Origin of the sequence: Chryseobacterium sp. RU33C (genome assembly GCF_900156015.1) — a bacterium.
Lineage (GTDB): Bacteria > Bacteroidota > Bacteroidia > Flavobacteriales > Weeksellaceae > Chryseobacterium > Chryseobacterium candidae.
Genome location: NZ_FTMT01000023.1, coordinates 1 through 57671, shown reverse-complemented (window position 1 = coordinate 57671; position 57671 = coordinate 1). Strand labels below are relative to the sequence as shown.

General features: G+C 36.0%; 54 protein-coding genes and 1 riboswitch (1 of these 55 running past the window's edge). Of the genes, 29 read left to right on the top strand and 25 right to left on the bottom strand.

The window, feature by feature from the left end; translation table 11 throughout:
* The 3 genes in view from BW946_RS17750 to BW946_RS17740 are tightly spaced (at most 44 nt apart) and all read left to right on the top strand, a layout consistent with a single transcriptional unit that may run on beyond the window.
* A protein-coding gene (locus tag BW946_RS17750) for a BatD family protein (protein WP_076597438.1) crosses the window boundary here: on the top strand, positions 1-235 show its 3' portion. The gene continues 1505 nt to the left of window position 1, outside the view; the window shows 235 of its 1740 coding nt (coding positions 1506-1740); its start codon lies beyond the left edge, outside the window; the stop codon is at positions 233-235.
* A 44-nt stretch (positions 236-279) separates the two neighbouring features.
* A complete protein-coding gene (locus tag BW946_RS17745; protein WP_076597437.1) occupies positions 280-882 on the top strand; it encodes a MarC family protein in 603 nt (200 codons plus the stop codon).
* Between the two features lie 6 nt (positions 883-888).
* On the top strand, positions 889-1089 hold the full coding sequence (locus tag BW946_RS17740) for a hypothetical protein (protein WP_076597436.1): 201 nt from the start codon (positions 889-891) through the stop codon (positions 1087-1089).
* A gap of 323 nt (positions 1090-1412) precedes the next feature.
* On the opposite strand, the gene BW946_RS17735 is transcribed toward BW946_RS17740, so the two are convergent.
* The 5 genes from BW946_RS17735 to BW946_RS17715 all read right to left on the bottom strand — a co-directional run bounded on the left by BW946_RS17735 (position 1413) and on the right by BW946_RS17715 (position 5981).
* Positions 1413-2381, bottom strand: a complete 969-nt coding sequence (locus tag BW946_RS17735) for a chorismate-binding protein (protein ID WP_076597435.1) — start codon at positions 2379-2381, stop codon at positions 1413-1415.
* A 156-nt stretch (positions 2382-2537) separates the two neighbouring features.
* Complete coding sequence (locus BW946_RS17730) at positions 2538-2966, bottom strand: PaaI family thioesterase (RefSeq protein ID WP_076597434.1); 429 nt, start codon at positions 2964-2966, stop codon at positions 2538-2540.
* A 41-nt stretch (positions 2967-3007) separates the two neighbouring features.
* Complete coding sequence (locus tag BW946_RS17725; RefSeq protein WP_076597433.1) at positions 3008-3604, bottom strand: 1-acyl-sn-glycerol-3-phosphate acyltransferase; 597 nt, start codon at positions 3602-3604, stop codon at positions 3008-3010.
* Between the two features lie 314 nt (positions 3605-3918).
* A complete protein-coding gene (locus tag BW946_RS17720) occupies positions 3919-5640 on the bottom strand; it encodes a PspC domain-containing protein (RefSeq protein WP_076597432.1) in 1722 nt (573 codons plus the stop codon).
* An 11-nt stretch (positions 5641-5651) separates the two neighbouring features.
* Complete coding sequence (locus tag BW946_RS17715) at positions 5652-5981, bottom strand: PadR family transcriptional regulator (protein WP_002977573.1); 330 nt, start codon at positions 5979-5981, stop codon at positions 5652-5654.
* Positions 5982-6444: 463 nt separating this feature from the next.
* On the opposite strand from BW946_RS17715, the gene BW946_RS17710 reads away from it, so the two are divergent.
* Positions 6445-7035, top strand: a complete 591-nt coding sequence (locus BW946_RS17710) for an HD domain-containing protein (protein WP_076597431.1) — start codon at positions 6445-6447, stop codon at positions 7033-7035.
* Between the two features lie 67 nt (positions 7036-7102).
* On the opposite strand, the gene BW946_RS17705 is transcribed toward BW946_RS17710, so the two are convergent.
* The 5 genes from BW946_RS17705 to BW946_RS17680 form a co-directional block, all read right to left on the bottom strand.
* A complete protein-coding gene (locus BW946_RS17705; protein ID WP_076597430.1) occupies positions 7103-8476 on the bottom strand; it encodes a DUF4932 domain-containing protein in 1374 nt (457 codons plus the stop codon).
* Positions 8477-8635: 159 nt separating this feature from the next.
* Positions 8636-9019, bottom strand: coding sequence for an acyl-CoA thioesterase (locus BW946_RS17700; RefSeq protein WP_002977578.1), 384 nt, complete (start codon positions 9017-9019; stop codon positions 8636-8638).
* A 114-nt stretch (positions 9020-9133) separates the two neighbouring features.
* A riboswitch (cobalamin riboswitch) is annotated at positions 9134-9314 on the bottom strand.
* Positions 9315-9348: 34 nt separating this feature from the next.
* Entirely contained in the window at positions 9349-10149 is an 801-nt protein-coding gene (locus BW946_RS17695; protein WP_076597457.1) for a hypothetical protein, read from the bottom strand.
* A 30-nt stretch (positions 10150-10179) separates the two neighbouring features.
* The gene (locus BW946_RS17690) at positions 10180-10842 is read right to left on the bottom strand and encodes an ATP-binding cassette domain-containing protein (RefSeq protein WP_076597429.1); all 663 of its coding nucleotides are present in this window, start codon (positions 10840-10842) and stop codon (positions 10180-10182) included.
* 418 nt (positions 10843-11260) lie between these two features.
* Entirely contained in the window at positions 11261-13408 is a 2148-nt protein-coding gene (locus tag BW946_RS17680) for an endonuclease MutS2 (RefSeq protein WP_076597427.1), read from the bottom strand.
* A 107-nt stretch (positions 13409-13515) separates the two neighbouring features.
* Here BW946_RS17680 and BW946_RS17675 point away from each other — a divergent pair, with 107 nt between their 5' ends.
* From BW946_RS17675 to BW946_RS17665, 3 genes are read left to right on the top strand one after another with little or no spacing between them, the layout of a single operon-like run.
* Positions 13516-14046 carry a GNAT family N-acetyltransferase gene (locus BW946_RS17675; RefSeq protein ID WP_076597426.1) on the top strand — a complete coding sequence of 177 codons (531 nt, stop codon included), beginning with the start codon at positions 13516-13518 and terminating at the stop codon, positions 14044-14046.
* A gap of 36 nt (positions 14047-14082) precedes the next feature.
* Entirely contained in the window at positions 14083-15087 is a 1005-nt protein-coding gene (locus BW946_RS17670) for an acyltransferase family protein (protein WP_076597425.1), read from the top strand.
* A 36-nt stretch (positions 15088-15123) separates the two neighbouring features.
* The gene (locus BW946_RS17665) at positions 15124-15765 is read left to right on the top strand and encodes a uracil-DNA glycosylase (RefSeq protein WP_076597424.1); all 642 of its coding nucleotides are present in this window, start codon (positions 15124-15126) and stop codon (positions 15763-15765) included.
* Here BW946_RS17665 and BW946_RS17660 read toward each other — a convergent pair.
* From BW946_RS17660 to BW946_RS17650, 3 genes are all read right to left on the bottom strand, one after another.
* Positions 15752-16261: a hypothetical protein gene (locus BW946_RS17660; RefSeq protein ID WP_076597423.1), complete on the bottom strand. Its 510-nt coding sequence runs from the start codon at positions 16259-16261 to the stop codon at positions 15752-15754. The two genes, BW946_RS17665 and BW946_RS17660, sit on opposite strands and share 14 nt — an antisense overlap.
* A gap of 16 nt (positions 16262-16277) precedes the next feature.
* Positions 16278-16769: a DUF456 domain-containing protein gene (locus BW946_RS17655; protein ID WP_076597422.1), complete on the bottom strand. Its 492-nt coding sequence runs from the start codon at positions 16767-16769 to the stop codon at positions 16278-16280.
* Between the two features lie 79 nt (positions 16770-16848).
* Entirely contained in the window at positions 16849-18033 is a 1185-nt protein-coding gene (locus tag BW946_RS17650; protein WP_076597421.1) for a peptidase associated/transthyretin-like domain-containing protein, read from the bottom strand.
* Positions 18034-18304: 271 nt separating this feature from the next.
* Here BW946_RS17650 and BW946_RS17645 point away from each other — a divergent pair, with 271 nt between their 5' ends.
* From BW946_RS17645 to BW946_RS17590, 12 genes are all read left to right on the top strand, one after another.
* On the top strand, positions 18305-19573 hold the full coding sequence (locus BW946_RS17645) for a mechanosensitive ion channel family protein (protein ID WP_076597420.1): 1269 nt from the start codon (positions 18305-18307) through the stop codon (positions 19571-19573).
* 175 nt (positions 19574-19748) lie between these two features.
* Entirely contained in the window at positions 19749-20468 is a 720-nt protein-coding gene (locus tag BW946_RS17640) for a pyridoxine 5'-phosphate synthase (protein WP_076597419.1), read from the top strand.
* A gap of 5 nt (positions 20469-20473) precedes the next feature.
* Positions 20474-21253 (top strand): alpha/beta fold hydrolase, encoded by a 780-nt coding sequence (locus BW946_RS17635; protein ID WP_228402635.1) that lies wholly within the window; start codon positions 20474-20476, stop codon positions 21251-21253.
* Positions 21254-21368: 115 nt separating this feature from the next.
* Positions 21369-21611: a microviridin/marinostatin family tricyclic proteinase inhibitor gene (locus BW946_RS17630; RefSeq protein WP_076597417.1), complete on the top strand. Its 243-nt coding sequence runs from the start codon at positions 21369-21371 to the stop codon at positions 21609-21611.
* A gap of 47 nt (positions 21612-21658) precedes the next feature.
* On the top strand, positions 21659-21883 hold the full coding sequence (locus BW946_RS17625) for a microviridin/marinostatin family tricyclic proteinase inhibitor (protein ID WP_076597416.1): 225 nt from the start codon (positions 21659-21661) through the stop codon (positions 21881-21883).
* Positions 21884-21957: 74 nt separating this feature from the next.
* On the top strand, positions 21958-22914 hold the full coding sequence (locus tag BW946_RS17620; RefSeq protein ID WP_076597415.1) for an MvdC family ATP-grasp ribosomal peptide maturase: 957 nt from the start codon (positions 21958-21960) through the stop codon (positions 22912-22914).
* On the top strand, positions 22907-23911 hold the full coding sequence (locus BW946_RS17615) for an MvdD family ATP-grasp ribosomal peptide maturase (RefSeq protein WP_076597414.1): 1005 nt from the start codon (positions 22907-22909) through the stop codon (positions 23909-23911). The genes BW946_RS17620 and BW946_RS17615 overlap by 8 nt, the downstream gene beginning before the upstream one ends.
* A gap of 203 nt (positions 23912-24114) precedes the next feature.
* Entirely contained in the window at positions 24115-25449 is a 1335-nt protein-coding gene (locus BW946_RS17610) for a P-loop NTPase fold protein (protein ID WP_076597413.1), read from the top strand.
* Entirely contained in the window at positions 25439-27565 is a 2127-nt protein-coding gene (locus BW946_RS17605) for a tetratricopeptide repeat protein (RefSeq protein WP_076597412.1), read from the top strand. The genes BW946_RS17610 and BW946_RS17605 overlap by 11 nt, the downstream gene beginning before the upstream one ends.
* Positions 27565-28578, top strand: a complete 1014-nt coding sequence (locus BW946_RS17600) for an NAD-dependent epimerase/dehydratase family protein (RefSeq protein ID WP_076597411.1) — start codon at positions 27565-27567, stop codon at positions 28576-28578. The genes BW946_RS17605 and BW946_RS17600 overlap by 1 nt, the downstream gene beginning before the upstream one ends.
* Entirely contained in the window at positions 28575-30344 is a 1770-nt protein-coding gene (locus BW946_RS17595) for an AMP-dependent synthetase/ligase (protein WP_076597410.1), read from the top strand. The genes BW946_RS17600 and BW946_RS17595 overlap by 4 nt, the downstream gene beginning before the upstream one ends.
* A gap of 21 nt (positions 30345-30365) precedes the next feature.
* On the top strand, positions 30366-31424 hold the full coding sequence (locus BW946_RS17590; RefSeq protein ID WP_076597409.1) for a diphosphomevalonate decarboxylase: 1059 nt from the start codon (positions 30366-30368) through the stop codon (positions 31422-31424).
* Between the two features lie 45 nt (positions 31425-31469).
* Here the strand turns inward: BW946_RS17590 and BW946_RS17585 are convergent, their stop codons facing one another.
* A complete protein-coding gene (locus BW946_RS17585) occupies positions 31470-32552 on the bottom strand; it encodes an endonuclease/exonuclease/phosphatase family protein (RefSeq protein ID WP_076597408.1) in 1083 nt (360 codons plus the stop codon).
* Positions 32553-32660: 108 nt separating this feature from the next.
* Between BW946_RS17585 and BW946_RS17580 the strand changes: the two genes are divergently transcribed.
* A complete protein-coding gene (locus tag BW946_RS17580; RefSeq protein ID WP_076597407.1) occupies positions 32661-33101 on the top strand; it encodes a nuclear transport factor 2 family protein in 441 nt (146 codons plus the stop codon).
* Positions 33102-33133: 32 nt separating this feature from the next.
* A complete protein-coding gene (locus tag BW946_RS17575; RefSeq protein WP_076597406.1) occupies positions 33134-33511 on the top strand; it encodes an SMU1112c/YaeR family gloxylase I-like metalloprotein in 378 nt (125 codons plus the stop codon).
* A gap of 4 nt (positions 33512-33515) precedes the next feature.
* On the opposite strand, the gene BW946_RS17570 is transcribed toward BW946_RS17575, so the two are convergent.
* Positions 33516-33899, bottom strand: a complete 384-nt coding sequence (locus BW946_RS17570; protein ID WP_076597405.1) for a DUF1634 domain-containing protein — start codon at positions 33897-33899, stop codon at positions 33516-33518.
* Complete coding sequence (locus BW946_RS17565; RefSeq protein WP_076597404.1) at positions 33899-34729, bottom strand: sulfite exporter TauE/SafE family protein; 831 nt, start codon at positions 34727-34729, stop codon at positions 33899-33901. The genes BW946_RS17570 and BW946_RS17565 overlap by 1 nt, the downstream gene beginning before the upstream one ends.
* Before the next feature lie 97 nt (positions 34730-34826).
* Between BW946_RS17565 and BW946_RS17560 the strand changes: the two genes are divergently transcribed.
* Both BW946_RS17560 and BW946_RS17555 read left to right on the top strand, forming a co-directional pair.
* Positions 34827-35378 (top strand): DUF1543 domain-containing protein, encoded by a 552-nt coding sequence (locus BW946_RS17560; protein ID WP_076597456.1) that lies wholly within the window; start codon positions 34827-34829, stop codon positions 35376-35378.
* A 24-nt stretch (positions 35379-35402) separates the two neighbouring features.
* Positions 35403-36515: a 5-(carboxyamino)imidazole ribonucleotide synthase gene (locus BW946_RS17555; RefSeq protein WP_076597403.1), complete on the top strand. Its 1113-nt coding sequence runs from the start codon at positions 35403-35405 to the stop codon at positions 36513-36515.
* 271 nt (positions 36516-36786) lie between these two features.
* Here the strand turns inward: BW946_RS17555 and BW946_RS17550 are convergent, their stop codons facing one another.
* From BW946_RS17550 to BW946_RS17540, 3 genes are all read right to left on the bottom strand, one after another.
* The gene (locus BW946_RS17550) at positions 36787-38910 is read right to left on the bottom strand and encodes a cation:proton antiporter (protein ID WP_076597402.1); all 2124 of its coding nucleotides are present in this window, start codon (positions 38908-38910) and stop codon (positions 36787-36789) included.
* 6 nt (positions 38911-38916) lie between these two features.
* A complete protein-coding gene (locus BW946_RS17545; protein ID WP_076597401.1) occupies positions 38917-39483 on the bottom strand; it encodes a hypothetical protein in 567 nt (188 codons plus the stop codon).
* Positions 39484-39625: 142 nt separating this feature from the next.
* Entirely contained in the window at positions 39626-40534 is a 909-nt protein-coding gene (locus BW946_RS17540; protein WP_076597400.1) for a DMT family transporter, read from the bottom strand.
* A 188-nt stretch (positions 40535-40722) separates the two neighbouring features.
* On the opposite strand from BW946_RS17540, the gene purE reads away from it, so the two are divergent.
* Positions 40723-41226, top strand: a complete 504-nt coding sequence (gene purE, locus BW946_RS17535) for a 5-(carboxyamino)imidazole ribonucleotide mutase (RefSeq protein ID WP_034699885.1) — start codon at positions 40723-40725, stop codon at positions 41224-41226.
* 136 nt (positions 41227-41362) lie between these two features.
* Here the strand turns inward: purE and yiaA are convergent, their stop codons facing one another.
* The 3 genes from yiaA to ahcY form a co-directional block, all read right to left on the bottom strand.
* Positions 41363-41755: an inner membrane protein YiaA gene (gene yiaA, locus BW946_RS17530; RefSeq protein ID WP_034699887.1), complete on the bottom strand. Its 393-nt coding sequence runs from the start codon at positions 41753-41755 to the stop codon at positions 41363-41365.
* A 258-nt stretch (positions 41756-42013) separates the two neighbouring features.
* The gene (locus BW946_RS17525; RefSeq protein ID WP_076597399.1) at positions 42014-42808 is read right to left on the bottom strand and encodes a hypothetical protein; all 795 of its coding nucleotides are present in this window, start codon (positions 42806-42808) and stop codon (positions 42014-42016) included.
* Positions 42809-42909: 101 nt separating this feature from the next.
* Positions 42910-44223, bottom strand: a complete 1314-nt coding sequence (gene ahcY / locus BW946_RS17520) for an adenosylhomocysteinase (protein WP_076597398.1) — start codon at positions 44221-44223, stop codon at positions 42910-42912.
* 166 nt (positions 44224-44389) lie between these two features.
* Here ahcY and BW946_RS17515 point away from each other — a divergent pair, with 166 nt between their 5' ends.
* Together BW946_RS17515 and BW946_RS17510 are read left to right on the top strand one after the other, a co-directional pair.
* Positions 44390-44908 (top strand): HugZ family pyridoxamine 5'-phosphate oxidase, encoded by a 519-nt coding sequence (locus BW946_RS17515; RefSeq protein WP_076597397.1) that lies wholly within the window; start codon positions 44390-44392, stop codon positions 44906-44908.
* Positions 44909-45181: 273 nt separating this feature from the next.
* On the top strand, positions 45182-45796 hold the full coding sequence (locus tag BW946_RS17510; protein WP_076597396.1) for a 4'-phosphopantetheinyl transferase family protein: 615 nt from the start codon (positions 45182-45184) through the stop codon (positions 45794-45796).
* Here BW946_RS17510 and BW946_RS17505 read toward each other — a convergent pair.
* Positions 45777-48047 (bottom strand): FUSC family protein, encoded by a 2271-nt coding sequence (locus BW946_RS17505; protein WP_076597395.1) that lies wholly within the window; start codon positions 48045-48047, stop codon positions 45777-45779. The two genes, BW946_RS17510 and BW946_RS17505, sit on opposite strands and share 20 nt — an antisense overlap.
* 231 nt (positions 48048-48278) lie before the next feature.
* Between BW946_RS17505 and blaCHM the strand changes: the two genes are divergently transcribed.
* Positions 48279-49037, top strand: coding sequence for a CHM family subclass B1 metallo-beta-lactamase (gene blaCHM / locus BW946_RS17500; RefSeq protein ID WP_076597394.1), 759 nt, complete (start codon positions 48279-48281; stop codon positions 49035-49037).
* A 139-nt stretch (positions 49038-49176) separates the two neighbouring features.
* Here the strand turns inward: blaCHM and porV are convergent, their stop codons facing one another.
* Together porV and porU are read right to left on the bottom strand one after the other, a co-directional pair.
* Positions 49177-50340 (bottom strand): type IX secretion system outer membrane channel protein PorV, encoded by a 1164-nt coding sequence (porV, locus tag BW946_RS17495; RefSeq protein ID WP_076597393.1) that lies wholly within the window; start codon positions 50338-50340, stop codon positions 49177-49179.
* Positions 50341-50400: 60 nt separating this feature from the next.
* Positions 50401-54303 (bottom strand): type IX secretion system sortase PorU, encoded by a 3903-nt coding sequence (gene porU / locus BW946_RS17490; protein ID WP_076597392.1) that lies wholly within the window; start codon positions 54301-54303, stop codon positions 50401-50403.
* Between the two features lie 164 nt (positions 54304-54467).
* On the opposite strand from porU, the gene gldJ reads away from it, so the two are divergent.
* Both gldJ and BW946_RS17480 read left to right on the top strand, forming a co-directional pair.
* Positions 54468-56069, top strand: coding sequence for a gliding motility lipoprotein GldJ (gene gldJ / locus BW946_RS17485; protein ID WP_076597391.1), 1602 nt, complete (start codon positions 54468-54470; stop codon positions 56067-56069).
* 153 nt (positions 56070-56222) lie between these two features.
* The gene (locus BW946_RS17480; RefSeq protein ID WP_076597390.1) at positions 56223-57494 is read left to right on the top strand and encodes a UDP-N-acetylmuramoyl-tripeptide--D-alanyl-D-alanine ligase; all 1272 of its coding nucleotides are present in this window, start codon (positions 56223-56225) and stop codon (positions 57492-57494) included.
* Positions 57495-57671: the final 177 nt, after the last annotated feature.

Sequence of the window (57671 nt, the reverse complement as noted above, 5' to 3'; positions counted from 1 at the left end):
GTTTTTTGTAACTCTGGAAGAATTGGATGAAGAAGTAAGAAGTCAGTATTTTCAGGGCTCTGCTTCCGAGTTTAAGACTTTTCTTGAAAAGCACAATGGTTCTTCAGTGGCAGAAGAATACAGCAAGCTGCAGCAGAAAGTTCAGATGGAGAAATACAATCCTGTGAAATCAACTGAAGCTCTTGAAGAACTTTTAAAAACTATTGTTAATTTATATTCACAAATTAACAAATAATCAGTTTATTTTCATATTTTTGCGAAATTTTTAATTACAAATAGATGGAAATTTTTGATGGTTTTTCTTTTAAAGAGGTTGTTACCAGCTTTATGGTTCTTTTTGCTGTTATTGATATTATAGGCTCAGTTCCTATTATAGTAAGTCTTCAGCAGAAGTTTGGACAGATTGAAGCGGGAAGGGCTGCCATTACTGCCGGAGCTATTATGATTGTTTTCCTGTTCGTAGGAAATAAGATTCTTAAGCTTATTGGAGTTGATGTAAATTCCTTTGCTATTGCCGGAGCTTTTGTGATTTTTGTCATAGCGCTGGAAATGATTTTAGGGATTGAAATTAATAAAACTACTGAAGCAAAGGCCGCATCTATTGTACCCATCGCATTTCCGCTGGTTGCTGGTGCTGGAACCCTGACTACTGCACTATCCCTCAGAGCTGAATTTCATGATATTAATATTATCTGCGGAATTATTCTTAATACAATTTTCGTATATTTGGTGCTGAAATCAGCGAAATGGCTGGAAAGGAAAATCGGGGATGCTACCTTAATGATCCTTCAGAAAGTTTTCGGAATCATCCTTTTGGCAATTTCAATTAAATTATTCACCGCAAATTTTGCCCAGTTGGTGCAGAATTATATTAATTTTTAAAGAGTCATGAAGAAGTTTTATAAAGTATTTTTAGTACTGTTTATTGTATTCATCACCATCAATCTTTATGCTATCAACTGGCAAGCAACAGATATTCTTGGAGATGAAGATAACATTAAGTTTGTATTCTCAGCGGGTGCTGCAGCAATAGGTCTTATCCTGCTTTTTGTAATGGATACCTGGAGCAGAATTGGTGTAAAGAAATAAATTGAATTTCTCAATATAGATATAGCCTCTTTCTTTTTGAAGGAGGTTTTTGTTTTTTTAGGTGACAGGCTTTAGGTAGCAGGGCTGGATGATAGTAATTATGAATTATGAATTTTCGCCGTTATTAAAAACATTATTGGATTTCATATTCAATAGAAACAGGCTTTAGCCAACTTATAATTATGGTGCAAAGTTCGCAAAGGTATTATTTGCCATTTTAAAATCATTCGCAAGGGCTTTGCACTCAGCAAGGAAAACTATACGCAAATATGCGTGAAAATCTGTGCAATCTGTGATCAACTTAACATGTAAAATAATATGATCTAAAAAATAGCCAAGTTTTTCAATATCGCTTCAGATTTCAGTTCTGTTTCTCTCCATTCTTTGTCCGGATTGCTTTGAGCTGTTATTCCGCCTCCCACAAAAATATGTACAGAATCTTTATAAAGCCTTGCACAGCGTAGATTTACAAAATAAAGAATACTTTCTTGTGTTTCAACTTTTATATAGCCTGCATAAAATTCACGGGGAAATTTTTCATATTTACGGATATTCTCATTACAAAAATCTTTTGGAATACCACAGACAGCCGGAGTAGGATGCAGGTCCTGAATAATTTGATCAAGATCTTCAGGTTTTATACTGGTTTTAAAATCTGTTCGTAAATGTTTGATATTACCGGAAATATGATCATAGGTTTCCGATTGTTGTACGTTGTCAGAATAGTTCTTAAGAATATCCTGAATGTAAGTGGTAACCGGCTTTTGTTCTTCAATTTCTTTATCAGACCATTCTTCAGATACGGGAAGAGTTCCGGCAAGAGCCATGGTTTCAAATTCGTGAGTCGTTTTATTAAACTTCCCTAATACTTCCGAGAAAGCTCCCATCCAAGCATTTTTTCCATCATTAAACAGATATCTGAAGGCATTGGGGTAAGTTTCGCATAGATTTTTGAAACTCTCTTTATAATCGATAGATGTAAATTCTGTAAAAATCTTTCTTCTGGAGTAAACCATCTTTGGCAGGTGATTTTCTTTAATCACTTCAATTACTTTCTGTAATGTTTCGCAGTATTCTTCTTTTGTTTCGGCAGAAGAAGCAGTAGAATCGCTTATCAAACTTTTGTTATTAATAGAAGTATGAGCAAATTCTGCAGCATCAATTTCAAAAATATCTCCGCTGAAGCTGATCTGTTCTAAGCTGTTATAGGAAAAAAAAGTGACAGCATTTTTTGTGTTTTTTTCATCCGCAGACAGCAGTCTCTCGTCAAAAGGAAATTTGAAATAAATCATGGGTTATGAAAGGTTTTGAAAATCATCATTGGGAAATATTATAGAAAATTCCCCCTGTGATTTTCCTTTCTACAAAGGTATTACTAGTCTTAAAGATGTCAAAATAAAAAGAGCTTAAATTTAATTTAAGCTCTTTATTTTTTATGTTGATGCAATTTATCTGTGAATGATATTGTTCGTCATTGTAGTATGATTGATCAAAACTCCTTTTTCATCACGGATTTCAATTTCAGAAACGTGCATGGTTTTACCTTTTCTGATAAAACGTGCCGTAGCAGTTACAATACCATCTTTTTTGCTTCTTAAATGATTGGAATTGATATTGGTTCCTACTCCGTAATATTTTTCACCATCGATAAAAATATTAGACAGGCTTGACCCTAAGGTTTCAGCTAAAACGCAGCTAGCTCCTCCATGCATGATCCCAAACGGCTGATGGGTTCTTGGGAGAACAGGCATTGTGGCTGTAAGGGTTTCGTTTTCAAGATCAATATCGATAAATTTGATTTCAAGGGTTTTGGCAAGAGTTACATCTCCCCAGTTATTGATGAATGCTAATATTTCTTCTTTTGTCTTACCTTTCATTTTAATAATTGATAAATGATGATTAATTTTGCTTCTAGCTTCTAGCTTCTAGCTTCTAGCTCGGTTCCCATAATATCGGGATTCCAGTTGGTAGGCACTTTGGGAACAATGTCATTTTTTATATAATAGTCCTGGATTTCCTGCATAATCTCTGAAAAAGGGACTGATGCTATTCTTTCATAGGGAATGGTGTAGCCCAGATAAACAATTTTTCTTTTAAAATCTCCTGCTGCCAGAACAATAGGAACTTTTGCAGCCAAAGCCATGTGATAGAATCCTTTTCTCCATTTGGGTACCCAGCTTCTCGTTCCTTCCGGAGTAATAACAAGACTGAAATCTTCCTTTGAAAACTGGTTGGCTACGAAATTCACAAGGTCATTTTTCTGGCTCCTGTCGATCCCAATACCTCCAAGCCCTTTTACGATACCTCCATACCAGGCTTTGGTGTGGGCATCTTTAATAATAATCTTTAAAGGTTTTTCCAAAGACCAATAGGCGAAATTTCCTAAAATGTACTCCATATTATGAGTGTGTGGTGCTACCACAAGGATACACCTGTTCAGATTGTTGACATCGCCCTGCAGAACGACCTTCCAACCTAATATTTTTAACATTGCTTTGCCTAACAGCTTTTTCATAAATTTCCTGGATTAAAAACAAAAAAGTATAACCAAGCTTTGGTTATACTTTACAAATATATTGAAATATTATCGCTCTTAAAACAAACCGCTAATTAAATCTACGATTTTCATTACGAATTCCATTGCAAATTGTATCATGATAAGGCTGTGTTTTTGATTATTTGGTTATTAAATTTAGCTTTACGAAATTAAAACTTTTTTTTCACATAATAAACTAAATAGAGATTTATTTTCACTTTTCTGAGAGAAGAAGGGTGTGAATTTCAAACGGTTGCCATCCACCCACACCTTCTGCCACTCTCTGAAGTTAATTATTTAGTTTGTATGGAAATTTCGTTTTTTCCGTCTTTGATTTTGATGTCCATATCTTTATTTGATTTTTTGATAGTAGACACTGCAGAATCAATTACTTTCTTTGCATGGCTGTTCGGAACCTTTTTTCCATTGATGATGATACTGTCCTGATCATCAGAGTTATACTCAATACTGGAACCGTTTACCGTGATTTTATTTTTTTCAATTCTGATACCGTTGTTGTCTTCATCCCCATCCTGATCGCTGTCATTGATACCGTCTCCGTCTAAGTCACCATCCATGTTGATATGGTCTTTTTTCATAGATATAACCACCATTTTCTGAGGAACTACAAGTTCATAATCAAGTCTGTAATCTCTGAATCTGTGTTCATATGGATATTTGATGTAGTTTGGAAGTAATACTTTATTATTTACCACTTCTACAGGAACTGTCAACTGGATAGGGAAGTTATATCCTTTTCCTTCTTTTTTGATGATCAGATAAGGCGTTTTAATATCTGGTTTTCTTGTAACATCTACAGAAATATAATCTTCCTCATACACCGATCTTTTATCAGAGTAAATATCATTGTTGTACGCTTTAAAGCTCTGAGGAATGTTGATCTGTTTTACATCCACATACACAGTATCTGAAGTAGTGTTGATGGCAACATTTTCTACGTCTTCCTTGCTTCCTCTGTAAATCATGTCTTTCTTAGCCATGCTTATTCCGAAGTAAGTTCCAAGCCCGATCAAAAGAAGGAATAAACCACCTACAACCCATCCGATATTTCTCAGTTTTGTTTTTGGAGAGAAAATCTTGATGCTTAATAAGCTGAAAAGGATTGCCGGGATTAAGCTTCCGATCACCATCATCGCAGCAAGCACTTTGTCAAGCCCCTGATCATCCATATAGAATCTGATCTCATTAGCTCCCGGGAAGTCTGTATCCATTCCGAAAAGACCGAATAATACAAATACTCCGATAATACTTCCTACAGCCATCAGTACGAAGAATCCTCCTACGATATACTTGAATACATTCCAGACTCCGCTGCTTGCATTGTTGATATATGGCTTGTTTTCGTTGTAGATTTCTCCGACCCTCTGAGTAGATTCATTGGCAAATTGTACCAATTTGTTAGACTCATTCTTAAGATTGTCGAAGTTCATAGGCTTTCCCTGCATTTTCAGGAAATCTGCTGCTGTTTCAGCTTTTGGAAGTACGATCCAAAGGATTACATATAAAAGACCTATTAATGAAGAGGAAATGGCTGCTGTGAAAATTCCTAATACGAAGATTCCCAGCCAGATTGCTCTCATGGTAGTAATATCCATTCCTACATATTGAGCTAAACCTGCACAGACTCCTGCTACTTTTTGTTTTTCCGGATCACGGAACAGCTGCTTTTTATCGGTATAATGAGTCCCTGAATTATTGTTTCTGGCAGATGTTTTTTCAGAATAATAAGCTTCTTCCTGTTCTTCGATTTTTTCAGGGCTTCCGATCTGTGCGATTACCTTTTCTACATCGGTATCGTTAATCACTTCACGTTTTCCTAAAGAATCTTTGAAAATCTCCACCATTCTTATTTCTATGTCATGCATTACTTCATCAGCCTCAGAAGCATCCAGAGAGCTTCTCAGTGCGTTCAGGTAATCGCTGAGCTTTATATATGCGTGTTCTTCTATGGTAAAAGAAAAACCTGCGAGTCCTATTGAGAGTGTCTTGTTCATAGCTTTGTTTTTTAATTTTGTTGAGTGATTTGGTTTACTGAGGCTGTCAGTTCATTCCATGTATTGAGAAGTTCATCCAGGAAAAGTTTTCCTTTTTCTGTGATCTGATAATATTTTCTGGGTGGTCCTCCGGTAGATTCTTCCCATCTGTAAGAGAGAAACTCTCCGTTTTTAAGTCTTGTAAGAAGAGGGTAGAGGGTTCCTTCCACTACATCCAGTTTTCCTTTTTTCAGTTCGTCAATAAGATCAGAAACATACATTTCGCGGTTATTGATGAGACTTAGAATACAGAATTCCAGAATTCCTTTTCGCATTTGCGCTTTGGTATTTTCGGTATTCATCTTTGATAAGTTTTGTTAATTAGTTATATAATTTTCGAAGTTCGGAACCTAGCTAGTTGTACCTACTTCGATTTTACATTACAAAGATATGTAATTAAAATGGTATTATGCAATACAAAGTAGTGGAATTTTTAAAATAAATTATTTAATATACTGATAATCAAGTAAATAATTTTCATCTAAAATTTATTGGAAATAGATTTGAATGAAAAATGGTGAAAAAAACACTTAAATTTTAAGTAAGAATGAAAGAAATGAAGAGAAAAGAAAAGTAACCAGCTATCATTCATTACTCATTATCTGATTTTGAGGTCCGTATCAGTATTCGTATTTTTGTTAGAAATAATAACATCTAAATCATTTGTAAAAAGTAAATCTAAAAGTACTTACAAAAGAAAAGATAAATAATAAACGGGTAACCACAGGGTATGCTCTTCAGAACAATATAACAGAGAAAAGTAAAATGAAAATTCAGAAAGAGATAGATTTTATTCTTGCAGTGGATGCACTTAAAAATGTACAGCGAAGAAATTATAATGCGGATGATTCCCGAAGAGAGAATACGGCGGAACATTCCTGGCAGATTATCATTCTTGCCCAGATCCTTTATCCGTATGCTAAAAACCGTGCAGATATTGATTTATTAAGGGTGATAAGAATGCTTTCCATTCATGATCTTGTGGAGATTGAAGCGGGAGATACTTTTATTTTTGATGAAAAAGCAATGGTAGGAAAATTTGAAAGAGAGAAAGCTTCAGCCCAAAAAATCTTTGGAATTCTGGATGAGCCTTTACGTACAGAATTTTTTAACCTGTGGCTTGAGTTTGAAGAAGAGACAACACCGGATGCTATTTTTGCCTGCGGGATCGACAGGATTATGCCGTTTATTTTAAATTCCCATACTACAGGAAAGAGCTGGACGGAAGCAGGAGTAACAGAAAAACAAATCCGAAATATGCTTGAAAATGCTATTAGCAGAGCATCGGATGAAATGGGAGAGGCTTTTGAACTTCTTTTAAACAGAAGTCTGGAAACGGAAAAGGTTTTGAAATAATAAAAAAAAAGACACTGTCCGGTTATTGATTGGGCAGTGTCTTTTTTTATGGATATCTCATGAATTTTTATGAGGCCAGCAATAAATAGTTATCAGGGTTTAATAAAACTCCCTGCTGCGAATAAAATCCAGCCATACTGTTCCATACATAAAACCTCATTTCAAAATTCCTGTAAGTAGTTTCCAGTTTAAATTTCACCTGTTTTCCGTCTTTGGACCACACCGGGTTTTTCACGGTAATTATTGTATTACCGGTTTCTTTTCCATCTACATATTCGAATAATCTCAGTTGAAGAGTCTGTGTTTTTTTCATAGGCTCCGTGAATTGTACCACTATATTGTTGAGATCAGCTTTTTCAAAATCTTTGTTATTGGCATTCACAACGGATGGCTGAGAAATTTTGTTTCCTATTTTCTTCGTCCATTTTAATAATGGGACATATAATTTTTCCAGCTTCTTGTCCTTTTTATAAAGCTCTGCAACCTTTTCAGAAAACAGGTTCTGTGCAATAAATCCACGTCGGATATTCACTTTGTGATAGATCGCAGAAAGGCTGTCTGTTTTTTCCTTTGGAAATTTTTCTTTGATAAATAAATCGTAAACAGCCCATGTCATATATTCATTGAATGAACTGATACCCGGATATCCTGACTTCTTATCCCATTTCGCCAGACTGAAGCTTTCCGTTATCTCCTTTGAATACTGATCTGAAACAGGATTAACATAACCATGATCTATTTCTGAAAATACGGTGTGATTATCCAGAAGTCTTCGGGCAATATTATTTTTTAAATTTCCAAGTATAAGATCTTGTCCGATATCAGGGAAGTCAACGGTTAATGAACTGTTGATGTCTCTATGGCAATTCTGTCCGCCTACCAGAGGAGAAATGGCGATAACATATTTCTTATCTCCTTCATTGGCTGGTCTTGCTGCTATTTTATCCAAAAAAGCATAGGTGTCATTGATGTAATAATACTCTTTGTAGTTCGAGATGATGGTATTATAAAACTGCTGATGATTTTTATAAAAGGTTCTATAATTCGATTTCTTCACAAAATCATTAATTAGTTCCAGGTTTTCATCTACTTCTTTGGGACCAAATGAATTGAATGGGAAATCTCTTTTAAGTAAACCACTTTCATCAAAAGAAAATGCATAGAAATCGGTTCGAAAACCTAAGAATTTTTTCCAGTCTTTTCTGGAATAGTTTACTTTTTTTAATAGGGGATGATCTTTTACAGGCTCAAAATAAGACATGATTTCATCATAATACGGAGGGATTTTCTGAACGTCATATGGATCTGTTTTACCGTATTCTGTGAGTGCTAAAATGATATTTCCCAATTCATAACTTTCCGGGAGTTCAATTTTGACGTCTTTTTGTGCTGTTAGTGATACTGAAAGGATGAGTGTAATGATTAAAATAATTTTTTTCATGTAATATTAGTTCTTCTATAGTTTTAGGAAAAGGGTAAAAAATTTCCTGAGGCCTAAATTAAAGAAAACCTGAATGAATTCCAATCATTATCGTCAATACGTAAATAGATTGTTTTGAATGGAAAAATTTCGGGCGGCCTTTGGCCGCCCGAAATTTATTTATAGTATTTGAATTGGTTTTTTGAATTCATCGATGGCTACAAAAGTAAAATCACCTACAATAGCTTTTTCTCTTTCATAGGAATACATCTGTTCAGTGTAAATTTCAACATTCACTTTCATACTGGTTTTTCCCACGTATGAAACTTTCCCGATCAGTTCCACAATGGTTCCGGCAGGAATAGGTTTTTTAAAATCAATCTTATCACTGCTTACGGTTACCACTCTTTTTCTGGCAAAACGGGTTGCTGTGATAAAAGCTACTTCATCCATCAGCTGCATTGCTGTACCCCCGAAAAGAGTATCATAATGATTGGTAGTGTTAGGGAAAACCGCTTTAAAGATTCTGGTTTCGGATGCTTCAATTCTTTCTTCTGTAGTCATATATCATTATTAATTAAAGCGATAAGAAATGATTGGAAACAACAGAATAATGACAGGAACTTACAGAATTCCTGAAACAATCCATCAGATCAATACAACTTCAAATCGCGAAAGTTACATGTTTAAGAAAAAGGCAGGTCTCCTGACTTGTAACATCATTTATCTCCTTCCCATGCCTCGCACAGTGGATCTTTGATAAAGACTTCAGTTACTTACAGTTGCGCGACAGTCCGTGATTTTCACACGGTTCCCTTTTAATCTGCAGTGATGCAGAACCAATTTCTGTGATGAATAAGCGTAAAAACTTTTCGAATGCAAAAATAATGAATTTATTCCGGATTATGATAAATAATCTGGCTGATTACTCTTCCTTTCTTAATTGTCCACAGGGTAGTATATCTGTTTTCTCCTGAACCATTGATCATATAAAGAAAAATATTATCATTGTCAAGAGATGTTACTCCTACGTTCTCAAAATCCATGGTAGGCTGGAACATATTTTTGATAGCTTCTCTTACAAAAACAGATCCTCTTCCGGGCTGCTGCACTCTGATGGATTTGATTTCGGTCATTCCTTCAGGAAGGTCATTTCCAATTCCCCACGGTTTTACTTTATCAATGGTAAGAATCTTTCCATCCGCATCTTTTTCCTTTTTACGGTATCCTGCATTGGAAGGATAAATATCAATCACCACTTTGCTTCTTTGGGCAGTAGGGATTTTAGAATCCGAATTGTCGGTGAAAATAAGGGATCTTCCATTTTTAGATTTAGATGGAGTATAGGCGGGAAGCTGGTCCACATATGCAATACGCCCTTTATTCACCATACCTTCTTTATCAAGAGTTTCATACCGTACAAAAGGCTTATCGTCATCCTGTTTTTCCGGATATTTGATCCAGATCCATTCTGTTTCTCCCGGAGCCGGTTTTACATAAACAAATACATCTCCTTTGCGCATACGGATCTTGTCTACAATTTTTCGGTAATCGTCTTTATGTACACGTACGTTAGCATATCCTTCCTCAGCTTTTACCACTCCAAAAGGAACTTTTGTCTGTGCCTTTACAAAGGTTATAGATAAGATACTGATAGCGGATAAATAGAATGCTTTGTTTATGAAAGTCATCATGAAATTTTTTTGATCTTCCAAATATATAAATTAAATGCTTTTCGGAAGATAATTATACCGCTGCAGTTCACTTAAATCTTGTATTTGTTTCAGATGACCGTCTGAAAGCAGAAATATACGTTCAGAAATATCCAGAACATCTTTAAAATTATGATCAGAAATAATGAAACCTTTATGTGCTGACTCCCGCAGTATATTTTTCTTTAATTCTTCAGTAACCTTTGGAGAAAGACTATGGAATGGCTCGTCCAGTAAAATAAAATGGGCTTCAGAATAAATAATCATCAGGGTTTCAATAATTCTCTGTTCACCTTTAGAAAGGTTTTTAGGTTTTTCATGGAGGAAAGGCTGTATGAATTCTGAAGTAAAAAGTAGTTCAGTATTCTTTTGATTGCAAAAAAGAGGAATCAGGTTTTTGATTTTTACATACTTGGGTAAAAAGAGATCCTGTGGTAAGTAAGCAATTCTGTTTTTTCTATCGGAAATGGTTTTCAAAATGGTATGATCATATCTTATAAACTGTGTATTACCATGTTCAATCCCGAAGATAATTTTTAGAAGCGTTGATTTTCCGCTACCATTTCTGCCTAATAACCCTGTAATTTGCCCTGTTTCACATCCTATATAAATATCCTGCAGAATTTTTCTTTCATTAAAAGATTTTGTTACACTATCAACATGAAGTTTACTCATAAAAACAATGTTATAATTTTTACAATAATCCCTGATACTATTGTTCCTGCCCAAAGAAAAATCCTTGAAAACCCTGAATTGGCATAAAAGTAATATTCGCTTTTAAACCTTATTTCATACATAAAGTAATGAAGAACAGGTAAAATCAGAAGAAAACTTAATCCAACTGTTTCAAGCCTGTAGGGAAGCAAAAAACAAATAAGTAATGAAAACAGTAACGCAGGAAGCAGTATTTTTTTATAAAAGATCCAAAGAATAGTAAAGTTTCTCACAATGTTTAATACTTTATGAATTCAAATATATTAAAAACCTTTATACAAGAGAGAATTAAAAGATTCATTAAAAAATAAAATTAAAAGCGAGAACACTGAAAAGTGCTCTCGCTGTATTTGTGTAACTTAATCCTCAGATAGATTAATTAAATTCTCTCAAGTTCATCCGCATCAATCGTGGTCTTGAAAGTTCCGTAATTGACGATCACTTTGTTTCTGGAAATTTTCTCAATAGTTCCCACACTGGTACTTCCTGTAATACGAACACGCTGCCCGATTTTCATCCAGACGGCCCGGTCGGTTTTACGTTGTTCTTCCAGTCTTTCATTGGTTTCAGCAATTTTTTCAATTACTTCTTCCTTTTTCAGCTGTTGGGTTATTTTTCTCTTAACAACCTGCAAACGTTTGGTTTCATCTTTATCACTGCCCAGTTTTCGGAATTTTTCCTGCTCAAGAAGTTTTACAAAATCTTTTACAACATCCTTTCTGGATTTCCCTTTGGTATAGCTGTCGATGAATGCTTCAATCTTATTTCCAAACTGAAGTTTGCGGTGTTCCTCTTCATATAATTTCTGGAAATTGAACAGTTTCTGCTGAAGCTGGTCATTCAGTTTTTGAAGGTTATCACGCTTATCTTCTACAGACTCTTTTCTTTCTGCAAGATCGGATTTCAGTTTTTCAACTTCAAATTTTTCCTGCTGCAGTTTTACAATCGTTTTGTCAAGATTCACAATATCATGCTCTACCTTTTTCTTGGCAGAATGGATAATGAATCTCGGAATTTTATTCTTTTCTGCAACTTCAAACGTAAATGAACTTCCTGCCTGTCCTACTTCCAGCTTATACATCGGTTCCAAAGTTTCTTCATTGAAGAGCATGGCTGCATTCTGAGCGTTGGGAAGCTGCTCTATTACCAGTTTAATATTGGTATAGTGCGTTGTGATGATGGCAAAACTCTTTTTGTCATAGAAAAACTCCATAAAACTTTCTGCCAGCGCACCTCCAAGTTCAGGATCAGAACCCGTACCGAATTCATCAATAAGCAGAAGGGTATTGGCATCTGCTTCACGGATGATTCCTGACATTTTCTTCAATCTTGATGAATAGGTCGATAAATGGTTTTCAATGGACTGGTTATCTCCAATATCCGTCATGATTTTCTCAAAGAAAAACATTTCAGACTTTGGGTGAACAGGAACAAGAATACCACTCTGAATCATCAGCTGCAATAGTCCAACTGTTTTCAGGGTAATTGATTTTCCGCCGGCATTCGGACCGGAAATACAGATAATCCTGTTATGTTCTGTTAAAGTAAGTGTCTGAGGGTGAATTGTTTTGTTCTCAACTCTGTTTCTTAACCATAAAAGAGGATGATAAGCATCTTTTAATCTAAGCGTTTTATGATGGTTGATTTTAGGAAGAACTCCGTTGATCAGTTCACCAAATTTTGCTTTAGCTCTCGTAAGATCAAGGTCAAAAATATACACCTGATATCTCCATAGCTGAGGTTGAAATTCTGCCAGTTCGGCAGTAAGCTTACGGAGAACTTTATCAATTTCTTTTTTTTCTTCCTCTTCATTTTCACGCAGCTTGAAATAGTGCTTTACAACACTGTCCGGCTGAATATACGTAATGGAACCCGTTTTGGAAATTCCTAATGTTCTTCCGGCAACCCTTTTTTTGAATCCTGATTTTACCGCCAGAACTCTCTGGTCATCAATAATCGTTTCCCGGATATCGTCCAGAAAATCACTCTGTCCATACGTGGTAAGCGCACGGTTAAAATTTTCCTGGATTGCTTTTTTAGCAAGCTGAATTTCAGTTCTTATCCCTTTCAAAGCTGGAGAAGCCTCATTTTTCACTTCACCAAAACGGTTAAAAACCTTATCTACCTTTTCAATGATCTCTTTTTTGAATTCCAGTACAGAAACTTCTTCTAATAACGTAGGAAACGTTTCCGGCATGGTAGGGAAGAATTTCTGAAGTCTTCCGATCTGTTCCGTGATGGTTTTTATTTTGATGAAAGCAGCATTTTCCAGACGGTAGTTCTCAATCAGCATCAGTTTCAGCTCACTTTCAATATCTTCATACTCATCAAACGGAATCGCATTTGAACTTTCAAAACTCGACAGATATTCTGACGTTTTTTTTAATGAAAGTTCCGCCTCGTCAATTTCCATCGGACGAAGTTGAAGAATTTTTTCTCTTGTTTTCGGAGAATACGCAAATGGGGAGATTTCCGCGAGCAATTGCGGAAACTCTAATTCGTCTAAATCTTCTTTATCTATATACACAGTGCAAATTTAGTGAGAATTTTGATTATTACGTATATCTGATAGATGTACAGAATAAATTAACCATGAATTTAATAGGATTGAGCTGCTTTTATTACATTTGAGCCATGAAACTGGAAACCGAAAGATTATTATTGAAAAACATCAACGAAAGCCATGTTGATGATATTTTGCGCATTCGAAGTAATGAAGTAATCAATCGGTTTGTTATAAGAAACTCACCGAAGAATAATTATGATGCACTTCAGTTTATTTTGACCATTAAGGAGAGAACTAAGAATAACCAAACTTTTTATTGGGGGATTTCTTTAAAAGATCAGCCGGATCTTATCGGAACCATCTGTCTCTGGAATTTTTCTGAAGACCGGAAGAAAGCAGAAGTTGGTTACGAACTGTTGCCGGAGTATCACCGAAAAGGAATTATGTCTGAGGCATTAAAAGCGGTTTTAGATGTTGGTTTTAATGAATTACATTTAGATGAAATTGTTGCTATTACCAATACATTCAATGAAAATTCAAAAGGTCTTCTTTTAAAACACCATTTTATTTTGCAGGAAGGAAAGCAGGATGAAGGTTTTCCGGATAATATTATCTTTAGCTTGAAAAGAGCTTCAGCCAACTCTTATGAGATCTGCTAGGTTTTTCTCTATCTTTATTGCCGATTGACATTACATATGAAAAATGAAATAAAATCTTTAACGGGACTTAGAGGGGTTGTTGCATTATGGGTAGCGTTTTTTCATTTTAGTTTTTTTAGGAATGAATTCATTCAGGATGTAGTAGGAAAGGGATATGTAGCAGTTGATATTTTTTTTGTGTTAAGTGCTTTTTTACTAACAGTTTCTTATTCCGGAAAATTGAAGGATCTGAATTATAAAGTAATAGAGGTTTTTTATAAAAAAAGAATCAACAGGATTTATCCTGTGTACATTATATCAGTAGTTTTTATAGCATTGTTTTTAATGAAGCCTTCTGTAGCGGGATTCTTCATAAACGCCACCTTATTACAGTGTTTTTTTAACCCGGATTATCTGCTGAATGTGGTCTATTGGTCACTGAGTACAGAATGGGTTTGCTATCTGATATTCCCTTTTATGTTATGGTTCATCCTGTATTATAAAATACGCAGCGAAATTTTAATCATCATAAGTTTGGTTTTGAGGTTTCTTCTTCCTTATTTACCCGGACATTTATATATTGGCTCCGAACATCCCATGGAAATAGGAGAGTCACCAAGATATCTTGATCTTCCTTATGGTTTTGTTTCCCTGTTAAGAACAGTTTCTTCCTATTTTCTTGGTATTGGAGCTGCTCTTTTACCATCATTTAAAATGAAGAAAGAAAACCAGATCCTTTATATCATTATCCTATTGTTTGTGTCCATGTTGTTTGTGGAAAAAGGGCTGTTGTTTATCCCTTTATTATCAGCATTGATGATTAAATATCTCTATGAAGGAAAGCCTAACTATCTCAAAACATTTTTAGAAACCAAGGCTGTGTATTTTTTAGGAAATATTTCTTACTCGTTATACATTATCCATTATATGGTGAAGAAGCAGGATTTTGTTATTGTGAATAATTACCATCTTAATAATCTTTTGTTAATCTCTCTTTCACTATTGCTGTCCTATTTTTCGTATATGCTTATTGAAAGAAAAGTGAAGATATTTAAAGTATAATGGAAGCCCTTATTTTAATATTATTATTTTTGCAGTATGACCTGGACAGAAATTTTAGCCCCTATAAAAAGTACGGAATACTTTACTACCCTTTGGGAGAAAGTGAAGAATGAATATGCAACAACCAAAGTTTTCCCGCCAAAAAATCAGATCTTCAGAGCATTGGAACTTACTGCTTTTGATGATATTGAAGTGGTGATTATTGGCCAGGATCCTTACCATAACGATTATCAGGCAAATGGTTTATGCTTTTCTGTTTCTGAGCAGGTTGCCGCACCGCCCTCACTTAAAAATATTTTTATTGAGCTAAAAGATGATTTGGGAGTGGTAAGAACTTCCAAAGAACTTGATGATTGGGGAAGACAGGGCGTTTTACTGCTGAATGCTACATTAACGGTTCGTGCGCATTCACCCAATTCACATAAAGACCTTGGCTGGGAAAAATTCACCAATTTTATCATTAAGGAAATTTCAGATAAAAAAGAAAATGTAGTGTTTGTATTGTGGGGCGCTTTTGCACAAAAAAAAGCCGAACTCATAGATCCGGCTAAACATTTTATTCTTAAATCGGCACACCCTTCACCTTTTTCTGTATACAGAGGTTTTTTTGGAAGCAAGCCTTTCTCAAAAATCAATGAATACCTTGTTTCCAAGGGAAAAAAGCCTATTTCCTGGTAGAATCAGCTGATTGATCTGCTTTTTTTATCGTAATTCCGATTTTATATTTTCCGGCTAATGCTTTTGCTCCATCCTGAGATTTCGGATACGGAGCAATATCCTGCAATGTAATAGTGTAACCATTAAATTCTGTCGATTGGTGATAATTTCTTCCCGGGAAATCTCCGCTGGCGAGGTTCAGAATCATCGGACGGGTAGAAGTTCCCATTACTTCCACCTGGGCAAGAGCAACTCCTGCCCAGATGCAATTGACTCCTTCAGGACAACGGCTGTCTTCAGAAACCCCTTTGAATGTCACATTCATCTGGTATTCTCTTAAAAACTTGTTTTCTCCTTCATTCAGGTAGATAACACCGTCTTTCTGGTTATTTGTAGTTGTTGATTTTGTACCTGTAGACATTTCAGCAGCTTTTGTATTCATCCTGGATTTCTTTTGGGCATCACATCCTGTTAATGCAAATATTCCCAGACTGAGTATGATAACTTTATGGAACATAGTTTCTTATATTTAATTAAATGACGTTAAACATATCAAGTAATACTACCAAAAACATTGCCACTCCCACCACAAAACTGAATCCGGTTCCATAAATGAATCCAATCAATGCTCCTTTGGTAGATCGTAAGGCTTTATTCATATCCTTACTGTCGTGAAGTAATTCACCAATAAATACCCCTGCAAACATTCCTATCAGAAATCCCAACGGAATCGGAATAAAAATTCCAATAATAGTTCCAATAACAGAACCGATACTTCCCCAACGGGTACCTCCATATTTTCTGTTGGTCTTTGCCGGAATTACATAGCTTAATACTACTGAAGCTACGGTAAGAATTCCGAAGGCCCAGATATAAATCATGGAAAGATCAGCATCCGTTCCGAATTTATAGATCAAAAGTCCACAGATACTCAGTAAAAGACCAGGCAATACCGGAAGAAAAGTACCCAATATTCCAATAAATAATAAAATGAGGCAGAAAATATTAATAATTGTTGTATCCATTCTTAAAAAAAATATACATGCAATATAAAAAAAGTGACCTTATAAAAAGCCACTTTGAGAACTGAGTTATAAAATTTTATTACAAATTTAAGATTACGTATTCCAGAATCGGTCCTGCTTTACCGATATTTCCGCTTGCATGGTTATGAAATGTGGTATAGTAGATATTTCCACTACTTGTTGTTCCTGAACATGATCCCACGTAATCACCGTGCGCCTGGTGAGCATTCCAGGCATTCTGATTAATGGTAATGGTAACATTGTTGCCACCTGCCGTATGATGGCAGATTGTCATATGATTATTGTTTAAAGATGTTCCCACTGAGATTTTAGGAGCCGTTTTATCCACATATTTATTAGTTCTTATCATCAAAGGTTCATTACCTTTCTGTACCAGTACTTCCCAGAATGTAGGATCATAATGCTGAATTTTTTCCCATAAAGACATATCATACTGAATATCCAGTGTGCTAAACCCTAATGCTGCCGCCATAGCAGTATTGGTAACACTACAGTTATTATACATGGCAGAATTTCCGGTGTTGGTAAAACAAATCTTTGTGAGATCCAGAAAACCTCCATAAGTACTGCAGCCTGAAACGTATTTATCTCCCCCTACCAAATAAGCTGCTGCCCAGTCTGAGGTGTAAATGCTTCCGCCATTCGTGATAAAAGTAGAAAGATTACTGAAAACAGAAAGATCATTACCGGGAGAGTTGGTTCCCGTCTGTGCAGGATTACGTGAACCGCAGTTCAGGAAAATAATATCATACTGAGAAATGGTATTGAAATTTTTTAAATCCTGATAGCTGATTTCTGTCGCGGTGTAACCAAGATTTGTAATAATGGCCTCTATCTCGTCATAACTACCTTCTACATAAGCTATTTTTGCAATCTGATTCAGTTTGGAATCTTTGCTGGCAACACTGGTTGTTTCATTTTTATTAACCGTAACGGGAATTTCAGTTCTGAAATTAAGGCCATTGCCAGTCTGGATGTGAAGGGTTGTATTTCCCTCAGGTGCAGTCAGGCTGAATGAACCATCCGCATTGGAATACGTGTGATAAACCTGATTTTTGCTGTCAATAGTAAATACAATGGCACCGCCAATAGGTTTTGTTCCGTTTTTAGCAAATACTTTGCCTTCTACAGTTCCAGTGGATACTGTTTTGGAAACTTCCGGGTTGATCGAGTCATCACCGCCTTTACAATTGACTAACAGTACAAGGCTGCACAGCATAATGAACAAGTAGTTTTGTTTCATATTTAATTGGTTTTGATGGGTTTAGTTTTAATCAAATTTAATTAATTTTTGATATTAAAACATTGAAAGTGGAAATTATTTTAATATTTTTTATTTAAATCTGTAATTTATAGTTAATTTTTCATCTATAATTGTGGTTTGCGGCAGACTTACTATTTTTTAAGATCATTGCTCATAATTTTTATTAAATATTTTAGGGTGAATAGCTTTTGGGATGAAAATTGATTGTGAATAGTAAAATGATGATTCTTAATTTCATAAATTTGCCGTGATGAATGACCAGTTACAAGAAACCAAAAACTTTATACAGGAGCTAAGCGAGCAGCTTTATATTTACATTACCCGGATTTCACCTTCCGGGCTGGATTGGATTTTTCATATCATTGTAAAATTGAGCTTACTTCTTGTCCTGTTTTTTATTGCCGATTTTATTTTTAAGTTCATCATCAATTCCGTATTCAGGTTATTTCATAATGAACAGAAGTTTCCGATCTTAAAATCTATTTACCAGTCTAAAATCACCAATTCTGTAGCTCATTTTGCTGCTTTGATTGCTGTTGCCGGGATTCAGGGATCTGTTTTTCCGGAAAATGCACTGCCAAAAACAACCATCTTTATTATAAGATGTATCAATCTGGGATTGGTCCTGATATTAGCGGGAATGCTTTACAGATCACTGACAGCTTTCAGGAATTATTTCAGCATTAAACAGGATTTCTATAAAATAATGGCGCTTAATGCCATTTCCGAAACTGTAAAAATTTTAGGACTTTTCATATTTACAGTAGTGGGACTCTGTGTGATTTTCGGAATCAAAGGAACCACTATTGTAGGAAGTCTTGGGGCAATTACAGCTGTTCTGGTATTGGTTTTCAGAGATACTATTCTTGGGTTTGTAACAGGTCTTCACGTGGCTACTTCCAAAAATCTGAAAGTAGGAGACTGGGTAAGTATTCCGAAATACAGCATCGAAGGAAATATTACGGAGATCAACCTTTTGACAACCAAAATTACCAACTTTGATAAAACAGTTTCTACGATTCCCACTTATGATTTGATGACCACCGAGATCAAGAATATGCAGGTGATGTCTGAATCTAATACCCGAAGGATTAAGAAATCAATTTACTTTAACATCAATTCTTTTAAGTTTCTTACGGATGAAGATATTGAACGGTTAAAAGAAATCAATTTAATTTCTGATTATCTGAAAGAAAAGACTTCTGAAATCAGAAAAGAAAAAGAAGGCCTGGAACATAAAGATAAAATTGTGAATGGAAAACAGCTTACCAATATCGGAGTTTTCCGGTACTATGCACAACAGTATATCGAAAATGATCCTGATGTGGATAAAAACGGAACGAGAATGGTGCGCCAGCTGGAGATTACCCCACAAGGGCTGCCACTTGAAGTATACTGTTTTGCCAATGATTCACAATGGGAACGTTTTGAGCAGATTCAGGCCGATATTTTTGACCATTTACTGGTGGCTTCGAAAGAATTTGAACTTCAGGTGATGCAGGTAAGCGTGAAGGTTTAGAAAAGCTTGAAGGCAGAAGAGCAAGCTGGAAGTTTCAGCACCTTTAAAACAAATTTTAATTAAATTTTTAAATGATCATGAATATAGAAGACCAAAGGAAGTACAATGTCTGGATTTACTTACAGCCTCAGGCTTCAAGCTTCTAACATATCATATCTAACATCTACAATAAAAAATGACAAAACTAAGCGTAAACATTAATAAAATTGCGACGTTAAGAAATGCAAGAGGAGGTGAAACCCCAAGTGTTACAGAAGCTGCTGTAAAAATTCAGGAATTCGGAGGACAGGGAATTACCATACACCCAAGACCTGATGAAAGGCATATCACAAGAAAAGATGTCTATGATCTGAAGCCGTTGGTTACGACTGAGTTTAATATTGAAGGAAACCCTCATCAGAGCTTTATCGATATGGTACTGGAGGTGAAGCCTGAACAGGTGACTCTCGTACCGGATGCTGATGACGCTATTACATCCAATGCAGGCTGGGATACCCAGAAACATCTCGATTACCTTACAGACATCATTGCAGAATTTAAAAAAGCAGGAATCCGTACTTCTATTTTTCTGGATCCTTTGCCGGAATTGGTAGAATATGCAGCTAAAACAGGTGCAGACAGAATAGAATTGTATACAGAAGCTTATGCAAAAAATTATCTTACCAATAAAGAACAAGCTATAAAACCTTATTACGACACAGCTGTAGAAGCTACAAAATTCGGATTGGGAATCAATGCCGGGCATGATCTGAGCTTGGAAAACCTGAAATATTTTTCAGATACCATTCCGAACCTTCTGGAAGTATCTATCGGACACGCTTTGGTTTCTGAAGCACTTTATATGGGATTGGAAAATACGGTTCAGGCTTATCTGAAGAGACTGGCAAAATGGTAAAAAATATGGAAATCTTAAACTCAAAAATATTTGGCGAAAATGTAACGAATACGCCGCTTCTTGTATTTCACGGACTATTCGGAATGCTCGACAACTGGGGAAGTTTCGGAAAGGATCTGGGAGAATATCTTCCGGTACACCTGATCGATCTTAGAAACCACGGAAGAAGCTTTCACTCAGAAAGTATGTCTCATGATGATCTGGCAGATGATATTGCCCGTTATATGGATCATTATGGTATTCAGAAAGCTCATGTTCTGGGACATTCATTAGGAGGAAAAGCAGTGATGCAGTTTGCGATAAAATATACTGAACGGGTTGAAAAACTGATCGTTGTAGATATTTCGCCTAAAGCATATCCGCCGCATCATCAGGGAATTATTAAAGCGCTGGAGACCGTTGATTTCAATACGGTAACTTCAAGAAATGAAGTGGAAGCCGTCCTGAACCAATATATTCCTGAAAGATCTACCGTACAGTTTCTTACGAAAAACCTGTATTGGGATGATAATAAAAAACTGGGCTGGAGATTCAATCTTAAAACGCTATCTGAAAAATATACAGAATTTGTCTCCAATGCCATTAAATTTGGGGTTTTTGAAGGTGATACACTGTTTATTGCAGGAGCAAAATCCAACTATATCCTTCCACAGGACGAATTCGGTATCAAACAGCAATTTCCTAAAGCTAAAATTGTGACAGTAAAGAATGCCGGACATTGGGTACAGGCAGAAAATCCGGTTGATTTTGCAAATGTTGTCAAGGATTTTCTTGGTTTGAATTGATTTTATACTCTGATTTTTAGTTTTATGTTAAAATTTTATTAAAAATTTATATTATTTCTCCATGAGTTGAAATTTTTGTACTTTGCGTTTGTCAAAACGATAAAAATATTAACTTATGGAAAACAAAAATTCAAAAAAGAAGCCATTCTTTGCGTCATTCTTAGAGAAGCAGGTTAAAGACCCTGAAACAATAACAGGAGGAGGTCTTACTTCTGCTGCTGCAGATCAGATTACTTCAGTAATCAAGGATCATATCACAACCACAGCGCTTGAAGACAGCATTACAAAACCTAATAATGACAATGTAACGATGAAATATCCTTCAGACGGTGATGAAGGTGTTTTAGAATTAGACTAAATATAAATACAGCTTAAGCTAATATATCAACCCAAAACTAAAACATTATGAAAAGCAACAACTCAAAGAAAAAGCCGTTTTTCGCATCATTTTTAGAAAAACAGGTAAAAGATCCTGAAACAGTAAAAGGAGGAACAGATATCTCAATTCCTGAAAGAGATGTCATTACAAAACCGGCAATAGATACAGTGACTTCTCCAAAAGACGATATGATGCACACGCTGAAATATCCTTCTGATGGTGATGATGATACAATCAACGTTCCACTGTAAGATCAGAAAGAATATTAAATAAAATAGTAGGGGAAACTTAGACATTAAGTTTCCCTTTTTAATACAACCGGCAAATGATTCTCTGCATCACTCACTCACAGGATTTTTATAATATTGATCTCTTTTTCGAATATCTGGCTTCTAAAAATATTCCTTATTTCAGACTGAATTCTGACCGCCTGAACCATCTTCAGAAAATCAGCATTTATGAAAACTCATTTGAACTGACCGATGAGTCCGGAAATACCATTCATTCTGATGCCATTAAAGGAGTATGGCATAGAAAAGCCTGGAGAATCAGCGCTCCCGAAGAACTGGATCAGGATTATGAAAAAATCTTTCTCAATGAATATGGAAGTCTGAGGTATAATCTGATAACAGCTTTAGAAGATATTCCCTGGATCAACCCTTATGAAAATGAAAAAAAAATAGATGGAAATAAGATCTTTCAGCTGAAAATAGCACAAAGAAATAACTTAACCATTCCCAAAACCATTTTTTCTAATGATGAAGAAAAAATAACAACATTTTTCCATCAATACTGTCAGGGAAAAGCCATTGCGAAGCTTCACGGAGTTACGGCAAAAACAATGTCAGGAGAAAATATGATTTCTACTACAGTTATTGAGGAAGAATCCCTTGAACACCTTTCAGATATTGCTTACTGTCCGATGATTTTTCAACCCTACATTGATAAGGAATACGAATTACGAATCATGTATGTAGATGGTGAATTCTTCACAGGAAAAATCAATAACAGTGAAAATGCAGACTGGAGAGTAGCCCGTGAAGGGTATTTCTGGGAAACATATGAATTACCTGAATCAGTTAAAGCCAATCTCACCGCCATGATGAACGAAATGGGACTTTATACAGGAGCGATCGATATGATCAAAGGAAGAGACGGAGCGCATTACTTCCTTGAAGTCAATCCGCAGGGAGAATGGGGAATGCTTCAGAAAGAGCTGGGATTTCCCATCGCAGAAAGAATTGCCGACAACCTTATCAAAAGAATTAATTTCCATGAATAAAATTTTAATAATTACCCATACCGCAGATAACTTTTCCATTGAAAAAGTTACAGAATACATAGAAAAAAATAATTGTGAAGTCATTCGCTTTGATGTAGACGTTTATCCATTACAAAACAAACTGTCCACTATTTTCCAGGATGGAGAATGGATCAGTTACCTGGAAACTCCTGAAACAAAACACCGTTTGGACGATATTTCTGCCATCTGGTACAGAAGAGCCTACAATATCGGAAAAGGATTAAAAGAAGAAATGGATTCTAAGTTCTACGGTGCGGCTATGGGAGAAATCAGAAATACCCTTTTTGGTTTCTTTGAATCTGTGGATGCTTATTCTTTAGGAAAGCCTAGTATTTACAGAAGGCTCGACAGTAAAGAAGAACAGTTGAAAATTGCAGATAAATTAGGTCTTACCATTCCGGCAACCTGTCTTACCAATAATCCTGATGAGGCAAGAAAATTTATCCTGAAACATCAAAATGTGGTGGCAAAAATGCAAACCGGTTTTGCTATTTATGAAAACGGTGTGGAAAATGTAGTGTTTACGAACGTTGTGGGCGAGGATAAGCTGGAAGAGCTGGATTCGTTATTATATTGTCCTATGCAGTTTCAGCAGATGATTCAGAAAAAAAAAGAGCTTCGTATTACCATTGTGGGAAGAGATGTGTATGCATTCGAAATAGATTCCCAGCAGTCTGAAGACGCAAAAGTAGACTGGAGAAAAGACGGTGTTAATCTTATTGATAAATGGAACAGAACAGAACTTCCTGCAGATGTGGAATCAAAACTGCTTGAATTGCTTGATATGTACAACGTAGATTACGGAGCCATAGACATGATTGTTTCTCCTGAAGACGAATATTATTTTATCGAAATCAATGCGGCAGGAGAATTCTTCTGGCTGGATAATCTTACAGAAGGAAACCTTATTTCCAAAAGCATTGCAGATGTTCTCTGCGACAAAGCGCCAAGAAGAAATAATGAGGTAATGGCTTAAAAACAATGTGCTTTTTGAGCATAAAAGTCCTGAAAGTTGTCAATTCTTTCAGGACTTTTACATTTACATTAAAAAATACCCTCTTAAATTTGCTGTTATTTTTGAAAAAAGAATAGTTGTTTTGTCAAGAAATTTGTAATAAGAGACTTAAGATATAATTGATATTTTAATCATATATTTGTATATATATATCTAAGAATCAAATGTCAAAATTAGAAACTATATATAAAGTTCTATCTTTAAAGCAATTAAGTGTAGATCAATTAGATGAATATTATTGTGATTTATTTTCTTCAAGGGGTGATAATCCAATAAAAAGAATTAAGAGAAGACTTTTACAAGATAAAACTGGAGAATTACATTGCCTTTTAGCTGGTTTTGCAGGATGTGGAAAAAGCACAGAACTGAATAAGATGCAAAAAGAGTTGGAAAATGATTTTTTCGTTTTAAATATTTCCATTCAAGATGAATTAGATCCTGTTAATTTTAATTATACAGATTTAATTATACTTATAATGCAGAGGTTATTTGAGTATGCTAATGATAACAATCTTCATATAGTACCATCATTACTAGAGAATATTAAAAATTGGACAACCTCGGAAGAAATAAGTAAAGTTAAAGAATTTTCAAATGATTTTGAAACATCAATTGGAGCCGAGGCTGGCTTTTCAATTCCTCTTTTGTCAAAATTTTTTACTACACTGAAAAATGTAACTAAGCTAAATTATTCTGCAAAAAAAACTATTAATGAGGTTGTGGAACACAAACTTGCGGACTTGTTAAGTTTATGTAATGATTTAATTAGAGAAATTTCACATGCACTATTGACTAATAATAAAGGACTATTAATAATTGTAGAAGATACTGATAAGTTAAATATTGAAATAGCATCCAAACTTTTTCATATTCATAGTTCGGTATTTACTAGTTTAAGAACAAATATGATTTTTACATATCCTATAGCTCTTAAATGTAGTCATATATCAAATATCATTAATGGAGCTTTTGATAGCAACGTTTATGAATTACCAATGGTAAAAGTTTATCACAAAAATGGAACAGAAAATGCCGAGGGGATTAATGATTTAATAGAGTTAATAAAGAAAAGAGATGTGTATGACTGTATTGAAAGCGAAGATCTATTAGTGAAATTTATTCAATCGAGTGGTGGCTGTATACGAGATTTATTCAGAATGATTATTGATGCTGCTGATTATGCCTTAGATGATGACTTAGAGATTATTGAAGAAAAGCATTTTAATAAAGCTTTTATTAAGTTAAAGCGTTCTTATAAAGAAACTATAGCAGAAAAAATAAAAGAGGATGGGAGTGTTATTAGTGCTAATGATTATTATGAGGCACTAGAGAAATTAAATAAGAGTACGATCAAGCAATTAGATAATTCCGAGGTAGATTTGGATCTGAGACACAATTTGTCAATTTTAGGATATAATGGAGAGGGTTGGTATGATGTACATCCTGTTGTTAAAGAAATTTTAAAAGAAAGGGAAATAGAAAGAGAAAGTGAAATTTAGTACCGAATATCATCAAAACTTACGTTCTCTTGAAAGATACTTTATAAATACTATAGGAGGATCTTTCCTATTCTGTGTTTCCAATGATGAAATATTAAGAAAACAGGTAAATACTTCTCTTGAGAAAGTTCTAGAAACTAAATCAAAAAAAATTATTTGTTTTTCCTTTAAAGATCATTTTAAAAATGAAATATCAATTTTTGATAATATTTCCAATTTTATTAATAATAGGAATATTGAAGGTTTAATTATTAATGATTTGGATAATGTTTTGCTTGAAAAAGAGCTTAGTTTTTTAACATTGTTAAATTTTTCAAGGGAAGATTTATTATCTTTAAACATACCTATTCTTTTTTGGATAAATCACACTACGACGTCCAAATTAAGTTATTATGCTAGAGATTTATATAATCAAAGAGCAACAAATATTTATTTTGATGAGATATTTAATGATGAAACAGAAAATTTGGGAAATGCATATGTATTAGAGAAAATTGCTGAAGGAAATAAAGATATTGAACATCTTGCATTAAGAGTTAATACATTAAATGAACAGCTATTAAAAGCAAAAGAATTAAATGTACCTATTAAAAAACAGGCAAATGACATTATTGCTGATTTATTAGAGGTATATTCTTCAATTCCATTTTCCGGAAAAGAAATATCACGCTTGTTGAAAGAATATAAGTCTTTTTTTGATATTGATAATCCAACAATAGCTTTAACACTGGCAACAGCATATAAATCTATAAATAATTATAAAGAAGCTGAAAGGTTTTATAATATCTCTTTAAACGGGTATAAGCTTTTGGCAAATAAAAAAAATGATATATTCTCTGAAAAAGTTGCTATTGTATTGAATAATTTTGGAAATTTAAAGATCCAAATGAATGATTTTACTGAGGGTGAAGTTTTTTATAAACAAGCGTTAGATATATATAGAAAGCTAGCAGCTAAAGAACCAAAATTTAATTCATCAGTTGCAACTACTTTAAATAATTTAGGTAATTTACAGCTTAATATGAATGAGTTTTCAGAGGCTCTAAAATCGTATTCTGAGGCATTAGAAATACGTAAAATATTAGTAGAAAATGACTCTGAAAAATTTCAACCAGAATTAGCAAACAGTTTATGTAGTATTGCAAATTTAGAAAAAAGAATGAATGAGTTTTCAAAGGCTGAAAGATCTTATCTTGAAGCTTTGGAGATCTTAAAGTCCTTGGCACAAAAAAATCCGCAAAAATTTCTTGCAGATGTTTCTCTTATATTAAATAATTTGGGAAATTTATATTCAGAGAAAAATGAATTTGTTGAGGCTGAGATTAATTATAAACAATCTTTGGAGCTTAGGAGAAGACTTGCAGAAGAAAATCCTAATAAATTTTTAATTTATGTATCTACAACATTAAGTAACTTAGGTAATTTGTATAGCAAAATGAATGAGTTTTCAAAGTCTGAAGAATATTATCTCGAAGCTTTGAATATTAGGCAGAAATTATCAAGTAAAAGTGAAAAAGTATTTTTTCCTCTTATTGCAAATATATCAAATAATTTAGGAAACTTATATGTAAGAGAGGGCCTTTTTTCAAAGGCTGTAACATTTTACACTGATGCATTAGATATAAGAAGAAAATTAGCTCTTGAAAATCCCCAGAAATTTTTACCTGATGTTGCTACCACACTAAATAATTATGGAAATTTATTAACTATACAAAATGAACTGATAAAAGCAGAAGAAGCTTATTTTGAAGCAATAAATATAAGACGAAAACTGGCTAATAAGAATCCCAAGGTATTTTTATCTAATGTTGCCAGTACATTATCTAATATTGGTCAGCTTTATACCAAAAAAAATGAAAAAATAAAAGCAAGAAATTCATTTATAGAAGCTTTTGAAATACAGTCTGAATTGGCAAATAGCAATCCTCAAAAATTTCTTTCTAAAAAATGGGAAACATTATATAATTTCTGTCTTCTGGTAATTGATGATAAAGAAGAATTAAAAGCATATTTAAAAATACTAGAAGATGACCTGGATAAGCTTAAATATTATCCAAATTATTATAAATATGCAGATGCATATAATCTTTTAAAAAATAAAATTGAAAATAATTAATGATTTTTGTAACGGGTGCTACCGGAATTCTGGGAAGAATAATTGTACTGGAACTTCTTAAAAGAGGAAAAAATGTACGTGCTTCCAAAAGACCGGGCAGCAATTTAAACGAAGTAAAGCATTCATACAGCTTTTATACGGAGAATCCCGACGATTTTTTCAATAAAATTGAATGGGTAAACGTGGATTTTGATGACCTCGATTCCTTAAAAACTGCACTGCAAGATGTAGATGAAGTATATCATTGTGCTGCAAAAGTGAGTTTTCATCCCAAAGATGAAAAAGAAATGTACCATACGAATATCAATGGTACAGAAAATCTTTTGTATGCCTGCGAAGGATCAGGCGTTAAAAAATTTCTCCATGTAAGTTCCGTTGCCGTCCTGGACAATTTCAATGAAAAAGGAGAACTTGATGAAGAATCTGACTTTAATCCGAAACTGGAACATTCTGCATACGCTATTTCTAAACATTTATCAGAAATGGAAGCCTGGAGAGCTTCAGCAGAAGGTCTGAATGTGATCATTATCAATCCCGGAATGATCGTAGGAAGCGGAAACTGGAGTCAAAGCAGCGGTGAGCTTTTCTCAACCTTTGAAGATAATAGTTTTACCTTTTCAGGAGGTTCTGCCTACGTTGATGTAAGAGATGTAGCCAATACCGCTATTGGATTAATGGAAAATAATCTTTTCGGGGAACGTTTTATTATTGTCGCTGAAAACAAGAGGTATGCAGACCTTGCCAAACAGGTAAGAACACGATTGGGGCTTAAAGATGCCAGAATTCTTTCACAATCTGTACTCAATATCGGAAGAGTTGCCAATATCCTTTTCGGATGGCTCATTCCAAAACTGAAAATGGTTACCCGATCAAATATCGAGGCCATTTCTTCATTCAACACCATTTCCAATCACAAAGTCAGAGAAAAACTAAACTATCAGTTTATCCCTGTAAAAGAAAGCATAGACTTTCACCTGAATAATTATATTAACGACAAAAAGCTGAAGAAATGAACCTTGCAGAGGCAATTATCCTTAAAAATGTAGAAAAACATCCTATAAAAGCAGCTATCGGATTTAAAAAGAAAGATGCAGCATGGAAAGAGCTGAGCTGGAAAAAATTCAGTGAGATTATTTTTAAAACGGCCAATGCTTTAAAAGAATCCGGAGTTCAGGAGAATGACAGAGTCGCTATTTATTCAGACAATTCATCGGAATGGATGATTATGGATCTGGCTTCTTTGGCGATTGGTGCTGTCACGGTACCTGTTTATTCTACCAATAATGCTGAGCAGGCAGAACATATCATCAACGATTCCGGAGCGAAGGCTGTTTTAGTAGGAAATCAAATGCAGTATGATGCCTGTCTTGAGTTTTTACATAAAGAAGAAAACAATCTGGAAACCATTATTGTTTCCAAAAAAGCAGTGTGGATCAAGAAAGAATTCAACAGTTTTTATCTTGAAGATTTTATCGCAAAAGCTTCATCAGAACTTGAGATCTGTAAAAAAGAAAATGATGATACAGCCACATTGATCTATACTTCCGGAACTACCGGAATCCCAAAAGGAGTAATGCTTACCCATGGAAATTTCATCAGGGCATTCGACTCACACTTTGAGTTTTTTAAGTTTAAAAACTTTGAAGAAGAACTTTCACTGGCATTCTTACCTTTAAGCCACGTTTTTGAAAGAAGCTGGAGTTTACTTTGTTTATACGGTGGTGCACGTGTTTATTTCCTTGAAGATCCTAAAAATGTAGCCAAAGCACTGGAAGAAGTAAAACCTACTGCCATGTGTGCCGTACCGAGGTTTTTCCAGAAAGTATATGCCGGAGTTCTTGAAAAAGCGGAAGAAGGTTCATCATTGAAGAAAAAGATTTTCGACTGGGCGATTAAAACCGGATGGGAAACCGCAGAATTAAGAAGAAATGAAAGACCGGTACCTTTTGGATTAAAATTCAAAGAATCTGTAGCTGATATGCTGGTTTTCAGTAAAATTAAAAATAAAATGGGTGGAAGACTTTGGTTCCTGCCTTGTGGCGGCGCTTCTTTGTCGCCGGAAGTTACCCGTTTCTTTGAATCAGTGGGAATTCATGTAACAGTAGGATATGGGTTAACGGAAACTACGGCAACATTGACGCTTTTCCCTCTCACTCACTTTGAACATGGTACGAGTGGAAAACCACTTCCTGGAGTAGAAATGCGTATTGGAGAAAATGATGAAATCCAGGCCAGAGGCAACGGAATCATGAAAGGCTATTACAACAAGCCTGAAGAAACCGAGAAAGTATTCACAGATGACGGATGGTTCAAAACCGGTGATGCAGGAAAATTTGATGATAAAGGAAACCTGATCATTACAGACAGAATCAAAGATCTGATGAAAACTTCCAACGGAAAATACATTGCTCCCCAACAGATTGAAAATCTTCTGACCAACAATAATTTTATCCAGCAGATTATGCTGGTTGCAGAAGGAAGACAGTTTGTTTCAGCATTGATTGTTCCCAATTTTGAGTTTTTACAGGAGTATATCAAAAAGAATAATATTCCTTTTACCAATTGGGAAGAGGCGGTAAAAAATGAAAAGATAATCAATCTTTATAAAGAGAAAATTAAAGAATTACAAAACCATCTGGCAGACTATGAAAAAGTGAAGAAATTCACCTTAATGCCTGCCGAATTTGATATCAATACCGGAGAAATTACTCCTACCTTGAAAGTCAAAAGAAATGTAGTGATTAAAAAATACGCAGATATTATAGAGAAAATGTACTAAACAGTACACTTAAATTAAACTATGACGACACAAGATTTTATAGGAAAAGAAAATTTCACCATTCATACCCAAACGGTTTCAGAAAGCTGTCCGTCCAATATTGCCCTGATCAAATACTGGGGAAAATATGCTGGTCAGATTCCTGCTAATCCAAGCATCAGTTATACCTTAAACCATTGCAAGACCAATACTTCAATGGAATTTACAGCGAACGAGCCTTTTTCAGTACGGACTTTCCTGGCTGGAAATGAAGAAGTGAAATTTGCCGAAAAAATTGAAAAATATTTCAGAAATATAGAGCAGTATCTTCCGTGGATTTTAAAAGGAAAATATATCATCAGAACAGAGAATACATTCCCGCATAGTTCCGGGATTGCAAGTTCAGCTTCAGGATTTGGAGCCATTGCAAAATGTCTGATGGCTTTAGATGCTTCCTTTACTGAAAAAACATCTGAAGAAGAGTCATTGAGAAAAGCTTCATTCTTAGCAAGATTAGGAAGTGGAAGTGCATGCAGAAGCTTATATAACGGACTTGTGGTGTGGGGAAAAACGGATGAGGTAGCCGAAAGCTCAGATTTGTTCGGAGTACAATATCCTGATGCAGAAATTCATGAAGTCTTCAAAAACTTTAATGACTGGGTTTTGCTGATTCATGAAGGACAGAAAAGTGTTTCTTCAACGGTAGGACATGGTTTGATGAATACCAATCCTTATGCAGAAAGAAGATTCCGGGAAGCAAGGGAAAACTTTGTTCCCATGAAAGAAATCCTGAAAAACGGAGATATGGAACGTTTCATCAAGCTGGTAGAACATGAAGCACTTACACTGCATGCGATGATGATGATGAGTGATCCTGCTTTTATCCTGATGAAAACAGGAACTTTGGAAGTTATCAATAAAATATGGGATTTCAGAAGAGAAACCGGTCTTCCTTTATTCTTTACGCTGGATGCAGGAGCGAATGTTCACCTTCTGTTTCCATGCAATGGTTCTGAGGAACAGATGAAAGCTTTTATTGAAGCTGAATTATTACAGCATACTCAAAAAAATGGAGTAGTAAAGGATGTGATGAGATTCTAAATAAGAATAAATATTCAATGGGAGTGGGCTTTTTAGCCCACTTTTTTAATCCTCAGTAACAACCGTTTCTCGTTCGCCATCTTCTTTCTTTCCTTCCTCTATCATGATTTCAGCCTCAGCTTTCTCCTCAGATGTTGCTGTTTCTATCAATTCTTCCTGCTCATCGTTGTGATGATCTATGAAAAACTCGCAGTAGACCGGAAGGTGGTCTGATCCAAAATTCTCCAATGTCTTCAGCTGTTGAATAAAAATATCTTCACTGTGAAACATCAGATCGATAGGAAACCTTAAAAGACGGTATTTTGCATGAAACGTAGAAACAAAAGAGTGCCCGATTCTGGGATCTATGAGGTGACTGGTTTTTCTGAAAAGAACAGATGATCGTGACCATGCAACATTATTGAAGTCTCCTACCACAATAACCGGTTTTTGGATTTCTTTTACACGCTTGGCAGTACTTAAAAGATCGCCATCTCTTTCCTTTGATGTTTCTTCCTCAGTAGGACTTGGCGGCGGAGGATGAACCCCAAAGAAAACAAAAGAAAAGCCATCAGCTGTTTTCATGTGGATCTCGATGCTCGGAATATCATCAGCTACAAAATAATGGGTTTTCGCTTCCTTAATCTCAACTTTTGAATAAAAATGCATCCCATAGGTGTTTTCGAGAGTCACTTTATGTTGGAAACCGTATTCTTTTTCTAAAGGTCTCATTGCTTTTTCCCAATCGCCATTGCTTTCCATGGTCATGAAAAAATCAGGATTATGTTTTTTGACAAGTCCGATGAATTTCTCATACTCTTTATTGAACTGATACACATTGGCGGAAATAAAATGCAGTTTATCAGAAGACCTGTGACGCTGTCTGTGTTTTTTTACAGGATAGAAATGGGTATATCTGATCAATGTTTGACCATGATAAATGAACATAACCAGCAGAAGACCCTGATAATACCAGAAATATTCTGTAGAATCTATGAAGAAACCTAATAGAAAAGTAAAGCATATAAGGTAGGTGACCTGTATTTTAGCAAATTCAGGAACTCTGAATATCCAGTGAGAATGCTGTATTTTTGGTAATATAGTCATGACCAGAAGAACTATGGCCAGTGTCAGGTAAATAATCCACATATAAAATCTCTGAAATAATTGGGTTACAATTTAAGGAAAATGAATTTTAAAATTTGTTAATCAATTTAAATTTTATTTTATCTATTTTTAATTATCTAAATCCATACTATGAATAAAATAATTTTATTTCTTTTTCTGATCAGTATTTCGTGTTTCGGCCAGCAGAATAAAGATATTGAAAAACCTATCCGAAACCTGTTCCTTGGTATGAAAAATGCAGACTCTGAGTTGGTAAAATCCGCTTTTGCAGAGAATGCAGTGCTGCAGACCATTACAAAAGAGGGTACTGTAAAAAGTGACAGCATACAGGATTTTGTTGTTTCGGTTTCAAAATTTACAAAAGGAGATCTGGATGAAAGAATTATTATAGAAGCCATTCATACGGATGGAAATCTGGCCAGTGTATTTACTCCTTATTCTTTTTATGTAAAGGGAAAATTATCCCATTGCGGGGCTAATAGTTTTCAGCTCGTAAAACAGAATACCGAATGGAAAATTCAGTATATTATTGATACAAGAAGAAAAGATAACTGTAAAGAAATACAGTAATAAAATTAAAAATTAGTTTAAAATCAGAAAAAATGAAGATTCATCATATCGCCATCATCTGTTCAGATTATGACGTTTCGAAGGCATTTTATACGGAAATTTTAGATCTGAATATCATCCGTGAAGTATACAGAGAGGAAAGACAGTCTTATAAACTTGATCTGGCCATAGGAGATCATTATGTGATTGAGCTGTTTTCCTTTCCTAATCCCCCACAGCGTCCGTCACGTCCCGAAGCATGTGGCTTAAGGCATCTCGCTTTTTCTGTAGAAAATGTTTCGGAAAAGCGAAATGAACTCATGGAAAAAGGGTTAAACTGTGAAGAAATCCGAATCGATGAATTCACCGGAAAAGAATTTTTCTTTACCCGGGATCCCGACCAGCTGCCGTTAGAGTTTTATGAAATGTGAAAAATTAGTGGGCGTATCCTGCAAAGAAACTCACCGCCATAATGGCTAAAACAATAGAAGAAATGACTACATATACGTAGTCTTTTTCTTTTAAATAACCTATTAAAGCGAAAACAATTCTCATCAGAGGAGTGAAAATCAGTAAAAGAATACCCAGCTGAATAATAGCCGTACCTTCTCCTTTACATAAAGAGTCCCAGAAATGCCCCCAAACCTTTTCAGAAGAAGTTCCTACCACAAGACTGGTATATTTTTCAGGCATTTTAAAACCCTCAAAAAATAACTTGACAAAACCAATCAGCGATGTAGCCACAGACAGAATAACACCCAGTCTCAGAAGATTTCCTACCGAACGGTTCAGATCTACATCTGTAAAATTCTTTTTCATTATCTGAAGCTTTTGTTGATACCGTTATACATCATGTAAATAGAAAGAATGGTAATAACAATGGCAAAAAATACTTTTAATTTTTTAGTCTTCGATACCATCAGCGTTTTTGAACCTATAAAACTTCCGATAACAACTCCTATCAATACGGGAGCTACAATTACCGGAATGATTTCACCTCTCTGGAAGTAGATCAGTGCACTGGCCACAGCCGTTACTCCGATCATGAAATTACTGGTAGTTGTAGATACTTTGAAAGGAAGCTTCATCATATTGTCCATTGCCAAAACTTTCAATGCACCGGAACCAATTCCTAGAAGTCCGGACATTGCTCCCGCAAACATCATCATCAAAAATCCGGGAACAGTATTTCTTGCAGAATAGCTTTTCAATACTCCTTTATCAGGGAATGTTCCGTATAATTTCAGTTTTTCTTCCAAACTTCCTTTTACTAAAGGTTCCTGGTGATCAGGTTTTCCTTTAAGATTTAAAATAACTGTTAGAAGAAGAATACTTGCAAAAATAATTCCGATGGTATTGGGGTTAAGCATTCCGGAAACCAGGGCACCAATAATAGCTCCTGCTGTGGTGGCTATTTCGAGAAACATTCCGATTCTCATATTGGTAAAGCCTTCTTTTACGAAAGCTACTGCCGCACCGGAAGAAGTTCCGATCACAGAGATAAGCGAAGCACCGATAGCATAATGCATTGGAACACCAAAACCTAGCGTTAATAAAGGAATGATAATAACTCCTCCTCCTAAACCTGTAAGCGAACCTAAAAGACCCGCAGAAATTGCGCCAAGGAAGAGTATGATGATTTCTGACATACTACAAATAATATTACAAATATAAAATTATTGTGGTAGTCTGCCAAACATTTGAAAAAGATAAATTTAACGTATTTTTGCATGCATGAAAAATGAGTTGAAATTATTTTATATCATCCTCGGGGCAACGCCTGAAGGAAGAAATATAGAACAGCACGATGTTTTCTTCGGAATAGCGGAAAATCTTAAAGATCTGGTTCCTGATATGAAAGAATTTTGGAAGGAAGCTGAAGGAAAAATTCATCTGGACTGCTATCAGGAAGTGAGATTTGCAGATGGGTACAAAGTGGAGATTGTAGAAAAAGGAGAGAAATCTTCGGAAAATCAGTTGTTTTTTCTGAATTTAGGCGGGTACAAACCTGGTTTTTTTGAAGAATTTCATGAGCAGCACTTAATGGTAGGGCAGTCTATGGGAGAAATTGTAAAAAGAGCAAAAGCAACCGAATTTTATCAGACAATGGGATTTGAAGGCGCTGTAAGTCATATTGATGATAAACATGGAGTGGATATTGATGATATATTCAATGTAAGTGATATCCTTCCTGCCTCTATGAAAGAAAAGTATTCTATCGTTCTTCAAAAGTCTGATGAAGAAAATCAGGAGAACCCGATGGGGCTTGGCTATTTAAAAATCGATAAAATTCAATAAGCGTAAATCTAATAAAAATAAAAAATGAAAATAGGAATTCTGGGAGGCGGACAGCTGGGAAGAATGTTAATACAAAGTGCATTGAAGTATGATGATGAGTTTTATACGCTGGATCCGGCATCTGATGCTCCATGTCATAATATCTCATATTTTACACATGGAAATTTCAATGATTATGAAACGGTTCTGAACTTCGGAAAAAATAAAGATGTTGTAACCATTGAAATAGAACACGTAAATGCTGATGCATTGGCAGAACTTGAAAAGCAGGGAATAAAAGTAGTTCCCAATGCCAATATTATCAAAACAATCCAGCAAAAGATCCTTCAGAAAGAATTTTATAAAGCTCATGATATTCCAAGTCCGGAATTTCAGGTGGTGTGGAACAGTGATGAGAAGATTATCATGCCACTGCCATTTGTTCAGAAGATGAATACAGGAGGATATGATGGAAAAGGAGTACAGGTAATTAAAACGGAAGAAGATTATCAGCATATATGGACTGAAGCTTCTGTTATTGAAAGTCTTGTAGACATTGAAAAAGAGCTTTCTGTGATTGTTGCAAGAAATGAAAAAGGAGAAACCAATATTTTCCCGGTAACGGAAATGGTAGCTGATCCAAAACTGAATCTTTTAGACTTCAATGTATGTCCGGTTCTTCTTACAGAAGATGTTCAGAACCAGATTGATTCTATTACAGAGAAATTTCTGGCGGCTGTGAACTCACCGGGATTGTTTGCTATCGAATTATTCCTTGATAAAGAAGGAAAAGTGTGGGTGAATGAAACTGCTCCAAGGCTTCACAATTCAGGACATCAGAGCCAGGAAGGAAATACTAATTCGCAATTTGAGCAGATGTACCGTGTGGTGAAAAACTTACCTTTAGCTGATACAGACGCCATCACTTACAGTGGAATGCTGAATCTGGTTGGAGCAGAAGGATACGCTGGAAAAGTAGTGTATGAAGGAATGGAAGATGTTCTTAAACTTCCTGAAACATACATTCATTTATACGGTAAAACAGAAACCAAACCGGGAAGAAAAATGGGACACATCAACGTTCTTGCAGATTCCAGGGAAGAGCTTATGGAAAAGCTTGTACAGGTGAAAGGAATGGTGAGAGTAATTTCTGAATAACCCAATTAAAACATATAAAAGGGAGCTGTTTGAAAGATAACAGCTCCCTTTTTTGTTATGAGATTATTTAAGAGTAAAGGGCTTTAGCCCGTTTACAAATGATTATCAATTCAAATGGCTTTAGCCAAAACTTAATTCCAGGTTTCGGTTAAAACCAATTTTATTTCTATGGTTCACATCGGGCTAAAGCCCGACGCTATTGATTATTGATGAAAAAAAATGATTATTCGTCCATCGATAACTTTCATCATCCCTCTTCCTGCTTCCAGCTTTATTTAAAAATCTTCTGAATCACATTTCCAATCTCCATAAAATCTCCGTGATTTCCTACAGAACGTATTTCCGGACTGTTTTTGTCGTATTCTGAGAAAGGAAAAATAAGAAGGTAATTATTGTCTTTCAGGTTCCTGTTCAACAGTTCAGGGATCAGTCTCATTCTTGGAATATAGGATTTCATGCCGCGTTTTGCCATCAGAATAATCAAGGCTTCATCATCTTTCAGCTGGGCAGCAGTTCTTTCACCATCCTGCCATGTGCTCATGATAATGAATTCTGCTTCTATATTGGCTTTTTTAATGATTTTCTGAAGAATATCAATGATGTTTTCAGGAGCATAAAAGACAACTTTGGCCCCGGAATTTCTGGCAATATTCCACACCCTCAGCAATGCATGGAAGAAACCTGCTTCCTGATGAGCATTTTCGGGAATCATCACTGCATATTTTTTAATGGTGGAAAGCGGTTGTGCAGCATGGTAAACCAGTACATTCACATCATCATTCTGCAGATAACCGTTGTAAAGATTGTATACAAAAGAAGGGGAGAACCCTTTTTCATCTTCCAGTCCAATAATGAGATCGGTGATTTTCTGTTCTTTAATCACATTATTCACTCCGTTGATGACATCATTGTCATATCTTTTTAAAGACTGTAATTTTACATCTGCCGCCGCCGCTGTATCTGCTGCCTGGTGAAGAAGTTTCTCCGCATTCTTAACCGAAGATTCATTTTTGTCTTCGTTGATGACATTCAACGCAAAAAGATCTTCTGTATTGGAATGTGCTTTGATCAGAATTCCCAGATTCACCATTCTCTCAACCGTTGCTTCGTGGTTGATGGCTAAGAGAATATTTTCTTCTTCATGGGTATTTCCGGAAACGGTATCTTCATTGTCACTTTCCGCAATTTTCTGGGCACTGTCCATAGAAATGAAAGAAGAAATTGTACAAGAGATTAGGATCAGCAAAATACTTCCGTTCAAGACATGCTCATTCAGCAATCTTACGGGTTCTCCGGTTTCGGTTTCAGAAAGGATGATGTTGTAACCTACCATTACAGAAGCCAGTGTTGCCGCTGCAGAAGCGGAGCTTAATCCGAAGATCAGTTTTCCTTCCTCTTTGGTCAGCCTGAATGTTTTTTGAGTGGCAACTGCAGAAAGATATTTCCCTCCGATAGAGGCTGCCAGCATAATTCCTGCTACTTCGAGGGTTTCCCAGCTTTTGAAGAACACCTTGAAATCAATCAGCATTCCTACACTGATCAAAAAGAACGGGATGAATATGGCATTTCCTACAAACTCAACCCTGTTCATCAATGAAGAAGTGTGAGGAATAAGTCTGTTCAGAGCCAATCCGGCAAAGAATGCCCCGATGATGGCTTCTACACCAGCCAGTTCAGCAAGCATAGCCGCCAGATAAATCATCACCAGTACAAAAATATACTGTGAGATTTTATCATCCACTCTTTTGAAAAACCAACGGCCAATAATAGGGAATACAATAAGTACAATCAGGGCAAAGACCACAAAAGAGACCGATAATTTAACCCAAAACTCTGTTCCTACCTCACCCTGGGACATTCCTACAATCACAGCAAGTACCAATAAGGCAAGAATATCGGTGATCATTGTACCTCCAACGGTGATATTAACGGCCTTGTTTTTCGCAATTCCCAACTTACTCACCAATGGATAAGCAATAAGCGTGTGAGAAGAAAAAAGACTGGCAAACAGAATGGAGGTCAGCATGGAGAAATGTAAAAGATAATATCCTCCCAGATATCCCAATACAAAAGGGGCTGTAAAGGTATAGATACCAAAAGTGAGACTTTTCCATTTGTTCTTTTTAAAATCGCCCATATCAATCTCAAGCCCAGCCAGAAACATAATGTAAAGAAGCCCGGTAGTTCCTGTTACCACAATACTGCTGTCTCTGGACAAAACATTGAATCCGTTCGGACCAATGATGGCCCCGGCAATGATAAGTCCCAAAAGGTGAGGAACTTTGATTTTATTAAGCAGCAATGGTGCTGCAAGGATGATGACCAGTACCAACAGGAATTTCAGTACCGGGTCTTCTATAGGAAGACTCAGGTTGTGTATACTCAGTAAAATCATATGTGTTTATTTTGTGGAACGTACTAATTCAACAGAGAACTTGGCGGTACAGCCATCAGAAGTAATAGTTCTGGTTCCTTTGATCTTGTTGTCTGAAATATCATTAAGAAGAACGCTCATTTCTACATTCTTTTTGGCTGTAGAATCGGTTTTGAAAGACAGTCTGATCTCATTGTTTTCAAACTTGCCCGTATACAGCCTTACCAGATTATTGTTATTGATGATTTTGGTGATGGGCTGGGTAGAATCATTGTCGAATTCCCAGATATCAGTACGCTGGTCGCCCACAGCATATTCGCTGCAGTTGGATTCTGTACAGATTACCTTACCGTTCCATGGGCCGGAAATTTCCGTAGGCCATACAGCAGCAATTACTACAGAATCTTTTTTGGAAAAAATACTGTCTCTCATTTTTAGAAGAGACTGATATTCGGATTCTTTTTTTGCGAATACTTTTTCTTTTTCTAATAATTGTTTTTCCCTGTCTGTCAGGTTCTTTTCCTTCTCTTTGTAATTACAGCTTACCAATAGAAAAGAGGCAGCCAGCAATAAAAAAAATGTGTTTTTCAGCATATTGTATCGGTTGGAGTATACAATATAAGGAAAATGAAGGAAATACAAAACCCAGCAGGAACAGATCTGATTTTAATTATATTTAATAAGTTAGAAAACAGTTGAATAGATAGGGTAAGATAATTTGATATTATTTTCTGTTTTAAGATTCAATTCTTTGTCTTTTGAACATCTCCGGTTTGTAATTAATAATGAAAACTCCACAGATAATCATGACAGCTGCAAGAATAAATTTAAACGTTACTTGTTCATCCATAATCAGCCAGCCTAGAAATATGGCAATAATAGTGTTGATGTAAGCAAGGATAGAAACCTGAACCGGAGAAATTTTCGTCAGTGCATAATGAAAAGCGAAAAAAGCAGCAACAGAACCAAAAACAGCAAGGTATAACATCGCTGAAATACTTTTGATTGTCCAGTTTCCGAAGTTGTAATTTTCAGAAAACAGAAAAGCAAAAATAACCTGAACTACTCCTGCAAAGAGGAACTGATAGAACAGATTCAATGTAATATTTCTGCTTTGGATGTTTAATTTCTTAGTGAAAATAGTTCCCGAGGCCCAGCCTGCTATGGCACAGAAAAGGAAGATCATTCCCATTCTGTAATCAGGATTGGCAAGATCTTTAAGTCCGTCCCAAAAAATAAAAAGAATGCCGCTGAAACAAAGCAGAACGCCACTAAGTGCGCGTACACTGAATTTCTGCAATCCTACAGCTACACTTCCCAGAAACACAAGAATAGGAGAGCATGCACTGATCAGCGAGGCAAGACTGCTCGAAACAGTTTCTTCAGCCACGGTAGTCATCCCATTCGCTACCACCAGCATCAGGGATGCAAAAATAATCTGATATCCTAAACTTTTCCAGCCAATCCACTTGAATTGCTTTCTCGAAATAAGAACAATAAGCATGATAACAGAAGCCAGAAACTGCCGGATTCCCGCTACAAACCATGCAGGAATTGTTTCCACAGCAACACGGATAGCTAAAAAAGTAGTTCCCCAAACGATAGCAACGGTAAGAACAGCAAAAATAAGTTTATAATCTTTCAATGTATATTAAGTAGTGTAATCAACAAAATTAGCCGTTTTAAAATGATTATGATGGGTACAGTTGCTTTGTTTTTTACTGATACAGATAGAAAAAATAGAGATAGTACATGGAGTTTAAAGAACTTCCGGCCTCCTTCTTCCAACTTCCATCTTTATTTTTTATCTTTGAACATCTAATAAAATTGAAGATGGTAGGAATTATTATGGGCAGTCAGAGTGATCTGCCGATCATGGAACAGGCTGCAAATTTTCTTAAGAGCCTTGATATCCCTTACGAATTAACTGTAGTTTCGGCGCATAGAACACCTGAAAGAATGTTCGATTATGCAAAGACTGCTCAGGAAAGAGGTTTAAAGGTAATTGTAGCAGGAGCAGGAGGAGCGGCACACCTTCCGGGTATGGTAGCGAGCTGTACTACGCTTCCGGTAATCGGAGTTCCGATCTTGTCCAGTAATTCTATAGACGGATGGGATTCTGTATTGTCTATTCTTCAGATGCCTGGAGGTATTCCGGTAGCTACCGTAGCCTTGAACGGTGCACTGAATGCAGGAATTTTAGCAGCGAAAATCTTAGGAAGCGGCAATGAAGAAGTAGCCGCAAAACTTCAGAAATATCAGGATTCTTTAAAAGATAAAGTACTTGGAACTGTGGATGATATTAAAGCTCAGCATCCCAATCATTTTGATAAATAGTTTATTTTTAAATGTCCTGTCCTAAAAGTCAGATACATCTTTTGAGAATAGAATATTTGAATATGCCTCCTGTATAGGGGTACGAATAAAATCAGCAAAAACTGAGGCTGTCCAAACTTTTTCGGACAGCCTCTTTTTATTCCTGAAGCATGTTATCACGGGTGTTTTTCTGGACTGCAATGGCTCCGAAGAGAGCGAGTAAAAAGGCAAAGGCATAAAAACCTTTTTCACTTGGAAGAATAGTTGCATTCCAAAGCCCTATTGCCAGTAGTACGATAGATGATAACGTGGCAAACCAGCAGATTCCATAGTAAATGTCTGTCACCTGAATGTTTTCTAATCTATCACGTACTGCTTTCTGCAACGAAACCACGGCAAATAAACCATAAAGAAGGATGGTGAAATAATATCCCTTCTCATTCAGCAGCATTTCTGCTCTTGCAAGACCAACAATAAAGCCAATCATTCCTGCTCCCAAAGCTACCCACGACGCAGCAACGAATGCATTCGATACTCTTTGTTTTTTCATAGTTTAATGTTTTATTTAAGAGGGCTAAGATATTCATTTTTTATAAATACAGCTCTAATAGAGAGAAAATATAGGGAAGAATCCGGAATAACTGTATGACGTATATTTATGTTTGGGCTAAAGCCAATGGATCTTATTTTTATTTACTGTAAACGGGCTAAAGCCCGTTCCTATTGAATGACAGTGCTTGCGTGAGGAGTATGAGCGGATAGTGGGATCAGCTCATAAAAAACTCCCCAATTTCTGGAGAGCTTTGTATTATTGAGTGATATATTCGTAATTATATTGAGCTGAAAGGTTTCCGTTGGCTTCTTTTGAAATGACCTGAATAGGTAGGCCTGCGCTGTTGTATTGTATGGTGGAAGTTCTGGTTTGATTTTGTATCCAAACGCCATTACTTTTGTAACTTATTTTTTCTATCAAATAATTATTTTTGCTTATAACATAAGCGCCTCTCATCGTAATTCTAAGATATTTGTTGAGATTCGTATATGGGTTTAGTTTATCATCATAAGAGAAGTCGATTCTAGTACCGAAGGAACCTCCGGTTTCTGAAGTTTCTGATGAAATATTGGTTCCATCATAGGTATAAGTATCAATCATTGGATTGGAGCAATCCGGTGACTGACAAAGGGAAGAAGAAGCAACCTGTCCGTTTGCATTATAGGTGTAGGTAACGGTTCTGTTATTGGCTGGATTGGGATAAATTGCTTTAACGTTTGCCAGCTGATCTCCATTATAATTAAAAACTGAATAATATTCCAGCGTCTGATTGTTAGTGTAGTAATTGATCTTGACGGGTTTTCCGTTACTGTATTCAACTGTAGAACTTCCTGATGCGGATATCGTTTTTATGAGTTCTCCCTGGCTATTGTATTCCAGGTTTTCTATACTGGTCTGTGGCTGAGATGGGTTGTCATAGTAAACTATAGTGATTTTACTTAATAATAATTTTTTCTCAGTAGGTTCATTTACCGCATCGTCATTACTGCTGTTGCAGCTGTTAAAGAATGCAACACATCCCATTAATCCTAGAAATAATATTTTTTTCATGTTATTTTTTAGTGGGCAAAAATAAGAAATGCTTCATATGCTGCATAAAAAAATCCCACTATCTTACCAATAGTGGGATCATATCATGTTTTATTAAGATCTTAGTATCTGTAGTATTCAGGCTTGAATGGCCCTTTTACGTCTACTCCGATGTACTCAGCCTGCTCAGGAGAAAGAGTTTCAAGCTCTACGCTTAATTTCTTAAGGTGTAAAGCAGCTACTTTTTCGTCAAGGTGCTTAGGAAGCATATATACCTCGTTTTTGTAAGCAGCAGAGTTGTTCCATAATTCGATCTGAGCCAATGTCTGGTTAGAGAAAGAGTTAGACATTACGAAACTTGGGTGACCTGTAGCACATCCTAAGTTTACCAATCTACCTTCTGCAAGGATGATCACTTCTTTTCCTTCGATAGTATAGATATCAACCTGAGGCTTCACTTCTGATTTAGTATGACCATAGTTTTTGTTTAACCATGCCATATCGATTTCATTATCGAAATGACCGATATTACAAACGATCGCTTTATCTTTCATTTTAAGGAAGTGCTCTCCTCTTACGATATTGAAGTTTCCTGTTGTAGTGATGATGATATCAGCATTGTCTACTACAGTATCCAGTCTTTTTACTTCATATCCGTCCATAGCAGCCTGAAGTGCACAGATTGGGTCAATTTCTGTAACAGTAACGATAGAACCAGCTCCTCTGAATGAAGCAGCAGTACCTTTACCTACGTCTCCATAACCGCAAACTACCACTCTTTTTCCAGCAAGCATTACGTCTGTAGCTCTTCTTACTGCATCTACAGCAGATTCTTTACATCCGTATTTGTTGTCGAATTTAGATTTAGTAACTGAATCATTTACGTTGATAGCAGGCATTACCAAAGTTCCGTTCTTCATTCTTTCATATAGTCTGTGGACTCCTGTAGTGGTTTCTTCAGAAAGACCTTTAATATCTTTTGTGAATTCAGGATATTTATCAAAAACCATGTTTGTTAAATCTCCACCATCATCCAAGATCATGTTTAATGGCTTTCTGTCTTCACCGAAGAATAAAGTCTGCTCAATACACCAGTCAAATTCCTCTTCATTTAATCCTTTCCACGCATACACCGGAATTCCTGCAGCAGCAATAGCAGCAGCAGCATGATCCTGTGTAGAGAAAATATTACAAGATGACCATGTAACTTCAGCTCCTAAAGCTACAAGAGTCTCGATAAGCACAGCCGTTTGGATCGTCATGTGAAGACATCCGGCGATTCTTGCTCCTTTCAGCGGCTGAGATGGTCCGTATTCTTCACGGATAGCCATCAGACCTGGCATTTCTGCTTCTGCAAGGGTAATTTCTTTTCTACCCCATTCTGCAAGGGAAATATCCTTAACTTTATAAGGAATGTATTGTGTTGTAGTACTCATATGTAATGAATAGTTTTAAATTCAATTGATAACGAAAGGCAAAATTACGATTAATAATTAAGATATAAAAACGACAAACCAGGTTCATTTTTATGAGATTAAACATGATTTAATGTTATTTAGTCTTAATATAAATAATTAATTTTAGCTGATAAACAAATATATTATGAATCAGACCCATACAGAAAAGAAAATCAAACCTGTTGCTCCCAAAGTACAGGAACTGATTAATGCTTCAAAAAGTGTAATTCTTGCTACTGTTGATGCCGGAGGAAATCCTAATTCAAGCTATGCACCTTTTGTACAGCTAGATCATACATTCTATATTCTGGTATCTTTCATGGCAAAACATACTAAAAATCTTGCAGACGGAAGAAAAACATCTATTATGTTTATTAAAGATGAATCGGCGACTAAACAAATCTATGCCCGCGAACGCCTGACCATTGAAGCAGCCACTTCTCAGATTGAAAAAGATTCTGAAATAGGGAATACTGTAGTTGCGAAACTTAGAAAAACTCACGGTAAAGTAGTAGAGGTAATTTCCGAAATGGGAGATTTCATTTTAATTGCATTGCAGCCTGTAAAAGGATCTTATGTAAACGGTTTCGGAAGTGCTTATTTTGTAGATGCTAATCTGGAAATAGTAGAGCACAGAAATGATGTGAACCATCAGGCTAAATAAGTAAGCTGGAAGCATGAAGCTGGAGGTTTGTAAAGATTAGGGAAACAAAGAGTTTGTTTTTTCATCAACGAATTACTTTTATAAAGTCTGAAAATTATTTTTAGCGCGAATAGTAACTTCCATCTTCCCGCTCCCATCTTCCTTTCCTTAGCCTTTTTTACCAACAATTTCTTTTATCTGGTCTGGAAATTATTTTTACCACGAATAGTAACTTCCATCCTCCAGCTCCCAGCTTCAAGCTTTTTTTAGTATTTTTGTCTCATATAAAAAAGAATGCCCCTCTACAGAGATTTTTCAGATGACAATGCCACAATTTTGGTTTGGAAGTACGATGAAAGTGAAGAACTTGATATCAATGAACTTCTGGAGCCGGAAAATGCCGAAAAGGTAAAAGATTATCATCCTAAAAAACTACTGGAAGTCTTGATGGTTCGCAAGCTCCTGAAAGGATTAAAACCGGATTCTAAAATTTTATATAAAGAAAGGGAACCCTTTCTTTCTCCCTACGATGCGGAAATTTCTATTACCCACTCTTTTCCTTTTGCGGCGATTGCTATTTCCCAAAATAAAATAGGAATTGATATTGAAAAATTCAACCCTAAGATTTTAAGGGTGATTGATAAATTTACCTATGAAAATGAGCGTGGATTTATTCCTGAAGATAAGGCGGATACTTTTTACACTATTATATGGAGTGTGAAGGAAAGTATGTACAAAATCCACCACTCAAAATACTGGTCTTTAAAGAAAAACTATGAAGTAAAGCCATTTGGGCTGAAGCATCTTCATAAAATAAGCTGCCGTGTATATGATGATCAGTTTTCAGATGAGTTCAAAGCCAGAGTAGAATTTTTTGACGATTACTGTTTTACGATTGTGGAGGAGTAGCGGTAGATTCTGTTTCGTTTTTATATTTTTCGATCACTTTTCTCTGTTCTTTTGCTACATCATAGATCAGCTCAAGGATATCATGGATATTTTTAAGCTCTGTTAAATGTGATATTTTATCAGGGTCTCTTCTGTCTACAATTTCATTTTCCTCAATCTCGGTTTTTCTTTTCAGAAGCATATCTTCAATGGAAGAATCTTCCGGCTCAAGACGGCTTTCCCGTTTCAGTGTTTCGTTAACATCGTTTCCGTTGAGAAGGGTAGAGGTTTGCTGCATTTCGGCCTCAATCTTTCTGCTCCAGCTTTCAGCATCTATTTCAGGATATTGCTCATTACTTTTGGAGTATTGAGACAGGGAAGCGGTATAGGCCGTAATCAGATGTGATGTAGCCACAAATTGGTGTACTACTTCCAGTTTTTTCTGCTGGTTTTTAGGATCGGAAATCATTCTCTGGAAATTATCGGAAAGATTAGCCAAAGAAATAATGGCATTTTTTCGTTTTACCTTATAATCTTCAAGATCGAAATTTCCTTCTAAGAATTTAGAAATTACACTCTGGAAATAGATAAGGTTGTCAGCGGCAGATTTTTTCATCAGATCCAGGTTTTGTGTATGTTCCCACACCGGAAGTACAATATAAGACACCACAAAAGCTATGATTCCGGCAATGGCAGTATCCAGGATTCTGTCTTTAAAAATAATATTGACTTTCCCGGGGTTTAAAAAATTAAAACTCAGAAAAATATAAATTGTCATGAATAAAACTGCCCAGAAATACCGCCCTTTCAAAAAGCTGAAGCACATAATCATACTGATAAGGAGAATCGCAAATAAAACCCCGTTAATATGTATAAAATGCAGAATCGCATACGCAATACTTGCCCCGGCAATCGTTCCATAGAGACGGAGAAGGTTTCTCTGTTTAGTAATGGAATAAGCTGGTTTTAAAATTGCTGTAATGGTAATTAATATCCAATACGTGTGCCCCAGTCCAAGAAAATCGAACATAGAAAAAACATATCCCAGCAATAAAGCTGTTGTAATTCTTATGGCATGGCGGAAATGGGAAGATGATAGTGATATATTATTTCTCAGAACCTTGGCATTCAATTTAGGCTCATTAGGCATAAATTTCTTAAGGTCTAACCCTGTAGATAAACTTTTCGCCAGTTTGATATCCTGTGAAAATACTTTATAGATCTCGTTGATTTCCTTTGTGATCTCATAGATACGCATCAGGATCTGGCGCAGGATCATGAAATTTTCCAGATTGTCCGGCGAAAGCTGCTTATTTCTAAGTTCGAAATAATTATAATTTAAGCTTTTTAATTCCTGTTCCAGATTAAACATCGGCTTTGCTCTGGTACCACTTTGAAGGGCAATTCCGATATTGGTGATCTCTTCAGCCAAAAGGTTTAGATAATCATGGATATTAACCAGGATCATACTGTCTTCAAAGCTCTGCTGCAGCTTTTGATAATCACTTTCAGAAGTCATCAGTTTTTCATGAAGGTCCATCGAGTTCAGGAACATCAGCATTAATAAACGACTGGTGGTCGTAGATTCATTGACGATGGTTCTGGTTTTGAAAACTGTTTCCCGCGTATCTTCCTGCAGATTTTTTATTTGAATCTGCTTGGCAATAACCTGAGTTGTCAGCTTATTAAAGTCAGGATTTTTCTGATAATAATTGGCTTTGATCTTTAAAAAATCAGCCAGCTGGAGATAATTTTCACCAATCATCTGGCTTGCCAGTTTATAAGGACGAATAGTTGTTACAACAAGGAATATAAGTAAAAACCATATACAGCCGGAAGCAAAAATCAATAAACTTTTAAAGATATTGCTTCCTGTAAGATGCCCATCAATAAAGATGGCGAGTACCACAAGCGATAATGAACCTACAGCAGCTAATCTTTGACCATACACGCCAATGAGGGAAAAAAACATCCCAAAGACAATGACTTCCAGAATCACCAGTACTTTGATATTCATTACAAGGCTGGCAATGAGCGCTACAAAGACAAAACAGCATATAGCGAAAGTAAGAGCATTTCTTCTTCGGATAAATGGGCCGGGTTGGTCTGTAAGAGCCACAAAGCTGGTTCCGAGAGGGAAAAGGAAATATTCTTTCAATATCCCGAAGTGGGCGAGGACTAAACAAGGCAGAACAGTTGCTAATGTAATTCTGATGGCAGAATATACATACTGACTGGTTACAAATTTTTTTAGTTCCGCCGAATAGTTCATATTACAAAAATAGCTATTGAATTTAAGAAAATCGCCATAAAAAAAAGACTTTTCTCAACTTCTATGCTATATTTTTTTAATTCTGCTGTTGGGCTATTTAAAATAAATTGACAGAAGAGACATAGGAATGATTTACCACTCACAATTGGTCATTTTTAACAGAACAGGTAACAAATCTTATTCCACGAATTCCTACCTTAGCTTGTCTCAAAGTTTAAATAAAAAGGTTTCATGAAAAATACTATTAAAAATGTCTTCATCATATTCTTTTCTTTTTTCATTCTGAGCTGCGGTTCACAGAAAAAGGAAAACTTCAAGGCAAAGAAAGTTTATAAATCCAACACCCTGATTATTACCCGGATTTCGGAAAATTCTTTTATTCATACTTCCTTTAAACAGACCAATGATTTTGGAAATGTACCCTGTAATGGATTGGTTGTGAAAGATCATCACGAAGCTATTGTTTTGGACACCCCAACCAATGATAAAAGTTCAGAAGAGCTGATACGGTGGATTAATGAAAAACTTAATGCAAAAATTAAGGCCATTATTCCAACCCATTTTCATGATGATAGTTTAGGAGGATTGATGGCGTTTCATAAACATCGTATTCCTTCTTACTCTTATACAAAAACAATTGAGCTGGCCCAAGAAAATAATTTTGTTATTCCTGAAAACAGTTTTAATGATGCTGTTATTTTACAAGTCGGGAATAAAGATGTTATCGCAAAATTTTTTGGCGAAGGGCATACAAAAGATAATGCAGTAGGTTATTTCCCGAACGAGAATATTTTATTTGGTGGCTGCTTATTAAAAGAGCTGGAGGCAGGTAAAGGATATTTAGGTGATGCCAATGTTTCTGCCTGGTCCGCTACTGTTGAAAAAGTAAAAAAAGAATATCCCGATGTGAAAATTGCAGTTCCGGGACATGGAGACTACGGTGATGGAAAACTCCTTGATTATACCATTGCATTATTCAAAGGTCAATAGTGAATTCTTGCTTTGCAAAGTGAATAGTGAATTTTTTCAAGTTTTCAAAAATTGACAAGCGGAGCGGATTGACGATTGACATAAAAAAAGCCTCCATACAATAATGTATTGAGGCTTTTTTATATTGCTTTTTCTTTTATTAACGATCGTTGTTGGATGTTTCTTCTCCAATGTTCCAGGTAAGACCGAAACGTAGAGTGTTATCCAAAGCACTGTTGATTTTAGACATATTGATCAGGTAAGAAAGATCAAGTCCGAAAGAACGGTATCTTAACCCAACCCCCGCAGTAGCAAACTGTCTTGCTCCCTGCTCTTCACTTTCATGGAAGTAACCTCCTCTTACAGAAAATGCATTGTCATAGGAATATTCTAAGGCACCACTGTACATGATACTGTTTTTGTTTTTGAAAGATTTTCCGATACCAGCCATTGGTCCTACATTCGGGATCTGGTAGATGGGCTGTCTTGTATTCGGGTCTATTCCTGCATACTCAGATCCAGGAACCAAAAGCTTTGAACCTTCCACAGAAATTCCAACTCTGTTCATATCATCAAGATACATGTCATATCCAACCCCTAATCTTGCCATAGTAGGAAGATAAGATCTTGATTCTTCATTTCCTGTATAATCCAGTTTTGGACCTAAGTTCTGAACCGCTAAACCTGCATTCACTTTACCATCATATCCACCAATACTGGAGAATCTTGGTGAAGTATAGTATGCCGAAACGTCTACTGCGAAACTGTTGGCCGCTTTAAGAGTGGTATCTGTATTGAAACCTCCGGCTAAGTCTGAACGGATAAATCTACCGGTAACGGCACCTGAGAATGAATCAGAGAGTTTCAAAGCATAGGCAACGTCAATGGAGAATTCGTTTGGTTTTGATGTACCCATGGAAGCGATTTCCGTACCTACCAATTGAGTCAGGTCTACCTGTCCCATATTAAAATAATAGATACTCGCAGAAATTGTAGATCTTTCTTCCTGCCCCAAAAACTTATGGAACGAAGCATATAATAAGAATACATCATTGGTAAGTTTTCCCATGTAAGGCGTATAGTTAAGACCTACGGAAGAACTTGTCCTGCTGAAAGGGTATTTAGCCGCATTCCAGAATTGTGAAAATGCATCCGGAGAGGTTACCACCCCTTGATCTCCCATACCTCCCGATCTTGCATCAGGTGCAATTCTTAAGAAAGGAGCTCCGGTAAGAACTGGGTTTACTTTACCTAAATCTTGCGAATAGCCTAAAAAACCAGCACTCAAACCAAATCCTAATAGCAGTTTAGTAGTTAAATTCATATGTTGTCTTTTATATATTATCAGTTTTTTATTAATATTATTGTCTATTGTCTTGTTTTATTATTTCAAAAGTACCATTTTTTCTACAGCTGTAGCACTTCCTTTGCATTTTTCTTGATTTTGACTTTTTGCAAATATCTTAAAAATATACGTACCTTTTGCTACCGTAGACCCAAAATCATCTCTTCCGTCCCATTCTATTGCCTGACGAGGGGTTCTGAAGCCCTGCAGGAAAGGTTCTGCAACCACTGGCTGTGATAAGGTTCTTACCAATCTTCCGGTTATTGTATAAATTTGTACGTTTACATCCAGAATATCATCACAATTGTGTTCAAACTGAATATAGGTTTTATTGGTAAATGGATTTGGCCAGTTCAGCGGACGGTTGATTGTCAGGTGTTGGTCAGATTCATCTTTAACCTCAAAATTTAACGTAGCAGTTGTCGAATTATTGTTTATATCCCAAACTTTAAATGTTAATTGATGTTGTCCTATTGCCAGATTTCTGAAAGGGTAGGTTACATTCCCTTTCTGATATTCGGCAAGACTTGGATTTAAACATCCGTTTCCTTCTCCCGGAGCATAAAAATCATTCAAAACAACTGTATTGATAATCTGTCCGTCAAGGTATACTGTAATATCATGTCCTACACCGGATCCTGTTGAGTTGATTCCTGTATCATCGGTAAGACAGGCAAGAAGCATAGGATTCTGGTTGGTAATTCCGCCATCAGCAAAATTGGTGTTGTTCATATACAGTTTTACTTTTGGAGGCTGATTATCATTAATTCCATTAGGATTGATATCTCCCACCTGTACAGCCTGGTTGTTAAAAACATCCGTTGACTTGTTGTCAGCATAGGCTAGTATCCTTCCTTGCCCTACAGCATAGTTAATATCTTTAGGAACGTAGAATTCAGCAGTGAAAACTCCGTTTACAGCAGTTCCTGCAGATTTTACAATAGCACTTCCTTCTTCAGTATAATCTAAAACCGGAGTTAAAATGCCACTGTTATTGAGTGTTTTTTTGTTTAATCTCTTATCAAAAATATTGATGCTGACTTTTCCGTTAAAGGTATTGTTCAGCGTTCCATTCGGATTATTGATGTGTCCTTTAATTTTTACAAAATCCAGACCTCTGATCAGTCCCGGAACGGGCGTTTCAATATTATCAATAACCAGAAGTCTTTGAGGTCTGCTTAATTTCATAGCCGGATCACCCAGGAAGTTTACTTTTAAGTGGTTACTGTTGGGTCCTTTTTGTTTTTTGGCAATTAATTGAGCATTTCCCAACGAATTAAAATCGTCATTGGTTAATTTAAAGATATTTTGGGTAAATGTATTGGTAAAATCACGTCCGTAATCTACTCCAATAGCACGGCTGGAAGTAATCATGGTAGAAACACCTCCCTGCTTCATTTTAATAAACTGTTCTCCAACAGAGTTGGTTGCAGGCTCGTCCCATAATGTGAATTCACAAGTGATGGTAGAAACAAAAGGGAATCTGCTGTATACATTGGAGAAGTTGTTGGCATTCTGAACCTCTGTGCTGGTAAGCACTCTTTCCTGTGCCCAGCCATTGATTCCTCCGTGTCCGAAATAGAATAAGTACAAACTGTTTCCGATAGCATTGGAAATAGCCTGGTTTACCTGTGGATATCTCCGCCCGCCAGAGGTACTCTGAGCGGTAAAAGCATCCATATATAATTTTTTAACATTATATTCTTTGAGTTCCTGCTGACCTGGCTGTTCAAATATATTTACCAGGGAGTTGTTCATTACATTATGGAACGGACCGCCTCCTTCCTCATTATCATCCACTACAAAGTCAAGTCGCATACGCCAGTCTCCAAAAGGAGATGACTGCCCCTGAAGAGAATTGTAATATGCCAGTGTTTTATTGATCATATCTCCGGCTTCACTTACATTGGCTGCAGGAATTCTACCCACTGGCACATCCGGTAGATTGTTTTCAATTAATAAGGTATTCTGCGGCTTGGTCATTACAATATAATCATCCGTCACAAAAGAGGATACGTAATCAGAAGATTGTTCACTCTGGTAGCTGGCAACAACGTTTGAATTGTTCGGAACCCTGTTTTTATAATCATATGAAGCATCCCCAAGAATAAATACATACTGAAGTCTGCCCAGAGGAGTATTGAGTTTGCTTACGAAATCTCTTATCGCGGTAAGATCTTTACTTCCGCTGCCATATTCCTCGTAGATTTTGTTGATGTCAACAATTTCCACCTTATAGTTATTCTTGGTTTGATGGTAGTTGGCAATTCTCTGTGCCTGGCCCATCATTTCAGGAACGGTAAGGATAAGATAATCTACGTTTTGTATTGCGGCAAGATTCTGATTGGAAATTCTTCCTACAAACTGTGGACTATACGCCGCATCAGCACGGAAAGCTACAAATTCATTATTGAAATTCTGATCAGAAGCAGTGTAAGCAAAGTTGAAAGAGCCTGCTCCTGCTTTATTCACTCTTCTGTTAACATTTGTAATATCCGTTACATCCCATACCTGTTCTATATTAGCAGCATTACTGATACTGAAACCGTAATCTGTGTTGCTTCCGCTTACAATAGAATAATCCCTGAAGTTCATTTGTGAACCATTGAAGGCAAGATTTTCTTTATATTGAACCTCTACATAATCAAAATAGAAAGTTCCATTTGGATTCTTGGAAATATCCGGATTATAAACCAGGGTAAACTGGTTTCCGGTAAGATTAGTTAATGTTCCGGTGTATGTTACAGGATAGAAGGTATACTGATAGGAAGGAGTGTCCATAGGAATTACCTGCTGTGGGTGCGGATTTAAATTATTAATTTTAAAATCCATTGTATTCTGCTGAGAATTGTACGCAACCACCTGAGTTCTGTATCGTATTACATCATTCGCCTGTATAGGTGAATTGGTAGTTAATGTTATGGTCTTTTCATTGGTGAAAGGAGTATCCTCTACCCATGTTCTTCCTACTTTTAACAGGTTTTTCTGATCCTTGTTGATCACCTGGTAATTGTCATATCTTGTAATCAGCTGTGCAGGAAGATTTCCGTCTACAGTAGGAACTCTTTTTCCCGCCCCCTTATCAAAGTTGATATAATAGTAAGAGAAATCTTCATAAATGTTTTTGACATTATTGCTTCTTTCACTGAATCGCGTATCGTGTCTTTTAAATCCATTTCCATTACCGGTATCATAAAGGTTATATCCGTCAGGACCCTGCGCATAGAAAAGAGCGTAGTCATTGTCATTCCATACTCCATCATCTTCACCTACTACCTGAATGGAATTTTCCTGTAAAGCCCCGTATCTTGGATCCTGATTGTATTCAGGAAGCATTAATCCTCCGTTTCCATAAATTCTGAAGTTTTTAGGATTTACTGAACTTGGATTGATTCCGTTATCTTTTAAAAACTGGGAAGTGATTTTGAATACTCCCGATTTGTCTACTTTTATCTTATAGAAATTTCCACTTGATAAAGGATTACCAGTGGTTCCTATTTTATTAACAGTTCCTGTTGTATTGATAAAAGAAGAAGCCTCTGAAACATTAAACGAAGATAATCTCTGGACACGGCCTTTTACATTTTTAAATAAAGCAATACTGATGCTGGCATAGCTTTCACCCTCTAAAGTATAATAGGAAACATCTGCTACATCATAATCCGGAAGTCTGCCTTTATCCAGCTCAAATAAATCCTGATTAGAAACGCTTTCCCAGACAAGGTCTGAGATTTTTAATTGCTTTTCCCCGATTTTTTGCTTGCTTACAATAAAAACATTATTTTGGCTGTAAGAAAAACCTTCATTTTTAAAATTAGGAAGATTTAATTTTGTGTCACCAAAATCCTGAATTTTAGAGCCATTCCATTCTATGGTGTTTCTTTGGGCGTAAAGTGTTGATGCAAAAGCGATTAAATATAAAATCGTAATTTTTCGTTTCATGTTTACTATTGAAATTGCTAAATTACAAAATAAATGAAAATTTTAGAATTAAATTGTGATACAATAAAATTAATTTGTTAACGTTTTTCAAAAAAATCAAATGTTTACTTGATTTATTGAATAATTTATTTTTTCTTTGTACTTTGAAAATATTTATATCGACTATGAAAAAACTAAAGTTGTTTTCATTAATAGCATTAAGTTCTACACTTGCATTAACCAGCTGTGGCGGATCAGGAACCAGCAAAGGTGGCGGTACCAAAAAATTTGTCAGCAAAACAGGTTGGAAACCAAACGAAAAACAGGGTTGGTTTTTTGCAGGAAAGCAACAGAAGCAGAAGGGTTGGCCTGGGATGGTATATGTAGAAGGTGGAACTTTTACAATGGGATTAGTGAAAGATGATGTTATGCACGATTGGAATAACACGCCTCGCAGAATGCAGGTAAGTTCATTCTTTATCGGTGAAACTGAAATTACTAACTACGAATACCGCGAATACCTTACATGGTTGAAGTATGTATTCCCACCAAGTGACCCGAGTTTTAAGGAGATCTATAACGGTGCTTTACCGGATACCTTATTATGGGACAACAAATTAGCAAGAAACGATTATAATGAAACTTATCTGCGTTCTCCGGAATTTGATTACTATCCGGTAGTAGGAGTTTCCTGGACTCAGGCAAACAGATACTGTGAATGGCTGTCAGACAGAGCGAACGAAAAAGCTTTGATGCAGGCTGGTATTATTGCCAAGGATTTGTATATCAACGAATCCAACAACCAGGGAGGTACTGCTTTCAACATGGATAAATTCAAATCGAATGATCCTGAAATGCAAGGGTATATCAATGAGAAAAGAATGCAGCAGAAAACTGGTATGAAAACTACAAACCAGAGATTGCTTGCTGCTAACAGAGCTCCTAATGCTGCAATGGTACAGAAGTTCAGACTTCCTACTGAAGTAGAATGGGAATATGCTGCTCTTGGTATGGCTAAAAACAGAGAATATAACCAATATCTGGGAAAAAAACCTCAAATTGAAAGATTAAGAGGTAACAAAGGAAGAGACAGAGGAATGTTCCTTGAAAACTTCAAAATGGGTAAAGGTGACTATTCAGGTATCGCAGGATGGAAAAACGACGGATCAGCTCAAACTTCTGATGTAAGACAATATCCATCTAACGATTTAGGAATCTATGGTATGTACGGAAACGTTTCTGAATGGACAGCTGACGTTTACAGACCAATCATTGATGAAGATTACAATGATTTTAACTACTACAGAGGAAACATGCCTCAGACCATCGTAAGAAATGGTGACGGAACTTATAAAATGATCGACGAAGGCACTATCAAATATGATACGTTAGCTGACGGAAGATTAGTTTACAGAGGACTTCCCGGACAATTTGAAAGACAAACTATTGCTGACTACAGAAACTACAGAGATGGCGACAGACAGTCTTCATTAGAATATTACAGAGCTTCTGATTCTGCTTCAGGATTCGATATGTACAACGCTCCTAAAACAAGTTTCGTTGTAGATGCCAGCGGTAGAGTGAAACTGCAGAAAGATACCAAAGAAAGAACTTCCGGAATTTCTAACGAGGTTAGAGTTGTGAAAGGTGGTTCTTGGCAGGATACAGCATATTGGCTGGATCCGGGACAAAGAAGATATAAAAATCAAAACAGAGCTTATGGATGGGTAGGGTTCCGTGTTGCACAGGATGCCAGAGCCAGCGATAAGAGTAGAACTAGAAGATAATATTTATCAAAAAATACTTATAAAAAACCTTCCGAACTTTCGGAAGGTTTTTTTATTTTTGAACCGTGAAATCGCTTTGGCTGAAAAGTCTAAAATACTTGTATAGATTTGGCGACTGCGTGTGACTTCTTTTAAAAAAATATATATTTCCACATGAATATAGAACAGTTTTATCCTTTATTTCTGCAGGCTGCAAAAGTAACTATTGACAGCAGAAAAATAGCAGAGAATGATATTTTCTTTGCCTTTTCCGGTGAGAATTTCAATGCAGCTACTCTGGCGGAAAAAGCCATTGATGACGGAGCTTTGGCAGTGATTGTTGAACTTCCGGAATTTGAAAACAGAGATAAAAACATTTTCTATGTTCCGTCTACCCTGGAATTTTTACAGCAATTGGCAATCTATCACAGAAGCAAACTTAATATTCCTTTTATAGGACTTACAGGAAGTAACGGAAAGACAACCACCAAAGAGTTGATTCATGCGGTTCTTTCTGAAAAATTTAATGTTCAGTACACCGCTGGAAATCTGAATAACCATATCGGAGTACCGCTGACCATTCTTTCCATTCAACCGGAGCATGAGATGGCTGTGATTGAAATGGGAGCCAACCATCAGAAAGAAATTGAATTCCTGTGTACCATTTCGCAGCCTGATTTCGGATATATTACCAACTTCGGGAAAGCTCATTTGGAAGGATTCGGAGGTTTTGAAGGGGTAATTAAAGGAAAGTCTGAGCTCTACGATTATCTTAAAAACAATAACAGAACTATTGTTGTTAATGAAAACGATCCTATTCAGGTAGAGAAAACTGAAAACTATTCCCCTAAAATTACTTTTGGAGCAGAAACCTCTCATTATCATTTTGAATCTTTTTCAGAAGAACATTTTGTAGGATTGGTTTATCAGGGAGTAAAAGCTGTTTCAAAGCTCACAGGAGAATATAATTTTACCAATCTTTGTGCAGCCGCAAGTTTAGGACTTCATTTCGGAATCAGCTTTGAAAAAATAAAGCACGCTCTGGAGCTATACACCCCAACGAATATGAGATCTCAGGTGGTGAAAAAAGAGGACAGAACTTTGGTTCTGGATACTTATAATGCCAACCCAAGCTCTATGACCGCTTCCTTAAATAATTTTATCAGTTTTGAAGGTCGTAAAACCATTATTATCGGCGATATGCTGGAATTGGGTGACGAAAGTGAGAAAGAGCATCAGAATATCTTAAAACTCGCTCAGAATCTTCATTTTAATGAAATTATTACAGTGGGTAAACATTTTAAAACTGTTAATTCTTCAGATCTTGCTTTTGAAAATACAGCAGAATTAATAGAGTATTTAAAACAGAATAAAATTCAGTCCGAGAATATATTGCTGAAAGGGTCCAGAGGAATTGCTCTGGAGAAAGTGATTGACTTTATTTAAAGTAAGGAAGCTGGAGGCTGGGAGAGGGAAGTTCCTGATGGGCAAAGAGTTGTTCTTTATTCAGCCTTATAAAATTTCATTGGACACTATCCCACAAAGTGTGTAAGTTAAAAAGTCAGGGCTTGGATTTTATAATCTGAGCCTTTCTTCAAAAATAAGCATAAATTGGTTGAGAAC

Coding starts and splice junctions, on each gene's coding strand:
- BW946_RS17730 (WP_076597434.1), bottom strand. CDS start 2,966: ATGAAAGGTAAGACAAAAGAAGAAATATTAGCATTCATCAATAACTGG.
- BW946_RS17695 (WP_076597457.1), bottom strand. CDS start 10,149: ATGATGACTTTCATAAACAAAGCATTCTATTTATCCGCTATCAGTATC.
- BW946_RS17505 (WP_076597395.1), bottom strand. CDS start 48,047: ATGAACTATTCGGCGGAACTAAAAAAATTTGTAACCAGTCAGTATGTA.
- BW946_RS17725 (WP_076597433.1), bottom strand. CDS start 3,604: ATGAAAAAGCTGTTAGGCAAAGCAATGTTAAAAATATTAGGTTGGAAG.
- BW946_RS17615 (WP_076597414.1), top strand. CDS start 22,907: ATGAATAAAATTTTAATAATTACCCATACCGCAGATAACTTTTCCATT.
- BW946_RS17705 (WP_076597430.1), bottom strand. CDS start 8,476: ATGAAAAAAATTATTTTAATCATTACACTCATCCTTTCAGTATCACTA.
- BW946_RS17595 (WP_076597410.1), top strand. CDS start 28,575: ATGAACCTTGCAGAGGCAATTATCCTTAAAAATGTAGAAAAACATCCT.
- BW946_RS17635 (WP_228402635.1), top strand. CDS start 20,474: ATGGAAATCTTAAACTCAAAAATATTTGGCGAAAATGTAACGAATACG.
- BW946_RS17550 (WP_076597402.1), bottom strand. CDS start 38,910: ATGATTTTACTGAGTATACACAACCTGAGTCTTCCTATAGAAGACCCG.
- BW946_RS17675 (WP_076597426.1), top strand. CDS start 13,516: ATGAAACTGGAAACCGAAAGATTATTATTGAAAAACATCAACGAAAGC.
- BW946_RS17480 (WP_076597390.1), top strand. CDS start 56,223: ATGAATATAGAACAGTTTTATCCTTTATTTCTGCAGGCTGCAAAAGTA.
- BW946_RS17545 (WP_076597401.1), bottom strand. CDS start 39,483: ATGCTGAAAAACACATTTTTTTTATTGCTGGCTGCCTCTTTTCTATTG.
- BW946_RS17585 (WP_076597408.1), bottom strand. CDS start 32,552: ATGTGGATTATTTACCTGACACTGGCCATAGTTCTTCTGGTCATGACT.
- BW946_RS17580 (WP_076597407.1), top strand. CDS start 32,661: ATGAATAAAATAATTTTATTTCTTTTTCTGATCAGTATTTCGTGTTTC.
- BW946_RS17650 (WP_076597421.1), bottom strand. CDS start 18,033: ATGAAACAAAACTACTTGTTCATTATGCTGTGCAGCCTTGTACTGTTA.
- BW946_RS17510 (WP_076597396.1), top strand. CDS start 45,182: ATGCCCCTCTACAGAGATTTTTCAGATGACAATGCCACAATTTTGGTT.
- BW946_RS17720 (WP_076597432.1), bottom strand. CDS start 5,640: ATGAACAAGACACTCTCAATAGGACTCGCAGGTTTTTCTTTTACCATA.
- BW946_RS17625 (WP_076597416.1), top strand. CDS start 21,659: ATGAAAAGCAACAACTCAAAGAAAAAGCCGTTTTTCGCATCATTTTTA.
- BW946_RS17600 (WP_076597411.1), top strand. CDS start 27,565: ATGATTTTTGTAACGGGTGCTACCGGAATTCTGGGAAGAATAATTGTA.
- BW946_RS17745 (WP_076597437.1), top strand. CDS start 280: ATGGAAATTTTTGATGGTTTTTCTTTTAAAGAGGTTGTTACCAGCTTT.
- gldJ (WP_076597391.1), top strand. CDS start 54,468: ATGAAAAAACTAAAGTTGTTTTCATTAATAGCATTAAGTTCTACACTT.
- BW946_RS17660 (WP_076597423.1), bottom strand. CDS start 16,261: ATGTTCCATAAAGTTATCATACTCAGTCTGGGAATATTTGCATTAACA.
- BW946_RS17740 (WP_076597436.1), top strand. CDS start 889: ATGAAGAAGTTTTATAAAGTATTTTTAGTACTGTTTATTGTATTCATC.
- purE (WP_034699885.1), top strand. CDS start 40,723: ATGGTAGGAATTATTATGGGCAGTCAGAGTGATCTGCCGATCATGGAA.
- BW946_RS17655 (WP_076597422.1), bottom strand. CDS start 16,769: ATGGATACAACAATTATTAATATTTTCTGCCTCATTTTATTATTTATT.
- BW946_RS17710 (WP_076597431.1), top strand. CDS start 6,445: ATGAAAATTCAGAAAGAGATAGATTTTATTCTTGCAGTGGATGCACTT.
- BW946_RS17565 (WP_076597404.1), bottom strand. CDS start 34,729: ATGTCAGAAATCATCATACTCTTCCTTGGCGCAATTTCTGCGGGTCTT.
- BW946_RS17690 (WP_076597429.1), bottom strand. CDS start 10,842: ATGAGTAAACTTCATGTTGATAGTGTAACAAAATCTTTTAATGAAAGA.
- BW946_RS17590 (WP_076597409.1), top strand. CDS start 30,366: ATGACGACACAAGATTTTATAGGAAAAGAAAATTTCACCATTCATACC.
- BW946_RS17665 (WP_076597424.1), top strand. CDS start 15,124: ATGACCTGGACAGAAATTTTAGCCCCTATAAAAAGTACGGAATACTTT.
- BW946_RS17630 (WP_076597417.1), top strand. CDS start 21,369: ATGGAAAACAAAAATTCAAAAAAGAAGCCATTCTTTGCGTCATTCTTA.
- BW946_RS17620 (WP_076597415.1), top strand. CDS start 21,958: ATGATTCTCTGCATCACTCACTCACAGGATTTTTATAATATTGATCTC.
- BW946_RS17735 (WP_076597435.1), bottom strand. CDS start 2,381: ATGATTTATTTCAAATTTCCTTTTGACGAGAGACTGCTGTCTGCGGAT.
- yiaA (WP_034699887.1), bottom strand. CDS start 41,755: ATGAAAAAACAAAGAGTATCGAATGCATTCGTTGCTGCGTCGTGGGTA.
- BW946_RS17700 (WP_002977578.1), bottom strand. CDS start 9,019: ATGACTACAGAAGAAAGAATTGAAGCATCCGAAACCAGAATCTTTAAA.
- BW946_RS17575 (WP_076597406.1), top strand. CDS start 33,134: ATGAAGATTCATCATATCGCCATCATCTGTTCAGATTATGACGTTTCG.
- BW946_RS17610 (WP_076597413.1), top strand. CDS start 24,115: ATGTCAAAATTAGAAACTATATATAAAGTTCTATCTTTAAAGCAATTA.
- BW946_RS17645 (WP_076597420.1), top strand. CDS start 18,305: ATGAATGACCAGTTACAAGAAACCAAAAACTTTATACAGGAGCTAAGC.
- BW946_RS17570 (WP_076597405.1), bottom strand. CDS start 33,899: ATGAAAAAGAATTTTACAGATGTAGATCTGAACCGTTCGGTAGGAAAT.
- ahcY (WP_076597398.1), bottom strand. CDS start 44,223: ATGAGTACTACAACACAATACATTCCTTATAAAGTTAAGGATATTTCC.
- BW946_RS17670 (WP_076597425.1), top strand. CDS start 14,083: ATGAAAAATGAAATAAAATCTTTAACGGGACTTAGAGGGGTTGTTGCA.
- blaCHM (WP_076597394.1), top strand. CDS start 48,279: ATGAAAAATACTATTAAAAATGTCTTCATCATATTCTTTTCTTTTTTC.
- porU (WP_076597392.1), bottom strand. CDS start 54,303: ATGAAACGAAAAATTACGATTTTATATTTAATCGCTTTTGCATCAACA.
- porV (WP_076597393.1), bottom strand. CDS start 50,340: ATGAATTTAACTACTAAACTGCTATTAGGATTTGGTTTGAGTGCTGGT.
- BW946_RS17715 (WP_002977573.1), bottom strand. CDS start 5,981: ATGAATACCGAAAATACCAAAGCGCAAATGCGAAAAGGAATTCTGGAA.
- BW946_RS17525 (WP_076597399.1), bottom strand. CDS start 42,808: ATGAAAAAAATATTATTTCTAGGATTAATGGGATGTGTTGCATTCTTT.
- BW946_RS17555 (WP_076597403.1), top strand. CDS start 35,403: ATGAAAATAGGAATTCTGGGAGGCGGACAGCTGGGAAGAATGTTAATA.
- BW946_RS17640 (WP_076597419.1), top strand. CDS start 19,749: ATGACAAAACTAAGCGTAAACATTAATAAAATTGCGACGTTAAGAAAT.
- BW946_RS17515 (WP_076597397.1), top strand. CDS start 44,390: ATGAATCAGACCCATACAGAAAAGAAAATCAAACCTGTTGCTCCCAAA.